Raw genomic sequence first — 42,305 nt, forward strand, 5'->3', positions numbered from 1 at the left:
GGGGAGACGCTGTTGTTTGGGGAGAACTTCATAAAACTGATTTTGATATTAGTTTTTACTGGGACTAAAAACACACTTTTTGTCCTATAACCCTAAAATCATCCTTCTCTTATAATCAGAATGTGGCCATCCCTCTTTTATCGCCAGACATACGGCCAGCCCCTGCCATGAGCCAGATCTTACCACCTGGGACAGAAGACATGTCCATACCCGCCCCCTTTCCCTTACCTGCTCTTCCCGCATGGATAACCAGCCATGAGCCTATAGGTTATTCTGTCAGCATATCCTGAAAGACTCTCTTCATAGTGACTCTTTCTGACTGCTCAGACACGTTTTGGCATGGATAAAGCCAATCCTTTTCGCCTGTAACGGCAATTATGCGGTTTCTTTTCCCTACTCCCCTCAGAAAATTTCAGATAAAAAAATGCCCCGTTATGCCTGAACATTTATCAGACATAACGAGGCATTCTCTGCCTTACGGCATTTTAGTCATCCAGAATATTATTTCTGTATTCTCTGTAAGCAACTTCCAATGCTTCAATCTTTCTTGTCATTTCCAGCTGGAGCGCAGAAGCTGTGTCATAATCTCTGGCTTCCAGTGCATCCTTCAGTCGGGTGCAGATGGACTTCTTGCCTTCCTTGTCCTTACCCAGTTCGATACGGACAGCCTTGATAGCTTTCCAACGCTTCTTGTCCAGATCGTCATCATCTTCAAGATGCTTGAAGAGGCGGAGTTTTGCCTCTACTGCCGGAATGATGCGGTCTTCCAGTTCATTGGACCAGCGATAAAGGATAGAAGCTACGAAGGAGTCAACGATATCCGCAGTCAGGGTATCCCCTGCAGTCAGCACCTTAACCTTATCCGGGTTAGCACGCATAATCTTGACGTTTTCCCAGACAGTTGCCGGCGGTTTACCGAATTCAGCATCACGTTCTTCATCTGTGAAGTCTTCGAATACATTTTCTTCACAACGATAAGCTCTGCCTTCTTCCAGGTAATCTGCTTTATCTTCCGGCTTCTTGGAGAGTTCAGCCAGAAGTTCAGCCGGGGTCTTACCGGAGGTTACCGCATAACGGATTCCGTCCAGTGCGGTGAGATACAGGCAGGAAGCTGCCAGATAGGTGTTGGTGAACGGATTGGGCGCTCTGAGTTCAAAGCGAGTAGCCTTCGGATTATCAATATCGCGAATCAGACCAATCAGGATGGTTCTGTTTCTGGATGGAACATCCGGAGTGTGACCCAGAGAGGTTACGATACATACGGGAGCTTCAAAGCCTGGCTTCAGACGGTTAAATGCATCCGTGGTAGAGGAAACAAATGGGTTGGTTGCTTCATAATTCTTCAGAATCCCCATAATAAACCCATAACCGATGGTGGACAGGAAATCCGCCTTCATATCTTCCGGTGCCAACAGATTGATTGTCTTGCCGTTCTTAAGACGGGCTACTATACCTACATGGGTATGTTCACCACTCCCCGCAACGCCGATAATCGGCTTAGCGCGGAAGGAAACATCAAGACCATTCTTACGGAAAATTTCGCGAACCACAATGCGGGCTTCCAGTTCATTGTCACCAGCCTGCAGCGGGTTATCACTGAATCTCCAGTCAAGTTCCAGCTGTTCTGCTACGTCTACAATATGTCCATTGTCATCTACATGCGGCTTAATTCCGCCAACTTCCTTATGCCCCATTTCAACGAGCATTCCACGTTTTTCGAGAGCATCTACGGTCTGTTCCATGGCTGTACGAACATTACCGCGCATTCTCTGCCAATACTGTTCCTGTAACTTCTGAGAAATGGAAAGATTCGGAACAGAATGTTTTTCACTTGGTGTCTTTACCCAGAATTCCAGTTCAGTACCGGTGGTAAATATAATATCCTGGATTTCATGGAATGGTACATTTTCCATTCCCTTTACCGGATGGGTGGTGAGCAGCTTCTTAAGTTCAGCCGCTACATAGTCACATGATTTTTTAAGAATAGCTCTGGAATCCACGAATCTGTCATTGTGAAGAAGGAATGCAGGAATACGGAGAGTACCAGTCGGAAGTCCTGTTTCTTCATCCAGGTTTTCATAATTATAATCAATGTACCAGTTTACGCTGCTGTCAGTTACCATATCCACTCTGGCATCATTGAGTGTGGCAATGTTCATAAGCACTACCGAGGAGCCATCGGTCTGTACGGCTCTGCCAGCAAAGAAATCATCATAGTTTTCCTTGAAAATACGAATCGGGATCTTTTCATCTGTATCATTGCCGGCCAGATCGATACCTACAACAGATACAAATTTAATTTCAGGATGCTGTGCAAGGAGGGATAAGACCCCCTCTTTTCCATACTGCCCAGCAGGAATGTAATAGAGTAACTCGTCAGCCATGATATCCTCCTAAGTGATTGGAATCTAGTTCCAGATAAATAAAAATGACTCATCCACTAATGTGAATGAGTCATCTTTGACAGAATTATTAACTTATGGACTAAGTATACGTTATCCGTATTTACTTGTCAAGCTTAATTACAGACTATTTAGCAAGTAATTCACGTACAATGGTACTGATTACCTTACCATCCGCCTTGCCCTTAAGCTTTGCCATACAGGATTTCATAGCGAAACCCATGTTACGCTGTTCTTCCGGTATAGCATTCAAAGTTTCCTGCACAACCTTCCTGATCTCTTCTTCAGAGAGTTCAGCCGGGAGGTATTTCTGTAATACAGCGATTTCAGCATTGGTCTGATTAATCAGATCATCTCTGCCTGAATCAGCAAGTTCAGCGAGAGTTTCCTTACGCTGCTTTACTTCTTTGCGCAGAACGGTAATGACCTGGTCATCATTGAAATTCTGATGACCATTATCAATCTCAGCCTGTCTGATATGTGCCCGCGCCATGCGGATTACATTCAGAGCCAGTTTGCCTTCTGCCTTAGCTTTCATGGCCGATTTCATATCCGCCATAAGCTGTTCCTTAATTGACAATCTAATCACCCGATTACTGATTACTTGAACTTACGTTTTCTTGCTGCTTCAGACTTCAACTTACGTCTTACGCTTGGCTTTTCGTAATGTTCACGCTTTCTTACTTCAGAAAGAACCCCGGCCTTTTGGCAGGAACGTTTAAATCTGCGAAGAGCGCTTTCCAAAGATTCGCCCTTTCTGACCTTAATTTCAGACATGTTATCCCTCCCTCCCAATAAGACGATGGGGTGCTAATGCACACTATCTGATTATAATTTATTGTTCCCTACGTGTCAATTGATGAATTGAAAATCCATCAAAGTTTTTTATAGGCTGCGGAAGATAAAACATGAACTGCCTGTATTTTCCGCTTATTTATCTTCCGGGAATGGCGGCCAGCCCATAGCTTTTCCGCCTATGATATGCGCATGGAAATGGAATACGGTCTGTCCTGCTTCCGCCCCGGTATTGATTACCAGACGGAATCCATTATCTCCCAGTCCTTCCTGTTCAGCAATCTTCTTTACTACCAGGAAAAAGTCGGAAAAATTCTTATTGGTTTCATCGGTAAGTGCAAGAATGTTCTTTACATGCTGGCGCGGAATGAGCAGCACATGAACAGGTGCTGACGGGTTAATATCCCTGAACGCAAACCAGTGGTCATCTTCATAAACCTTTGTACTTGGAATTTCTCCTGCTGCAATCTTGCAGAATAAACAATCTTCCATATTGATTCCTCCCTTGCGCAATTATATACTGACGGCATTCCATACGTTTTCAGAAATCTGCAGATGCCGTATGCTGAAACATGCTTATGATGTTCCTGTTGTTAATTATAACACATTTGCGTTCGCATTTATCTTATTCTATGTTTCCCCCGTTAATTTGTTTTTTATCTTTTAAAGGTCAAATTTGATAAAAATAGTTGAGAAATGAATAAAATCGGACTATAATTATCATAAATTTAAATTTCATTTTCCTCATGCATTGACAACTTTCATATGGAGAATAAGAGATATGTTAATCACCAGAGAAACGGATTATGCAATACGTTTAATTCGCGCGCTTTTTGAAGCAAAATCCAATCGCCTGACCATCAAGGAAATCTGCGACAGTCAGTGTATTCCTCAGAATTTCGTATATAAGATTGCCAAAAAGCTGTCCCGCAAAGATATAATTGCTATCAAACGCGGAGTAAGCGGTGGATGCGTGCTTATCAAGGACCCCCATGATTTTTCACTTTATGATGTAATGGCGGCCATTGATGCGGTACGTCCGGTTTCCGCATGTACGGTTCCCGGCTTTTCCTGCCCTTACAGAGAAAAGAACTGCAACTTCTGCAATGTGCATAATCATCTGGAAGTCATGGAATCCCATCTGCAGGATACACTAAGCAATTTTTCCATATACGATTTGCTGGTCACACCGGCAAAACAATAGCCTGCTGATAATCTGCTATCCATGTAGTTATTCCGCCAACCTGAAAACCAACCTGAAAAGGACTGTGAAAAAATGATCGTTCTCATTTTTTCACAGTCCTTTTTTACTGATTCATATAACGATACCCATTCCGCCTACTTATCTGCCAATCTTTTCAACCGTTCTCCGGCAATAGCAAAAGCAGACAGAGTTTTGGCATCGTGAATATGCCCTTCTCTGATGTCCTCGAACACTTTTTTCAGAGGTATGGCTACCACATTAAGGAATTCACCTTCATCCAGATGCTGATGGGTATGCACCAGATTCTCCGCCAGATACAGGTGAATCAGCTCATTGCAGAATCCAGGTGTAGTATATACATCTCCTAAATGTATCAGCTCACCGGTATACCCAGTTTCTTCTTCCAGTTCCCGACGGGCGCAGGTCAGCCCATCTTCCCCCGGGTCCACCTTGCCTGCCGGAATTTCAAGAAGCACCTTATCCACAGGATACCGATACTGCTCTACAAACAGGACATTTCCATCCTTATCGATTGGAATGATGGCGCTGGCCTCCTGATGGAGTACCACTTCCCGATGTACCCGCCTGCCGGCCAGGTCCGCTTCATCTGTATACACCTTTATCAGATGTCCCTCAAAGACAGTTTTTCTGCTGATACGCTTTTCCTTCACTATACTCATATTACGACCCTGTACTTCCGATTCCACCTTCCCGTTTGCCGGAAGCGTTATCATCGTCAGCTTTCAGGTAAGCGGTAAAAATCCCTTGAGCAATGCGATCCCCTTTATTTACATGGAATACTTTATCCGTCATATTCAGCAGGGCTACCATAATATGGCCTTCATTATCCGGATTATTGTAATAATCCGCGTCAATGATTCCGGTACTGTTCGCCAGCATAATACCATGTTTGATTCCCATACTGGAACGAATATGGATGCTGAGATACTCTCCTGCCCCCATATATGCTTTTACTCCAGTAGGAATTACCGTCACTTTACCTGGCAGCAGATCCACATCGGCAGCACTTTCTATATCATACCCTGCGCTTTTTTCTGTTTTTCTTACCGGCAGATGGATATCCTGTCCGGCAAAGGCCGATACAACTTCAAATCCTCTTGTCATCTTTTATTATTCTCCATGAGCAATGCTTTTCTGGACAGATTGATACGGCCCTTGTCATCGATTTCAATGACCTTGACCATAATCTCATCCCCTTCATGCACTACATCTTCCGGTTTTTCCACTCTGTGCATTGCCAGCTGAGAAACATGAACCAGACCTTCCTTACCCGGAAGGATTTCCACAAAGGCGCCAAACTTCATCAGCCGGGTTACTTTGCCGAGATAGGTTTCTCCTACCTTCACTTCATGAGTCAGGCTTTCCACAATCTTTCTGGCCTGCTGCGCAGCCGATTCATCTTCCGACGCAATATATACGCGTCCATCTTCTTCAATGTCCATCTTGACACCGGTTTCCGCAATAATCTTATTGATGGTCTTACCGCCGGTACCGATGACATCACGAATCTTGTCTACCGGTATGGTCATGGTAATAATCTTCGGAGCATACTTGGACAGATGGTCTGCCGGCTTATCAATGCATGCCGCCATCTTGCCGAGGATGAACAGACGGCCCTTTCTGGCCTGCTGAAGCGCGGACAGGAGAATATCACGGGAAAGTCCGTGAATCTTGATATCCATCTGAATGGCGGTAACGCCTTTTGCTGTGCCCGCTACCTTGAAATCCATATCGCCAAGGGCGTCTTCCATGCCCTGGATATCGGTCAGAATAGTAAAATGTTCTCCTTCCTTAACCAGACCCATAGCAATACCGGCTACCGGAGCCTTAATCGGAACACCTGCGTTCATGAGGGACAGTGTGCTTCCGCATACGGACGCCTGGGAAGAAGAGCCATTGGATTCAAGAATTTCAGAAACCACACGGATGGCATAAGGGAATTCTTCTACCGATGGGATTACCGGAACCAGGGCTCTTTCTGCCAGAGCGCCATGACCGATTTCACGGCGTCCAGGACCACGGGACCCCTTGGTTTCCCCTACACTGTATGACGGGAAATTATACTGATGGATATATCTCTTTTCTTTTATGGTTGTCAGATCATCGATAATCTGTGTTTCAGACATCGGTGCCAGAGTTGTAATGGTCAGCGCCTGTGTCTGTCCACGGGTGAACAGGGCTGAACCATGAACCCTTGGAAGAAGTCCTACTTCGCAGGTAATTGGACGGATTTCATCCAATGCACGTCCATCCGGACGAATCTTATCTACGGAAATCATATGTCTGACAATGGACTTTGTCAGATGATCAAGGCATGCGTCCACATCGGCTGCATTGTCCGGATAAATTTCCTTAAAGTGTTCTTCCGCTTCCTTCCGGACTTCTGCCATATGTGCTTCACGTGTCAGCTTATCTGGATTAAAAATAGCATCCTTAAGCGGACCGGCAGCGTAATCATGAATCGCCTGTTCGATATCTGCCGGAATTTCCGGGAATACCAGTTCCATCTTTGGTTTTCCTGCTTCCGCAACAATCTGCTTCTGGAAGGCAACCAGTTTCTTAATGGCCTCATGGCCAAACATAATGGCATCAAGGACCTGTTCTTCCGGAACTTCTTTTGCGCCGCCTTCCACCATGAGGATTGCCGTTTCAGAACCGGCAACCGTTATGTTCATGGAAGAAGCCGCCAGCTGTTCCTGTGTTGGGTTGATGACATACTGGCCATCTACACAGCCTACACGGACGCCGGCAATTGGTCCATCCCATGGAATATTGGAAATAGCCAGAGAAGCGGATGCCCCCAGCATTCCGCACAATTCAGGCGCATTATCCTGTTCAACAGACAGTACAGTAGCTACTACATGAACGTCATGTCTGCATCTCTTATCAAACAACGGACGAATAGGACGGTCAATGAGGCGTGCATTTAAAATGGCAGAGTTTCCCGGACGACCTTCTCTTCTGAGGAATCCTCCCGGCATCTTCCCCACCGCATACATTTTTTCTTCATAATCCACTGTAAGGGGGAAGAAGTCGGTTCCTTCTCTGGCTTCCTTGCTGATTGTAGAAGTGACCAGTACCACTGTATCCCCGTATCTGACCAGAACTGCTCCGCTTGCCTGTTTTGCCATTTTGCCGGTTTCAATTACCAGTTTACGGCCGGCCAGCTCCATTTCAAATGTTTTGAACATTCCATGTTCCTCCTATATACCACTTTTATCATATTGTTTCATTATACCACGAGTATATGGATAAAATACACTTTACAGATCCCTGCCATGTCCTGGGGATAAAACAGATCCAGGTGACTTTATCTGCCTCTGCGCGGCCCTTTGCCCATAAAACAAAATACGCATAAAAAAGAAGGCTGTCCGGCATTTCAACCGGTTCAACCTCCTTTATATGATTATTCCTTCATCAGCTCATGGGCTCTGCTGACGCCCTGGCGAATCTTCTCACAACTCTGATTAAACTGTTCTCTTTCTTCTTCTGTGAGGTCATATTCCAGTACTTTCTCAATGCCGTTCTGACCTACTACCGCAGGAACACCTGCACATATTCCTGTATGTCCATATTCCCCGTGAAGCGGTGCGCTGAGCATAAAGATTTTCTTATCATCAGCAAATACGGCCCGGGCAATGGATGCGGCTACTGCGCCGATACCAAATTCTGTACAGCCTTTTCCCTTATAGATTCTTCTGGCTGTATCCAGAATATGCTTTCTGGCCTGTTCCCGGTCTATATGGATACCAAATTCTCTGGCAGCCTTTTCAAAAGGCTGTCCCATAAAATCGATATGTGACCAGGGAATCATCTGGCTGTCGCCATGTTCCCCCATGACAAGTCCGTCGAAGGAGTTATGATCCAGTCCGGTAAGCTGGGAAAGATAATCGGTCAATCGGGCAGAATCCAGGCTGGTTCCTGTACCAAACACATGTCCTTCCGGCAGAATGCCTGATTCCGATATAACCTGAGTAATTACATCACAGGGATTGGCCACATTGATAAACACCCCGGAGAAACCGCTGGCCTGGACCTTTTCCATACAGGAGATAATCAGTCGGGCTGTAAAAATCAGTTCATTATCCCGGTTTTCTGCGCTCATGCTCGTCTTTCCTGCGGTATTGATGATTATTCCACAATCCCCCAGTTCCGGATATCCTGCACTTTCATAATGCACTTTCCCCGGCATGAATTTCACTGCATCATTCAGGTCCTGAACCTGGCTGGCCGCAGCGATTTCATTAATATCGCATATTTTGACAATATCCGCAGCATCCAGCATTCCGGCTGCATACGCAATGTGTGATCCAACATGTCCTGCCCCAATAATTCCCAAAATTCTTTTATGCATAGCTGCCTCCTGTTGTTTTACCTGTGCTAAAGCACAACCTCACCTGAAAAAACATGCACATAAACAGATCGCCTGAGATATTATATTAGCAAAAAAAGAGATGGGAATAAAATCCTCATCTCTTTTTTATAATTACTTAATGCGCAGACCAAGCTTTTCGCCGAGAGCTCTGTAACGGTTAATATCCTTCTTCTGCAGGTATGCGAGAAGGTTTCTACGACGGCCAACCATCTTGAGCAGGCCACGACGGGAATGATGATCCTTCTTGTGGGACTTCAGATGTTCGGTCAGAAGAGCAATTCTCTTGGAAAGCATAGCAATCTGTACTTCCGGAGAGCCTGTGTCACCTGGATGTACTGCATAAGCGGTCATGATTTCTTTTTTCTGTTCAGCTGTTAACATAATCTTTTCCTCCTGAAATATAAATAGCCATATCTGGGTCAACGTTGGAGATTCGTTTAACTCAGGTACAGTTCAACCTTTTAGATTATACATGCCGCCTCTGTTTTTTTCAAGTGTTCCCGGAAAATTCTGTCGTTTTACTGATATTCTGTAAAACCCGTCATTCCTCAGACAGCAGCGGCATCGGCTCCGCCTGTGATTATTTCCCGCCAAGCATCATGCGGTCGCTCACATCATCAGTTACTTCTTCAAATTTTCTGAGAAGCATATCTATTGTCAGCTCTTTTTTCTGTTCCGCATTATAATCTGCAATGATTTTCCCATCATTCATCATAATCAGACGGTTTCCCAGTCGAAGGGCGTCTCTCATATTATGAGTAATCATAAGGGTCGTCAGCTTCTGTTCCGTAACAATCTGATTGACCAGATTAAGTACGGTCTCCGCTGTTTTCGGATCCAGCGCAGCCGTAGGTTCATCCAGCAGAAGAACTTCCGGGCGGCGCATGGTGGCCATAAGCAGCGTTACCGCCTGGCGCTGTCCGCCGGAAAACAGACCGATTCTCGCCGTCATCCGGTTTTCCAGTCCAAGTCCCAGTCGGGCTACCAGGTTCTGATAATACTGTTCTCTGCTCGGTGTAAATGCCCAGCGGAGTCTGTGGCAAAGTCCGCGCCGGTCAGCCAGCATCAGATTTTCCTGAAGCTGCATCCCTGCTGCTGTCCCCTTCATCGGATCCTGGAAAACGCGGCCGATATATTTAGCCCGTTTGTATTCAGGCATTCTGGTAACATCCTTGCCATCAATTTCAATCAGTCCCTCATCCGGGATAAGTGCGCCTGCAATCAGGTTAAGCAGTGTACTCTTTCCTGCGCCATTACTTCCGATAACCGTGCAGAAATCCCCATCATTCATTGTCAGTGAAATTCCCCGAATCGCTTTCTTTTCATTCACTGTGCCCTTAAAGAAGGTCTTTTTAACATCTGTTACTTTCAGCATAACCTCAACCTTCCTTTCCCGCAGCGATATGCGTCTTAATCAGCGGCATAGACAGTGCCAATACTACCACAACGGCAGTAAAGAGCTTTAAGTCATTCGGTTCCATGCCCATGTAAAGAACCACAGCAATGATAACCCGGTAAATCACAGAACCAACCATAACCGCAATAAGGGATGTCTTAAAGGAGGTCGCATTCAGCACCACTTCACCGATAATGATAGACGCAAGGCCGATAACCAGCGTACCAATCCCCATGCCTACATCTGCGAATCCGTTATTCTGTGCCACTACAGCGCCACAGGCACTAATAAGACCGTTGCTGAGCAGCAGTCCCAGAATAGTCATGGTGTCTGTATTTACCCCCTGCGCTCTCATCATATGCACATTAAATCCGGTAGCGCGGATGCACATGCCTAGTTCTGTGCCGAAAAACCAGTATACCCACAGCACCAGTACAAGAATCAATCCACCAGATACTACCAGAGCCGCAACGGAACTTCCACAGTCCAGAAACCGGGAAGCCAGTCGGAAAATCGTATCTGTGCGGAGCAGGGATACATTCGCCTTACCCATAATATGCAGATTGATGGAATACAGTGCAATCATAGTCAGAATTCCTGCCAGGATTGCGGGAATCTTAAGCTTTGTATACAGAATACCTGTAACCGCACCTGCCACCATGCCACCGATAACTGCTGCCACAATGGCCAGCCACGGAGACACTCCGGCCACCACCATGGTAGCCGCTATAGCTCCCCCGAGAGGGAAGCTCCCTTCACATGTCATATCCGGAACATCCAGAATTCGAAAGGAAAGAAATACCCCCAGGGACAGGATAGCCCACATAAGCCCCTGTGCCCCTGTAGAAATCGCCAGATCCATTTATATACCCCCAGAATGAAAAAGGGTCTGAATCGCCCTTTTCCCTGTAAAAAAAGGAACTTCCGTATAACGTCCGGAAGTTCCTGATACCCTCAGTATAACCAGCCGCGCAGTCTGTTTTTCATTTGCACAGGACCAGCGGCTATACTCAGATTAACTTAGCTCTGTCAAGAACGGACTGCGGAACTTTGATTCCCAGCTTATCCATTTCGGCCTTGTTAATATACAGATGTGTGACAGGTGCACCCTCTACAGGAAGATCCTTGACTTCCTTCTTCCCTTCCAGAATGTCCGCTGCCATCTCGCCAGCCCTATGCCCAATATCATAGAAGCTGATAGATTCCGAAGCGAAAGCTCCATTCTTTACATGCCCCACTTCTGCGCCATATACAGGAATATGGCCTCTGTCAGCCACAGACATCAGAGTCGGTATGGAAGATGCCACTACATTGTCTGTTGGAACGTAAATCGCATCCACCTTGCCAAGGAAGCCTTCAGCTACCTGCTGAATATCATTTACATTGTTGACAGTGAGTTCCTTAACCTGGATTCCCATTGACTTACATGCCTTCTTCAGATCGGCAACCTGAACCACGGAATTAGCTTCGCTGGAGTTATACAGAACCCCAAGAGTCTTAATATCCGGCTGGATTTCCTTAATCAATGCCAGCTGTTTATCCAATGGCGCTCTGTCTGATGTACCGGTTACATTGCTATCCGGATGAGCTTCATCATTCATAAGCTTAGCTGAGGTATAGCTGGTAATCGCTGTCCCTACAATCGGAATGGTATCCGTCGCATTGGCCATAGCCTGCGCTGCCGGCGTAGAGATTGCGCAAATCAGATCTACATTGCCGGAAACAAAGCGAGACGCAATCGAATTGAGATTTGACTGATCCCCCTGCGCGTTCTGCTGATCAATTTCTACCTTATCGCCCAGACCACGTTCATTCAGTGCGGCTACAAATCCCTTGTTGGCTTCATCAAGGGCCGGATGCTGTACAATCTGTACAATTCCTACTTTTTTCTTTCCCTGTGCTGAATCGGTACCACAGCCTGAAATGAAGCCTGCCATCATGGTTCCCACAACGGCCGCTGCCAGTACCTTTTTCCACTTATTTCCTACCATTCTACTTTTCCTCCCATAATTACAATTATTCTCCGCTTCACGGCTCAGGCCGGCCCCTTCACTTGCACCTGATTAGCAGAGACTCTTATGTATTGCGAGTATTATAGCACAGAAGTGCCATAAAAAGAAGAGACATCTCCTGAATGAAGGCACTAAAAAATAGATGCGATAAAATCACATCTATTTTCTATGCTTCATTATTCAGCTGTGTGAGCTGCTACAACGGACTTTCCTTTATAGAAACCGCATTCTGGGCAAACCCTATGAGGCATCTTCAGTGCGTGGCACTGTGGACATTCCACCAGTCCCGGGACTGTCAGCTTCCAGTTAGCACGTCTCTTGTCGCGACGGGACTTGGAATTTTTTCTCTTTGGACTTGGCATTTCGGCACCTCCTTACCGCTCGGATTACTCCGTTATTTTCGGTTCACGATTCTGTAACCGCTCCCCACTCATCGTTCTCACGAAGAAAATTATCAACTTCAATATTATACGAAGTGGCGCAGTTTTTGTCAATAACCTTCTGCGTTAGTCTGCAAACTCTTCGCGAACCGTACTGATCAACGCATCAAAATCATTCAGCCAGCCAAGCACCTGCTCTATCATATAGGGTATAGCCTGCCTGCCACGCGTTGTAATGGTATAGATTCTTCTGCTTCGTTTATCAGGAGAATCCCATTGGCTTTTTACAAATCCCTTATCTTCCAGCAACCGAAGAACCGGATAGAGCTCATTGGGATTCGGCTTATAAGTATTATGTGTTCTGGCAAATATATCTTTTTCCAGCCGATTTCCATAGCTGTTGGATTCCGAAAGAAGTTTCAGTACAAATGTTGCTGTAAGCAATCTTTTCCACTGACGTCGGGTAACAAGTTCATTAATGTCTTCTACCCAGGGTGCTACTTTTTCCTTCTCGTCTTTTTTGTAGTCTGCCATGATGAATCACCCTTTCTGACTTATGCCAAACTTTGAACTGAAGGCTTTGCCTGTATTATAGAGTATTTTTACAATTTCATCAATAATTTTACATGGGAATAAGGTTCTGATACCTGAATTCCTCCAGGATAAGCTATATCTTCCTTAATCACTTACTCTGACCGGTCTGATGAATGACCATCTGTTTTTCATCCTTGCGCATACGGAAGAAATTATACACGTTTTCCGCTACTTTCCGGTTCATTCCCTTTGCCTGTGTCAATTCCTCGACAGAAGCCTTTTTCATCTCATCCAGAGAACGGAATGCGTGCCACAGTGCCTTTCGTCTTGCCGGCCCTACCCCTTCAATATGGTCCAGTATGGATTCCGTATTGCGCTTGGCATGCCACTGTCTGTGATAAGTAATGACAAACCGATGCGCCTCATCCCGGATATACTGAAGAAGTTGCAATGCCGGTTCATGCCGGTCCAGAACAATGGGTTCATCGCTATCTTCCACATAGATTTCTTCCATGCGCTTGGCCAGTCCGATAACCGGTGCATCTACACCGCACCCGCGAATGACCGGAATAGCCGCATTCATCTGAGGCAAGCCGCCATCCAGAACTATCAGATCCGGTTCCGGCCAGTCTTTCTCTGTGCCATACCGCCGTTCCATAACCTCGGCCATAGACTTAAAATCATCAGGTTTCCCCTGTGTGGTGCGAAGTTTAAATTTCCTGTATTCCTTCTTCGCCGGACGCCCCTGTTCAAATACCACCATGGACCCCGTGGTTTCCGCCCCCTGATTATGCGAAATATCGAAGCATTCCATCCGTTCCGGAAGCCGGGGCAAATGAAGGAGTACCTTCAGCTTTTTCAATGCTCCCGCCTCCCGGGCATCCTGATATGCCCACTGCAGCTTTTTATCCTTCAAATATTTAGCTGCATTTTCCATAGCCATATCTTTCAGCCCGCGCTTAAATCCTCTCTCCGGAACGACAACTTCTACATGACTGCCTCTCCTGTCAGAAAGCCATTCTTCCAGAAGCTTCTGCTCCTCTGGAAGCACAGGAACCAGTACACATTTCGGTATAATGGCCGCATTGGCTCCATAAAAATCCTTTATAAATGCCGCAATGATTTCCTCATCTGTTTCTTCCTGGCTTTCGGGAATATTGAAATTTTCCTTGCCAATCATTTTTCCATATCGTACATAAAAAATCTCAATGGCCGAATGCCCGCCATCCCGCGCCAGGCCAATTACATCAAAATCTCCGTCCTTAGCTACGATATTCTGCCTTTGCTGCACACTCATAATGGCCCGGATCTGATCTCTGAACAGGGCGGCCTTCTCATACTCCATCCGTTCAGAAGCTCTGCGCATATCCTGCTCCAGCGTACGGACGAGTTCCGTGTTCTTTCCTTCAAAAATATCACATATGGCCTTTACATATTCCATATATTTCTCATGACTGATTTTCCCGCAGCAGGGACCGGTACAAAGCCCCAGGTAATATTGAAGACAGGGTCTGTCCACGCGCATGCTCCGGCATGTCCTTATCGGAAACCGCCTTTCAATAAGGCGCAGAGCCCTCCGCAGACCGCCTACATCGGTAAACGGACCATAATACCGGGAAAATCCATCGCGCTTCAGGTTTCTTGTCACAAAGATGCGGGGCCATTCTTCACCGGTAATTTTCACATACGGATACGTCTTATCATCCCGCAGGGAAATGTTGTATTTCGGATGCAGTTCCTTTATCAGGTTGCATTCCAGAATCAGCGCCTCCATCTCCGTATTGGTCATGGTAATATCCAGATCGTCCGCGTGCCTTATCATGGCAGCCACTTTGGGTGACCGGTTCTTATCTTCCCGTACATAGGAGCGTACACGATTTTTTAAATTGACCGCCTTGCCAACATAGATAACCCTGCCATTCTTATCTTTCCACCGGTATACACCGGGAGTCGTAGGCAGTGATTCTACTTTGGCGCGGATTTTGTCATTGACATCAATCATTCTTCTCCCTTTCCATAAATTTCTTCGTTCTGTCCATAACTATCCGGAGATACTGTCCAGTATAGGATTTTTTCTCACGGCATATGTCTTCCGGAGTGCCGACCGCGACAATCTCGCCGCCCCAGTCGCCCCCTTCCGGACCCAGATCAATGATGTAGTCTGCTACTTTGATCACATCCAGGTTATGTTCAATAACCACTACCGTGTTACCGGCATCGACCAGCTTCTGAAGCACCAGCAGCAGTTTACGTATATCCTCTGAATGAAGGCCTGTTGTCGGTTCATCCAGGATATACAGGGTATCCCCGGTATTTCTCCTCATCAGTTCTGTTGCCAGCTTTACACGCTGCGCCTCCCCGCCTGACATGGTAGTCGCCGGTTGTCCCAGATGGATGTATCCCAGCCCCACTTCCTGCATTGTTTCCAGTTTCCGCAGGATTTTAGGATGGTTTTCAAAGAAAGGAATCGCTTCATCCACTGTCATATTCAGTACATCATAAATATTCTTTCCTTTATAATGGACTTCCAGTGTTTCCCGGTTATACCGCGCGCCATGACATACTTCGCAGGGCACATAGACATCGGAAAGAAACTGCATTTCAATCTTTATGATGCCATCCCCATGACAGGCTTCACATCGTCCACCTTTTACATTGAAGCTGAACCGCCCCGGCTTATAGCCTCTCATCTTGGCCTCCGAGGTCTGGCTGAACAGTTCACGTATATCGCTGAAAACTCCTACATAGGTGGCCGGATTGGATCTTGGCGTACGTCCAATGGGCTGCTGATCAATATTAATTATTTTATCAATATATTCCGCTCCGCGTATTTCCCGGCATTTCCCGGCTCCAAAAGGCGTCTTATTCAGCTTATTGGACAGGCCTTTGAAAAGAATATCATTTACCAGCGTACTCTTGCCTGAACCAGATTCACCGGTAACCACAGTAAATGCCCCCAGAGGAATGGATACATCAATATTTTTAAGGTTATGTTCCTGAGCTCCGAGGACCTGCAGGAAAAGGCCATTACCCTTTCTGCGATGTTCTGGAAGCGGTATATACTTCTTCCCTGATAGATACAGACCGGTAATGGAAGCCGGATTGGCCTCAATTTCCTGCGGTGTTCCTTCCGCCATTACCCGGCCGCCGTTGTCGCCGGCTCCTGGGCCAATATCCACAACCCAGTCAGCGGCCCGGATGGTATCTTCATCGTGTTCCACCACAATGACCGTATTTCCCAGATTGCGCATCCCCTTCAATGTGGCAATCAGCCGGTCATTATCCCGCTGATGAAGCCCGATGGATGGTTCATCCAGTATGTACAGTACCCCTACCAGCCCTGAGCCAATCTGCGTAGCCAGACGTATTCTCTGCGCTTCGCCGCCGGAAAGCGTTGCCGCACTTCTTGCCAGGGTAAGATAATCCAGCCCTACATTGACCATGAAGGTGAGCCGATTTCTGATTTCCTTCAGAATCTGAGCGGCAATAATCTTTTCTTTTTCTGTCATTTCGACATGACGGAAAAAGTCCAGAAGCGCGCTGACTGACATGGCTGAAATTTCTGCAATGTTCTTATTTCCTATTTTGAATGCCAGGATTTCAGGCTTCAGCCTGGCCCCGTGGCAGACCGGGCATGGACGTTCCACCAGATATTCCGCCAGATCTTCTTTCATCTTATCTGTAAACGCTTCTTCATATCGCCTTTTTACCATGGGTATGATGCCTTCAAACATACGGGTATACTGCTTTACTTCGCCGCGCATATTCTCGTATTCAAAATCCAGCGGATCTCCGCCCCCATACATAAAGACGTCTTTGGCTTCTGGGGAAAAATCATTAAAACAGCTATCCATGGTCAGGTCGTAATGTTTAAGCAGTGCCCCCAGCTGACGCATGAGCCAGCTATCCGGATTTACCGGAAATGGCCGTATGGCCCCCTGGCGGAAGGATATGTCCTTATCTGGCATCACCCGATCAAAATCCACTTCAAGGGATGACCCCAGGCCTGTGCAGGCAGGACATGCCCCCAGAGGATTGTTGAATGAGAATATTCTTGGCTCCGGTTTGGGCAGGGAAATCCCACATTCCGGACAGGCGAAATGAACGCTGAACATATGATCCTCTCCGCCGATTTCATTGACAATCACCATACCATTGCCAAGCTGCAGTGCTGTTTCCACCGAATCGGTAAGCCTCTTGGTGATTCCTTCCTTTATGATGATACGGTCAACCACTACTTCAATCGTATGTTTTTTTGTTTTTTCCAGAATAATATCATCAGCCAGAATCCGGATGGCTCCATCCACACGTACACGAACATATCCTTCCCGGCGAAGCTGTTCAAGCAGCTTCTTGTGCGTCCCTTTTTTGCCAAATGCCACCGGCCCCAGAATCATAATCTTCGTGCGCGGTTCCATGTCCTCTACTGCATCCACAATCTGATCCACGGTCTGTCTCTTTATAGGCTTTCCACACCGGGGACAGAACGCACGGCTCGCATGGGCAAACAGCATACGAAGATAATCATGGATTTCCGTCACCGTGCCTACTGTGGATCTTGGATTATGGCTTGTCGATTTCTGATCGATGGATATGGCCGGAGACAGCCCTTCAATTTTATCTACATCAGGCTTATTCATCTGACCGAGAAACTGCCGGGCATAGGCAGAGAGTGACTCTACGTATTTACGCTGTCCTTCTGCATAAATGGTGTCAAAGGCCAGGGACGATTTTCCCGATCCCGACAATCCACTGAATACAATCAGCTTATTTCTCGGGAGTGTCAGGCTGATATTCTGCAGATTATTCTGTCTTGCCCCCTGAATAACGATTCCTTTTTCCATAAGACCTCCATGGGAATATAAAAGGGGATACAAAACCCTATATGGTTTTCCCCCTTTAATATCATTTGGTTATACTCTTTTCTTAAACTGGCGGTTTATTCGTTTTCTCCCGCTCTTCATAGTCTTCATTGCCGCATCTGACCGAGAACCGAACCGTTCATTCCACTGCTGCCTGAGCTGTGCCAGCCTGTCTCTCCACATAGCTGCTTCTTCAAACTCCAGAGCTTTGGCTGCACGTTTCATATCCCGCTCTGTTTCGGTAATCTGCTGATACAGTTCATCATCAGAAATTTCCTGTTTCTTTCCGCCTCTGTAATCGGCCGGCTTTTCATCCACCTTAGTCAGATCAATCAGATCTTTGACCCGTTTCTGCACCGTCCGGGGAATTATATGATGTTCCTCATTATACTTTTGCTGAATCGAGCGGCGGCGGTTGGTTTCCTCTATGGCGTACCGCATCGATTTGGTTATTCTGTCAGCATACATGATGACATGTCCGTGCGCATTTCTGGCTGCACGGCCAATTACCTGAATCATAGATGTTTCAGAACGCAGGAAGCCTTCCTTATCCGCATCCAGAATGGCGACCAGTGAAACTTCCGGCATATCCAGCCCTTCGCGAAGAAGGTTTATACCAACCAGCACGTCAAAAACCCCGGCGCGCAGGTCCCGTATGATTTCAGCACGCTCAATGGTTGCTACGTCGGAATGGAGATATCTGACCTTGACTCCCATTTCCGTCAGGTAATCGGTCAGGTCCTCTGCCATTTTCTTAGTCAGTGTAGTAACCAGCACCCTTTCATTGAGCTTTTCCCGTTTATGAATTTCTCCCAGAAGATCATCAATCTGCCCCTCAATTGGACGCACTTCAATATCCGGATCCAGAAGTCCAGTCGGGCGAATAATCTGTTCCGCCGTATTGGTCGACACTCCCAGTTCATACGGTCCCGGCGTTGCCGATACGTAAATTACCTGGTTGATTCTTTCCGTAAACTCATCAAATGTCAGCGGACGATTATCCAACGCACTGGGCAGACGGAACCCATAATCCACCAATGTGGTCTTTCGTGAACGGTCACCATTATACATAGCCCGAAGCTGTGGCACCGTAACGTGGGATTCATCAATCATAAGCAAATAGTCGTCAGGGAAATAATCCAGGAGAGTATAAGGAGGATCTCCGGGCTTGCGATTCGACATATGTCGTGAATAATTTTCAATGCCTGAACAATATCCCACTTCCTGCATCATTTCCAGATCATATTCTGTACGCTGTTTGAGGCGCTGTGCTTCCAGCAGCTTATCCTGTGCCTTCAACACCTTCAGACGTTCATCCAGTTCCTTTTCAATACTGGTAATCGCCCTTTTCAGTTTGGGTCCTGTAGTTACGTAGTGCGAAGCCGGGAAAATGGCGATATGGTTTCGTTCTGCCACCGTTTCTCCGGTAAGCACATCAAATTCAGTCAGCCGGTCAATCTCATCACCAAACATTTCAATGCGCACCGCCGTATTATTTGAAGCGGCAGGGAATACATCAATCGTATCCCCGTGCACACGAAACGTATCCCGTGTGAAGTTTATATCATTTCTCAGATACTGCATCTCCACAAGCCGGCTTAACAAATTCTCCTGCGTAATTTCTTCCCCCGGCCGCAGGGACAGTCCCATGGTGCTGTAATCTTCCGGATCCCCTAACCCGTAAATACAGGACACCGAAGCAACAATGATTACATCCCGCCGTTCAAACAACGCCATTGTGGCCGAGTGACGCAGTCGGTCGATTTCTTCATTTCTTGAAGAATCCTTTTCAATATATGTATCAGTAGTCGGTATATAGGATTCCGGCTGATAATAATCATAATAGCTGACAAAATAATACACCGCATTGTCAGGGAAAAAATCCTTAATCTCACTGGCTGTCTGTGCCGCCAGCGTCTTATTCGGTGAAATAATAAGGGTAGGCCTCTGTACCTGCTGAATAATATTGGCCATGGTAAATGTCTTACCTGTACCCGTAGCCCCTACAAGGACCTGTGCCCAGTGTCCGTCATTGAGCCCATCGACCAGCGTGTGAATAGCTTTAGGCTGGTCCCCCATAGGTTTAAAAGGAGCCTTCAGCGTGAAAGGAATGGCCGGTTCCTGGTAATTACGTTTAATGCGGGATTTGTTCATAAGTGTACCTCGTTTTCTTTTCTCATTATATCATCAGAGGCAACCATATGTTCAGGGGCAGCCAGGGCCTGTCCGGCCGGCATTTTGCCTTCTCCTGAATCAGTTTTCTCTTTCCATGTGTAAAGATTAAAAAAGTGCTGTGAACTGTCACAACACTTTTAATTACCTGTTTATCGAAGCAGTCTGGAAACCACATAAACCAGAGCCGCGACGGCCAGTATTGCCCCAAATCCGACAAAGGCAAACCAGACCGCGACTGCCAGCAGCATAAGGAAGCCAATGAAGGCCGCCCCATACAGGATCTTCTTCCACAGCGGCAGACTGTGTATATGAATTACATGGATTCCTGCCTGTTTTGCAGCATCATCCCAGTCCATCTGTTCCCGGCTGCGCTCTTCCTGTCCGTTTTCGTTCAGCGTAAGGCCCTGAAAATCATGGACATCGGTTTCACTCATCACCTGAGGCTCTTCATGAACCTGTGTATTCTTATCTTCTGTCATCCGTTTATCCTCATATTTTGACCAGCTGCAGTTTCAGAACCCGGCAATTACAACACATCCTGCACATATTTTCCTGCAACGCTGTCATTCAACTTATGATTTAATATTATCATAGTTTGACATATTTTATCCAGAATCCATCTCATCCCATTTTCTCTTCTGCCTGCACGAAGGCAGCAAAAAGACTGATGCCTTCATAAGCATCAGTCTTTTCTGTTCATGATTTAACTGTTGATTCAGCCCGGATTACAGAGCCTGCAGTTTCTTAATCAGAATACCACTGACCATGCGCGGATTAGCCTTACCATGAGATTTCTTCATGATCTGTCCAATCATTGCGCCCATAGCCTTCTTATTGCCGGACTTGAAGTCAGCCACAGCCTTTGGATTTTCAGCAATCGCTTCATCCACCATGGCTTCCAGTGCACCGGTATCGCTAATCTGAACCAGTCCCTGTTCCTTAACAATAGTCTCAGCGCTCTTGCCGGTTTCCCACATTTCAGGGAAAATCTTCTTGGCAATCTTGCCGGAAATAGTCCCCTTGGTGATAAGCTTCAGCAGTTCAGCCATAGCTTCCGGAGTCACCTTGGAATCTTTGATTTCCAGACCGTTTTCGGACAGCTTGCCTGCCAGTTCACCCATCAGCCAGTTGCACGCTTCCTTGGCATCAGCCCCTGCTTTGACCATAGCTTCAAAGAAATCCGCTCTGTCCTTATCGCTGGTCACATACGCAGCATCATAAGCGGACAGGCCATAGGATTCCATATACCGTGCCTTACGGGCATCCGGAAGTTCCGGCAGTGTCTTTCTGATGTTTTCAATATATTCATCAGATACGGTGAACGGGACAAGGTCCGGTTCCGGGAAGTAACGATAATCGTTGGCTTCTTCCTTGGAACGCATGCTCTTGGTTACCCCTTCATTTTCATCCCAGGTTCTGGTTTCCTGCTTGATGGTACCGCCTGCTTCAAGAATTTCTGCCTGACGCAGTGCTTCATATTCAATAGCCCGTTCAACCCCTTTAAAGGAGTTGATATTCTTAATTTCTGTCTTGGTGCCCAGTTCCTTCTGTCCTACCGGACGTACAGATACATTGGCATCGCAGCGCAGAGAACCTTCTTCCATACGGCAGTCTGAAATGCCGCAGTACTGAAGAATGGCACGCATCTTTTCCATATAGGCAACCGCCTGTTTAGCTGATCTCATATCCGGTTCGGATACGATTTCCAACAGTGGTGTGCCTGTACGGTTGTAATCTACCAGGGAATAATCCGCTGTGGTGATGGAAGAGCCATGATGAACCAGCTTGCCGGCATCTTCTTCCATATGCGCACGGGTAATGCGGATACGGCTTACTTCCCCATCCACTTCCACGTCGAGATAGCCATGTTCACAGATTGGCAGGTCAAACTGGGAAGTCTGGAAATTCTTCGGAAGGTCCGGATAGTAATAATTCTTTCTGTCAAATTTGCTGAAGCGGGAGATTTCGCAGTTCAATGCCAGTCCGGCACGCACAGCAAATTCAAGTACTTTCTTATTCAGCACCGGCAATACGCCTGGAAGTCCCAGACATACCGGGCAGACATTGGTATTCGGGTCTGCACCAAAAGAGGTTTTGCAGTTACAGAAAATCTTTGTGGCCGTATGAAGCTCTGTATGCACTTCAAGCCCAATTACTGCTTCGTATTTCATGCTTACATTTCTCCTTTCGGTGCGGTCTTTGTGAATTCAGGATGATTCTGTTCAAATGTGTACGCTGCACGTAAAATCTTCTTTTCTCCCAGTGCCGGTCCGATAATCTGCATGCCCAGCGGCAGTCCATTGTGGAATCCTGCCGGGATGCTGATAGACGGTAAACCAGCCAGGTTGACCGGGACGGTACAGATATCTTCCATATACAGAGACAGCGGATCAGAGAATGCGCCAAACTTAAATGCTGTGCCGGATGCAGACGGTGCAATCAGTACATCACACTGTTCATAGGCCCGGTCAAAGTCTTCCTTAAGCAGGCGGCGAACCTTGAGCGCCTTCTTATAATAGGCATCATAATATCCTGCGGAAAGTACATAGTTCCCCAGCATGATACGGCGTTTAACTTCCTTGCCGAAGCCCTGTGTTCTGGTATTGATGTACATATCCACAATGTTATCTCCCGGAGCACGGAATCCATAGCTTACGCCATCATAACGTGCCAGGTTGGAGCTGGCTTCTGCCGGTGCAATAATGTAATAAACCGATACACCGCTCTTAATATGCGGAATAGAAACCGGAACAATTTCAGCTCCTGCTTCCTTAAAGAAAGCAATGGCCTTTTCAATAGCTTCTCTGGTTTCCGGTTTAATGCCCTTTCCGAAGAATTCTTCCGGAACGCCGATCTTCATGCCCTTGACATCATTGACCAGAGCTTCGGTATAGTCTGCCTTTTCCATAGGGATAGAGGTAGAATCCCGTTCATCATGCCCTGCAATCGCGTTGAGAACGATAGCCGCATCAGTTACATCTCTGGTAATCGGTCCAATCTGGTCCAGAGAGGAAGAAAAGGCAATAAGGCCATAACGGGAAACCAGGCCATAGGTTGGCTTCAGGCCTACCAGGCCGCAGAAAGAAGCCGGCTGACGGATAGATCCGCCGGTATCAGAGCCCAGTGCCCAGACCGCTTCCCCTGCTGCTACAGCCGCTGCGCTGCCGCCAGAAGAACCGCCAGGTACATATTCCGTGTTCCACGGATTCATGGATGGCCCAAAATAAGAGTTCTCGGTAGAGCTGCCCATGGCGAATTCATCCATATTGGTCTTACCTACCGACACATAATCATTGGCTTCCAGTCGTTCAATAACCCCTGCATCATAAGGAGATGTCCAGTTTTCCAGCATACGGGAAGCCGCTGTACATTTCTGTCCTCTGATGACAATGTTATCCTTGATTGCTCCGGGAATACCGGCCAGTGCAGCAATTTTTTCACCTGCTGCAATTTTAGCATCCACTGCCGCTGCCTGCTTCAGTGCTTCTTCATCATTGACAGAAAGGAAAGCATGAATATCGCCCTCCACCTGCTGACGATGTGCAATGAACTGTCTGGTTAATTCCACAGAAGAAATTTCCTTCTGTATCAGCTTTTCATGAAGTTCATGAATTGTATAACCCACTTGTCTGCCTCCTATATGATTCTAGGTACTTTGAAATAACCGTCTTCTTTTTCCGGCGCATTCATCAAAGCCTGTTCGTTAGTAAAAGATGTATGCGGCTTATCTTCACGCATAACATTAAACTGTTCTACCGCATGAGCCATTGGTGCTACATTTTCCGTGTCATACTGGTTCAATTCTTCCATATAGGTCAGAATTCCACTCATAGAGTCTTCCAGTTCCTCGATTTCCTTATCAGTAAAGGATAAACGGGAAAGAAGAGCTACCTTTTTTACTTCTTCAGCTGTAATTTTCAAAGTTTCCACTTCCTTCTTTAAGACATTTGCTTCTATATTTTACCAGATTTCAAGTCAACTTGAACAGATAGCCTGCTAAATAAATGACAATCCGGACCAACCTCATTCATAATTAGCGAATTGCAATAAATAACGCAACACTTTTCACAAATTAGAAATTTCCTGTGTAAACATCTCTGATGCAGACCTGAATCCAAGACATTTTCGTGGTCTTTCATTAATCAATGACACGCTTCTATCCAGCTCTTCCTGATTGATGGCAGAGAATAATGTACCCTTAGGATAAAATTCTCTGAGCAGACCATTGGAATTTTCATTGGCTCCGCGTTGCCGTGAGGAATATGCCTCTGCAAAATAGAAGGGAATGCCCATGGCCTCTATCTCCCGGAAACAGGCAAATTCCTTCCCTCTGTCTGATGTCATGCTTCGGAAACAGTTCTTTCCATATCGCTTTATCAGCTGTTTAACCGCATATAGCATAGATTTAGCAGAACAATCCGGAATACAAATCGTCACATAGAAACGCGTTTTGCGTTCCAGGAAGGTGGCTTCACAGGCCTTATCTTTTCCACGAGGAGATACTACGGTATCAATCTCCCAATGCCCAAAAGTCTTTCGTGTCTCTACTTCGGGCGGTCTGTCAGAGATGGGAGTTCCAATCAAGAACTTTCCTCTGATTTCCATGGTCCTGAAAGGTTTTCCTTTACGACGAAAAACCTTTTCATCAACGAAGAACCTTTTCATCGACGGAAAGTTGTTTATTATGAATCCAGTTATAGATGGTTTTAGCTAGAGAAGCAGTAAAGATGGTGCATCTCCCCTTGGTAGAGCGGCATAAGGAGGCATGGGCTTCTGCACGTTCAGCGAAATACTGCCCCGGTGAACGCTTGAACTCACGAGAAATGGTGGAAGGATGTACCTTCATAAGGGACGCAATTTTACGAACAGAATGACCTTCAAGCACCTATGCTTCTATCTGATAACGTTCTTTTATGGTAAGATGGGAATAACTCATATTGGTAGTCCTTTCTATAATGTATTTGTCGTTATTCACATTTTACAGGAAACTACCAATATGAGTTTTTTACTGTTGCATTATATTTTACAATCTACGTTATGGTAAAATGAATGTATATTAAATTTAAGTTATAAATTTATGTTAACACAGAGTACCCAGAAAAACGGTATCTGCTGTCCGTTCAAAATCTTAGCTTACTCCCCGGAGAGGTGTCCAATTATGCACATTGACAATGACCCACTGAAAGAAGAGGCTGATCTTTTATCCTATACACGTCGCATATATCATGATTTCTACGTCCAAAACGATATCGCCCTGCTTCTTGCATCGTTAGCCCCTGATGTTTCCTGGTGTGGCAGCGGATCACAGATGATGAGATCCGGACGGGACGAGGTCATGCGATTCTTTGTCTCCACAAAAGATGAAATGATTCCTTTCACTATTCATAACGAAACCACGGCTGTGCATCGTTTAAGTGCCGACTTCATAAACATCACCATTGCCAATGATGTACAGACACTGCCATCCACTCCACTGCTTCTGAAAGAACATCTCAAGTGTGACATCCTATATAGGAAAAATCCGGATTGTGCCAATGGCATCTGTTGGGAAATTGTCCATATCAATAATTCCGTTTCATATGACAAACTTAATCCCGATGAAACCTATCCCATCGCCGAAGGCACCCGGGCCTATCAACAACTGACAGAAACGCCGGTCTTACCGGAGAATAAGATTTCCTTCTTCCGCATGATAGGCAGAAAACTCATGCCCAGTCTTTCAACAGAAGAACAGCATTGTCTCAGTATCCTCTCCATCTTTGACAACTTCTCTATTGAAGATGCTACAACAGTCTGCGGCAATACCAATATCTATGCCCTGCTGAACAAACTCCTGGCTCAGGGATTTGTTCTTCACCAGACAAAGACCACCGGTACCTATGCATTGTATCCTCTGATAAGAGAATTCCTGCAGCAGAAATTCTCTCTGCTTCCGAAAGAGGAACAGAACCAGCATTTAACCTGCGCAGCACAACATTTTCTTTCTCAGCAGCAATATACCAAAGCCATGTCTTATGCAAACCGTGCAAAGAATTATTCTCTTTGCCTTCGCATATTCATCAGGGGCGCAGACACCATACTGCTTTCCAATCCCAAAACATACCCTATGGATTTACTGGATCATGTTCCTTCTTCTGTGCTGAAAAAACATATGTATCCGGTACTTTACATACTGCTGGACATGTATTTTACAAATGCCAGAAATCTGTATCAGAAAAATTATGACAGGGTTAATTCATTATTGACCGGAGAGGACAAACACATATTCTTCGAGCTGTTAAAAGCCTATATTTCTCTCAACAATCTCCCCTCGATGATCAATCATATGCAAAATGCCTGCACCATTTTACAGCACACCCATTTCCGACAAAAACTCTATGCGCCTCCTCTCGGTTTTTTATGCCCTTCTTTTGCACTAATTTACCATTCGGTGCCCGGAAAATTCAGTGAAGAAATAAATCAGCTTGCCACATTGCATCAACTGTCGGCTACTATAAATCATAAACAGAATCAGGAAGAATGGGCATTATATTTTAAGGCAGAGTACAGTTATCATACCGGAAACTGGAAAAAGTCCGCAGAAATTCTGGCTCATCTCTCAACACTGCCGGCTTTTGCCCTTGAACTGACCTTAAGAGCACGTATCCTCTATATTCAGGGATTTATGGCTTATTTCCAGAATGATTCGAGCTCTCTTTCCGATATCTATGAAAAATTACAGTCTTTGTTGCCCCGAGCCACCAGTTATGAGTCCATGCTTATTCATCTTTGCAGCCTCCGACTACGGTCCGCCATACCGTGTATAGCTGAAAAAAATATTTCGCCAGACTCTGAACCTGAATCTCCTCTCCGCCACTCTCCCGGGCTTACCTATCAGGAACTTATCGAAACCTGTACATTGATAAAACCGGGAAACGGTATCCCTCTCCTTTATGCCGCGCTCAGAAATGAACGCTTTTCCAGAGAACGCCATTCAGTGTTAGGTGAAATTTACAGTTATTTATATCAGGCCATTGCTTATGATATGCTGAATCAGCCGGACGACTTTCGCCAAAGTCTCACTAAAGCGCTTACTCTGGCGGCTCCGGATCATATTATTTCGCCTTTTCTTCCATTTACTTCCCATTTACCAGTCACCTGGAGTCAAATACGTGGAAGCGATTCCATGAACCATCTGATTCAGGACATAGCTTTATTTGTCCAGGAAAGACCGTATCATCTGGAAGTAAAATCTATGCAATTTCCTCTGCTACAGGAAACACTGACTGGTAAGGAACTTCGTATTATCCATCTGGCCGTATCCGGAAAAACTAACCGGGAAATTGCCGAGGAACTGCATCTCGCAGAAATTACAATAAAAAAGGCTCTTTCCCGTATATATAAAAAGCTGGGAATTAAAAACAGAACGCAGCTGGCCACCCTTATAAACCAACATTTCCTTAATCCGTGAAAGATCATGCCTCTGCACTTTCCCGTCAAAATCAAAAAAGGATTCAGAAATACCATAAATTATTTCTGAATCCTTTTTTCTTTGTCCCCCTTTTAAGTACCCTGCTTGTTGCAGTCTGGTGGTCATTACCATCTTCGCTTCCAATAAACAGCTGTCAGTCCCTGCTCACATTTCCACCAATATATAAGGGTCAATGCACAGAATTTTTACCTATGCATTGACCCTTTCCTCAAATCATCATCTCCCGTAACTAACATCCGGCCTGGAGGGACGAAAACTGATGATTAATGAGGTTATGCCTTGTTGCTGGCTGTCATGGCCTGGAGCTCCGGACGGAATTCATCAATTAGTTCTTTTTCCGCCTTAACGCCCTTTGAAAGTGCTTTGTAGATAATTTCCGCCATTTCATAGCGGGTCATCTGACGCTCCCCATGGTATTTGCCATCTTCATAACCTTCTATGATGCCGTTCCCAGCCAACCGGGAAACTGCTTCATATGCCCAGTGGTTAGCTGGTACATCAGGGAATTCCTTGGACATATTAGGATTCAGCACGGAAAGCAATGCGTCCATGCGTGCTTCGAGCTCCTTAACTTCCTGACGAAGGATTTCATTCTCCTTGATCGCATTCTCAGTTGCTGCACGTGCCGACTTATTGCCACCGCGGCCCACTCTTACAGAAATTCCGCCGCCCACCATGTTTTCACCGGTACCGAACGAGGTAGATACTCCAAGCATTACGTCTTCATTCGGACGATAGTACATGCCTATAGCTGCTGCCGTTTCATCCCTGTAATTGCCTACGGCTGCCGCCACATTCAACTTAGAATCCTTATCGAATTCCAGTGGATTAAGGTTAGCCAGTGCCGCTGCATTAGCCCCCACCTTATCCAGGCGGCTGTCCAGTTTGGACACTCTCTGATTAGTATTGTAGAGCTGAGAACCGTTTACCGCGTCCATGCTGGTCGGTGACAGTTCGCCTGGAGCTACATTGGTTATCTTCTTGTTATTTGCGTTGATTCCTTCCGCGCTGATATATGTTTCATTGCCAACCTTGAAAGAAGCGGCTGTCACATCACCAGTGACGGATGCATTACCAGCCACGTTCAGATTCTTAGCAATATCCACATCATCGTGGAAAGTTGCTTTTCCTGCTTCCACATTTCCTGTAGTGCTGATGGTTCCACTTCCTGCATTCAGATTTCCTCCACTCAGAGTAAGGTCATGTCCTGTCATAGAACCGGTAACACTGAGACTTCCCCCGGTAATGCTTCCATCTGCATTTAATGCAGCCGCTGCATCGGTACTGTTACTGCCGCCTGCATATACCCCACTGACGTCCATCTTGGTTCCTGTACCAACAGACAGTCCGGTAGTATCTATGGTTACCGCATTGGTCTCACCTTTATTGATAATCAGAGTATCTGCCGGATTAACTGAGGTGGTTACGTTACCATCCGCATCAACAGAAGAAGTGATTTTCTGCAACGTATTATTTTCATCTACCGCCAGACCATGGTTGATTGCTCCAGACAGTGCATCTACATTGGCCTGATCATGATCAGCCTGTGCCTGCAATGCGGTCTTGGTTGCGTAGGTAGTCTCCGCATCTGCCGTTTTCAGATACGTAGTGGAAATATCATTACCATCCTTATCGCTCACAGCCTTTTCTGCTTCTGTTGCATTGGCTACATTATTTACCACGACAGTTGTAGAACTGCCATCCCCTTTAGTAACAGTGAGTGTAGCCCCGGCCCCTGAAACATCGGTTACCACATCGGATAGCTCACCAGAAAGTACGGTGGCTGTTCCACTTGCCGGTGTGCTGACCTCCGTCGTACTGAGAGCGGCAAAACTCATTCCCGCCCCAGACAATAACGCCCCAGCCGTCATAGCGGCAATAACCAAGCCCCGCGTGGCTTTCCCTGCACTTTTTGTATGTGCTCTGGCAAATTCTGATGTAACCACATAACAATTCTTTGCCTGATTGTAAATAACTCTGTAAATCCTGTTCATATGTATACCCTCCTTTTGAACACCATCTTTTGTGACAGCTTCAGGCCAGATGAACTGCCGGTCTGTCAACTCCCAAATATTAAAGGCCCTTTCCGGAATCTTCCGGAAAGGGCTCTGCAATACACCGGGGTAAACTATCACCTTACTCTTCCCCTGCGATGCAGCCTTATCTTGGCCGGATGATTCTCTGCATCAGGAATATGCTGGCTGCTTACGCCATCTCATCCCCTGAAAGTCTATCAAACCTTTTACTGTGAATAGTATAAAAAACCGGGGTTATTTCAAAAAGTATACTCAAGTATATTCTTACTTTTTACTTGTACATCAATTGCACGACATTGGCACACCACAAATAATCTGAAATTCCGCTAATGGTTGACACTTGCTGCATTTTATCTCGATTGTAAACTTTATTTCGTTCTTCAAAAAAACATTATTAGATAAAAATTCATCCGGCGTTATATTATAAAATTAAGTTATACTTTCGTATATAAGTGTATATTTATTCCTCGCATTCCCATTTTATGACAATAAAAAAGCAGAAAATACAGTTTTGTATTTTCTGCTTTTTGTATAAACACTAATATTCAGAGAGATATTATTCTGTCTTTTCAAGACCAGCCCGTTTCAGGAATTCCTGCTCATTAATAACCGGAATATTTTTGGCCCTGGCCTTTTCCAGTTTGCTGCCTGCATCAGTTCCTGCTACCACCAGAGTCGTCTTGTTCGTCACAGAACTTTGCACGTCTCCACCAAGACTGCGGATACGTTCACCTGCCTCTCTACGACCAATAGATGCCAGTTTACCAGTGAGAACTACCATTTCTCCGGAAAAGGCTCCACCAATCTGCTCTTCACGGACTTCTTCTGTTAAAACCCCCACTGCCTGCAACCGGTGAATCAATTCTATATTTTTCTCTTTTCTAAAATAGGCATATAAACTGTCCGCAATAACATTCCCGATGCCTTCCGTCCCTTTCAGCGACTCTACATCTGCATTCATAACAGCCTCTATGGTATGATACCGCTCCGCAATAAGCTCTGCGCCCTTGGCTCCCAGATATCGGATTCCCAGACCAAAAAGAAGTTTGGCCAGGCCCTTATTTTTGCTGGCCGCTATGGAGGCTACCAAATTATTTGCACTCTTTTCTCCCATCCGTTCTATCTGCTCGATATCCTCCGCCTTCAGGCTGTAGAAATCGGCTGGATCCTTTACCAGATTGTATGCCAGAAGACTATCTACTACGGACGGTCCCATACCATCAATAGCCATCGCATCCCGGGATGCAAAATGAATGAGCTTTTCCCGTACGATACCTCCACATTCCGGATTGGTACAGCGATAAGCCGCTTCTCCTTCCACACGTTCCACCAAAGAGCCGCATACCGGACAATGAGAAGGCATTTCAAAAACCACTTCACTGCCAGTTCTCTTATCCTTTTCCACCACGGCTACTTCCGGAATGATTTCACCGGCTTTATAAATACGCACCCAATCCCCGACACGGATATCCTTTTCACGTATAAAGTCCATATTATGCAGAGTAGCTCGTTTAACCGTAGTCCCTGCCAGATGAACCGGTGTAAGATCAGCAGACGGTGTAAGAACCCCCGTACGTCCCATAGTAACAATAATACGCTCCACCTGTGTTTCCGCTTCTTCCGGTGGATATTTGTATGCAGTAGCCCATTTAGGATCTTTTACCGTGGCCCCAAGCTCTTCCTGCTGGGCAAAATCATTGACCTTTATCACCATGCCATCCGTATCATATGCCAGTTCTCTGCGCTTATCCTGCCATTCGGCCACCCCCTTTATTACACCTTCGATAGAATCCCATTTGCGATAATTGGGATTTACCCGGAAATGAAAAGCTGCCAGCTGCTTCAGCAGTTGCTCCTGGGAATGGATTTCCAGCCCTTCCACGCTTCCCAGTGCATAAGCAAAGAAATCCAGCTTTCTTGCCGCAGTGACATGCGGGTCCAGCTGACGCAGTGATCCGGCTGCGGCGTTTCTGCAGTTCGCAAACGGCATTAATCCTGCCTCATCTCTGGCTTCATTCAACTGAATAAAACTCTTCCGCGGCATGTATACTTCTCCGCGTACTTCCATATATGGCGGAGCATTCTCTATAAAAAGAGGGATGGAATTTATCGTTCTTACGTTGGAAGTTACATCTTCTCCCACACGGCCATCCCCTCTGGTCAGTCCCTGAACCAGTCGCCCCTGTTCATACACCAGATTCATAGACAATCCATCAATCTTAAGTTCTGTAATATATTCCACCGAATCTGTTCCCAGACCTTCTTTAACCCGGCGGTCAAAATCCCGGAGTTCGTCTGCACTGAATGCGTTCGTCAGAGAAAGCATTGGCTTTTTAAACCGTACTTTTCTGAAATCATCCGACGCCTTTCCCCCAACACGCTGTGTCGGTGAATCCGGCGTGACTGACTCCGGATATTTTGCTTCCAGCTCCACCAGACGTCGATACATATGATCATACTCATAATCTGTAATCTGCGGTGCATCTTTCACATAATATAAATAACTATGATAGCGCAATTCTTTGCGCAGTTGTTCTATTTCTTTTGCTGTTTTTTCAGGTATCATAATCCTTCTCCTTTATAAAGAGCATACGGCTATATTTTACCACGTACCCCAGCGCAGATACATTACCATGAAAAAAGCTATGAAAAGATATCTTTTCCCATCTCTTTTCATAGCTTTACAATTTTTGTCAGATGATTAAGTCATTCCCCTTTTCAATCTTCCTTTTCCAGAGGAGCGAAAGCTGCCATAACCTGGCGAACCTGCTGACCTGGGAACTGCAGTTTTAAAATCATGCTCTTTCCTGTCCCTGATACAGACAGTACTTTGCCTTTCCCCCACAGCTTATGAATAACCTTATCCCCGGCTTTCCAGTCGTATCGTGCTCCCTGGCTGCGATTTTTAGGAATTCCGGAATATGCGGCTGTCGAGACGGCACGCTCACTGGCATATGTATCATATCGGCGCATAACCTGAGTCTTGCGCCGCTGGCTTTCTTCTACTTCAATCTGCTGCACCAGATCCGACGGTATTTCCTTCAGGAACCGGCTTGGTGTATAAGGTTTAAGCTTACCATACATAGTCCTCATCCGGGTATTGGTAAGATAAAGTTTCTGCCTTGCACGGGTAATCCCTACATAACAGAGGCGCCGTTCCTCTTCCATCGCCGTATCATTCATAAGAGACCGGACGCCCGGGAAAATGCCTTCATCCATACCGGCAATGTATACAACAGGGAACTCCAGTCCCTTGGCGCTGTGCAATGTCATAAGGGTGACCTTATCATCTTCTCCATCATAGTTGTCCACATCATTAACCAGGGCCACCTGTTCAAGAAATGCGGTAAGATCCCCATCTGGATTATTTCTCATAAAATCTCTGGCTACAGACAACAGTTCGCCCAGATTTTCTTCCCTGCTTTCTGACTGCGGATCATCACTCTTCTGCAGATTTCTAAGATATCCAGTATCATCCAGCACTTTCTGTATCAGCTGGAATACATCCCCCTCCGACACCGCATTGAGTAGTCCGAAAATCAGGGCGCTGAATTTCTGCAGTTTCTGTCTGGCTGAAGAGGTCACATTGGTATCATCCGCTGCCATAACCGCCTCAAAAAGGGAAATGCCATGTTCACTGGCATATTCTGACAGTTTTTCCACCGTAGTTGCACCAATCCCACGTTTTGGCGTATTGATGATGCGACGGAGACTGATATCATCCCTCATATTTCCCAGCACCTTCAAATATGCCATGATATCCTTAATTTCTGCACGGTCATAGAATCTTACTCCGCCAACCATAGTATAGGCAATCCCTCGCCTGACGAGCGCTTCTTCCAGAATACGGGACTGTGCATTCATTCGATACAGAATAGCCATATTCCCATAGGGAACCCGATTCTGTTCATGATTCTTTTTCATGCTGGAAACAATATAGTTAGCTTCCTCATGCTCATCTACCGCTTCAAAATGCTGGATAAGCGCGCCTTTTTCATTTTGTGTCCACAACCGCTTGGATGGTCTGTCCAGATTATTCTTAATGACTTCATTAGCTGCCTGAAGAATAACTTTAGTCGACCGGTAATTTTGTTCCAGCTTAATTATCTTCGCATCCGGGTAATCCTTCTGGAAATCGAGAATATTCCTGAGATCCGCACCTCGCCAGGAATAAATACTCTGGTCCGCATCCCCAACAGCGCAGATATTCTGGCGGTTTCCTGCTATATATCTGGCCATCAGATACTGCGCATGGTTAGTATCCTGATATTCATCAATCAGAATATAGTGAAAACGGTTCTGCCACTTTTCACGGATTTCCTTTTTCTTGAGCAGTTCTGTCGTTACCAGAAGCAGGTCATCAAAATCAAGCGCATTGTTGCGTTTCATAGCTGCATCATACCGGTCATAAATATCGGCTATACGTTGAGCAAAAAAGTTATCTCCCACCGCTTTCCGGTAAGCTGCCGGGCCAAGCAGACGGTTCTTAGCACTGGAAATATGCCCGGCCACGGCATTTGGCTGGAACTGTTTATCGTCCAGATTCATCTCCTTCAGTATATTTTTTATAAGCTGTTTGGTATCATCTGAATCATAAATTGTAAACTGAGACGTATACGGTGGATAATTCTGTATTTCCCTCCGGAGGAATCTGGCGCCAAAAGAGTGGAATGTATACATCCAGATATATTCCGCCTCACTCCCAACCAGGTTGTGTACACGTTCCCGCATTTCCTGAGCCGCCTTATTTGTAAAGGTGATTGCCAGAATTTTATGCGGATCAATCCCCTTTTCCAGCATATATGCAATACGACAGGTCAATGCCTTGGTCTTACCGGAACCTGCCCCGGCCATAATCAGCAGCGGGCCATCAATCTGCTGTACAGCAGCACGCTGTTCTTTGTTCAGGCTATCTAAAAACTCAGCCATGTATTATTTCCTCCTCCACATGGGATTCCAATTCCTTCACAATAAATCCAATAGAATCTATATGTAAAAAACATAATAAAACCCGTACATTCTTATGGTATGTACGGGCCTTATATCTATACAGTTATCCCTGACAGAAATTATTCAGCATATGCCTTGATAAGCTGTGGGGATACCTGCTTCTTACGGGACATAACCTTTGGCAGATATACGCAGTTATCTTCAGCATTCTTATTAAATGCCTTTTCTGCAACATCCTTTGCACCATCAGTGAACCAGAGATAAGTATCTTCGGTAAGAATATTGGTCACCATGAGATAGGAAGCAACATAGTTATGCGCTGCACGGTTCTTTTCCAGTGCTGCCATAATATCAGCCTTCTTCGCATTGATTGGTTCTACATCCATTACAGAGATCTGTCCAACAGTGAATACCTTACCTGCTGATTCAAATTCCTTGGTATCATTTCCAGCAAGCTTTTCAGCCGGATAGTCAGAAATATCAGCACCAGCCTTAAGCATTTCCATGCCGTATTCTTCGTAATTAACTCCAGCCAGTTCAGCCAGTTCCTTAACTGCTTCGCGATCCTTATCCGTGGTAGTCGGGGAACGGAACAAAACGGTATCAGAAATAATAGCAGAAAGCATCATGCCAGCCATAGCTCTGGACGGCTTCACGTTGTTCAGTTTATAGAGATTATAGATGATGGTATTCACACAGCCTACCGGGCAGAACAGAATGAAAATCGGGCTTGCTGTTTCAAAATCACCAATTCTATGATGATCTACCAGTTCAATAACTTCAGCATCCTTAATGCCATCCACACACTGCTTGGATTCGTTGTGGTCAACCAGAATAACCTGCTGACCAGCTTCTACATGGTCAATAAATTCCGGTGCTTCCACGCCAAAATAATCCAGAGCAAATTTGGATTCTTTGTTTAATTCGCCTGCGCGATAAGCAGCTGCATCCATTCCCAGTTCACGCTTGAGATTAGAATAGCTGATAGCTGCTGCAATAGAATCCGTATCCGGAGACTTATGTCCAATAACGATAACTTTGCTCATTTGTATTCTCCTTTTTACACAATCGATGAATCTTTAAGTATTATACCATAAACCAGAAAAAAAACAGTTTAAACTTTCAACTTTTTCTATTTTTCCTGATATCAGTACTCAAACTCCAATAAAAAAGAATTGTGGCAATACCTGTTGTATTATCCACAATCCTTTCTTATGCTGATTATCTCTTCAGAATCTTTTTACGTAATCCGGAGAAGTTTATTCGTTCCAATACGATGAACAGCATCGGAATAATGAATATCTGGAAAATGGTTGCTGAGGTTACACCAAAGACAACCGCAATCCCCATTTCTGAACGGGATACGGAACCTGCTCCTGTAGACAATGCCAGAGGAATGTTACCGAGAATAAACGCAAGAGACGTCATCAGAATAGGACGCAGACGAATTTCTGCTGCTTCTATAGCTGACTGTACGACATCCATGCCATTATCCACTCGAACCTTCGCATATTCGACAATCAGAATCGCATTCTTAGCCGCCAACCCGATAATAGTCAGCAGACCAATCTGGAAATAGATATCGTTATATACATTGAAGGCAAAGGCTGCCACAACGGCTCCGAAGAACCCGGTCGGCAGACCAAACAGAATGGAAAACGGAATCTTCCAGCTTTCATACAGTGCTGCAAGAGACAGGAATACGAACAGAATGCCCAGAGACAGAGCATAAACTGTCTTGTTACCTGCTTCAAGTTCCTGTTCGGAAGTATCCGCAAATGCGTAGCTGTATCCGCTTGGCAATACCTGATCCGCCACTTCCTGTAATGCGGTAAGTGCCTGCCCGGAAGAATATCCAGCTGCGTTGTTACCGCCAATCTTAACAGCCGGGAAATTGTTGAATCGGGTAATAACTGCCGCTGTACTGGTCTGTGTTGGAGTAATAAAGTTTCCAATCGGAACCATGTTGCCGGATGCATCACGAACGGTCACATATTTGTTATCCGCCAGATTCATACGGAATGGTGTATCCCCTTCTACAACGACCTTATAGTTACGACCAAACAGAGTGAAATCATTAACGGTATTTCCGCCATAGAAAGTAGCCAATGTGCTGAAAATATCACCGATGTTTACACCATTTCGTTCTGCCTTCAGACGATCCACATCATAATGATATGCCGGAGTATCCATACGGAAGGTGGTATATGCACCATTAATTTCAGGTCTCTGGTTAGCTGCAGCCAAGAACTGATTGGTTACGTCATTCAGTTCTTCCATGGAACCGCCGCTCTTATCCAGAATATACAGAGTGAATCCGGAAGAAGTTCCCAAACCTGGAATAGGCGGTGGATTCATAGCAATAATATTTGCGCCCGGGTTCATAGCCCCAAAGGCAAAGGCCTTACCTACCATAGCATCCACGGATGTATCTGGAGTCTTACGTTCATCCCATGGCTTTAACTTAACAAAGGATGTCGCTGCATTCGACTTCTGTCCGCCTGACAGAATATCAAATCCGGTAATCCCCATTTCTTCCTGTACACCAGGCTGTTTGGCAATAAAGCGGAGGAATTTTTCAACTTCCTGATTGGTTCTAACATTAACAGAACCTTCCGGAAGTGTGAAAGAGGCAAAGAAATAGCCATTATCTTCGGATGGAAGGAATGCGGTTGGCAGCTTAACAAACAGAACACCGGAAATCACAGTGAGCGCCACCAGTACTCCCATAGGAACCACCAGCCGCTTAGCCAGCCTGCGCAGGAAATTCCCGTATATCTTTACCATTCGGTCGAACCCATCATTGAACTTGTCCCAGAATTTCTGCAAACGACCTCGTTCAATAACTTTGGATTCTTCCTTAAGGATAGACGCACAAAGAGTTGGAGTGAGGGACAATGCAACAAATGCAGAAAGAATAACGGAAATGGCAATAGTTAAAGCGAACTGTTTATACAGAATCCCCATGATACCGCCGAGGAATGATACCGGCACAAATACCGCAGCGAGTACGCAGGCAACACCGATTACAGGGCTCTGTACCTTCTGCATTGCGATATAGGTAGCTTCTTTGGGCGACTTATTGTTATATCGCATTTCGTATTCTACCGCTTCGATAACTACGATAGCATCATCGACTACCAGACCAATGGCCAGTACCATAGCAAACAGGGTCAGTGTATTAATAGTAAAACCAAGTACTTCAAAGGATGCAATGGTTCCCAGCAGGGATACCGGAACGGCAATCATTGGAATCAGTGTGGATCTCCAATTCTGTAGGAAGATATAAACAATAATCGCAACCAGAACCAGCGCTTCAAAGAAGGTATGCATTACTTCATTAATGGAAGCATTGATGAAGTCTGTATTATCCATGTTGATTGCATAGGTCATATCTTCTGGGAAAGACTTGGCATCCTGAGCAAGTTTTTCCTTAATCTGTGTCAGCGTCTGCACCGCATTAGCATCACTAGTAAGAGAAATGCCAAGTGCAGAGGAAGCATGATTACCGCTTCGCGCAATAAAGTCATAAGAACGCTGATCCAGCACAATACGGGATACATCTTTCAGCTTCAGCAGAGAGCCATCTGCATTAGTCCGAAGTACGATTTCACCAAACTGTTCCGGGGTCTTCAGACGACCTTCTGCATTAACAATATACTGCAATGCAGTCCCCTGAGCGACCGGCGCAGTACCAATGATACCACCGGCAATCTGCTGATTCTGTGTGGCAATAGCATTTACAATTTCCGAAGTAGTAATGTTATTCTTTGTCATCTTCATAGGATCGAGCCACACGCGCATTGCGTAGTCAGAACCCCATTCGGTAATATTACCAACCCCTGGAATCGTCTTCAGTTCATCCAGATAGTTAATACTGAAATAATTCTTCAGGAACGCTGCATCATACGTGTTATTTGGAGACTGAAGAGAAATAACCAGTGCCATATCCCCGGAAGACTTCTGAGTAGTTACCCCCAGTGTTTTTACTGAATCAGGAAGACCTGCGGTAGCCTGGCTTACTGCATTCTGTACTCGAACCGTAGCCATATCGTCATCTACGCCGCTCTTGAACTGCACATTCAGTGAATAAGAACCATTGGAGTTACTGGTAGAGGACATGTTATCAAAGCCTTCTACAGAAACTACCTGCTTTTCGATAACTTCAGCAACCGTATCGTTTACAACCTGGGAATCTGCACCATAATATGTAGCATGTACAGAAACCTGTGGTGGAGTGATATGTGGATATCGGTCTACTGGTAATGTGAACATGCAGAGCACCCCGGCAATAGAAATGACAATAGCCATAACAATTGCAAATATAGGACGCTCAATAAAGAATTTTGACATGAGACCTCCTTACTTACCGGTGCCGCCTGCCGGCTGTGCGGTCATAGCTTCCTTAGCCTGCTTTTCGAGGGTAGCCTTTGTAACTTCAACTGCCTGAACCGCCTGACCACTCACAACCTTGGCCTGGCCAGCCACAATGACTTCATCTCCTGGATTCAGGCCGGAAGAAATGATGGAATACAGGCCATATGTACCAATTACATTCACAGGCTTCTGTACTACCTTCCCGCCAACCACAACATCAACCATGTTCTTGTCAAGCAACGGAATAATTGCCTGCGTTGGAACCAGCAGACTGTTAGCCGCCACCTGAGAATCAGAAACAACCGTAGTAAACATACCCGGCATCAGCAGGTTTCCTGGATTCGGGAATGCTGCCTTGAAAGAAATCTGTCCCCCGTTCATGCTTGGGTTGATCTGTACAATCTTTCCTGTATATCCATATTCGGAACCATCAGAAAGCTGAAGCTTCAGAGAATCCCCTAAAGCACTGGTTCCGCCATGTTCACGCACGAGGTTAAGATATTCCGCTTCAGACATATCAAACTGAACGTAGAGCGGATCAGAAGAAGAAATGGTCACCAGTGGTGTGGTTCCTGCTGTAGCATAGGTTCCCACATTGACATCATCCATAGAGAGCGTCCCTGTGAATGGTGCCGTCACAATCGTATCATTCAGATTATCCCTTGCAATCTGAACCTGCGCCTGAGCCGCATTAACTGCAGACTTATATTCAGAAACGGCGGCCTTCTGTGTGTCATATACCTGACGGGAAATAGCCCCTCCGGCAATCAGCTTTTCATAACGTGCCAGATCAGTCTGGGCATTCTGATACGTTGCTGCTGCTCTGGCTGCATCTGCCTGTGCAGAAGCCAGATTAGAGCGATAAGTTCTTGTATCCAGACGATATAATGGTTGTCCGGCCGTTACCCGTTCACCACCACTTACATATTTCTCTGTAACTGTACCGGAAACCTTAGCCTTTACAGGAACTTCCTGCAAAGCCTCCACAGTGCCTGTGTACTGACGCTGAATCGGCGTATCGGATGTAAACACCTTAAACGTGTCCACCTTGGCATTTGGCATTGCCTGCTGCTGGTCAGAACCACAGCCGGAAAGCAGTCCAGCTGTCAATACTGCCGCTGCCGCAGTCGCTGCGAGCCATTTTCTATAATTCATTATTTACCCCCTGAAACAAAAAGTCTGCTTTTGTAAAACTATATTATCCTAATATTAACAAAACAGGGATAATGTTTCAATAGCTAGCTATCTATTATATCCCTGTTATGATTTCATCATAAGGCATCCACTGGCACCTTGACTACCGCCTTTTTTAGCTGTACAGGCCCTTCGGGACCGGAGCAAAGCGGTCGGTGTAAATCCTCAGGAAAACAGATAACGAAGCTCCCCGGTGTGAGATGCACTCTGGTTTCCCCGTTTCTTCCTTTAAAAAAGTACAAGTCCCTGTCAGGATGAGATTCTATGTTTTTCTCAACATAGCATACCGGCTGGATTCCCATGTATTCTTCCCCCTGCACAAGAAAGGCAATATCGATAAACTGTTTGTGCCCTTCCAGTTTTCGCTGTTCTTCCGGTTCCGTAACCGGAGATTCCAGAGAAAGGCGGAACCCGTTCACTTCATAAATTCCGTCAGCCTTTTCTGCCAGATTCATCTGTACCATCTGACCAAGGCACTGATAGATGGTATCCGGAAGCTGATTTGCATATTTTTCAAGATTTGCTGCTTCTCCACTGATCATTTCCATACTCCTTTTTTACATTGTCTTCTTATGTTACCACAAAGCAAATATCCTTTGTAATACATGACCTTTCGATTATCTGCGCCTTTTCCACGCCCACAGAAGCCCATATACTACCGCCACCCCGATTATCAGTCCCAGCAGCCTTGCTCCATTGGTTTCATAGTAAACTATATCATGGCCAACGAAGACCTCGATGAATACAGAGGGAAACTTACCAATCAGGCTCCCTTCCAGATGATGGAGGAAGCTGATATCAGACACTGCACACACCGCTGTCACGAGCCCATTAGGAAGATAAGGTATCATACGGCTCAGTGCCACAATCTTCCAGTTGTCGTACGTACCCATCTTCCTTATCAGGCGGTTTTTCTCCATCAGATGCCTTGCCAGGTCTCGAAACATAAGACGCATCAGAAGAAAGGAAATTACTACTCCGATAACTTCGGAAAGCCAGGAAAGGATAAATCCCCAGAATAGTCCAAAGACGAGGGCATTGGCTGTAGATATAAAAATAGAAGGCAATACCCCGGAAACATTTACCAGCACATCCAGCAGAATGCTCACTAATACCGCATATGGCCCAAAGCTTCTGAGATAGGAAATAGTCCCATTCAGATCCCCATTGACTGACAGATAATACATGGTCCGGTAAAAGCCAGGATTAATCACATATATTAAGGCGAACAGGAAAAAAATAACAGCAAGAATGATGAGCTTTATCTTTGCATCACTCTGCTGCTTTACATGTTGTTTATTCATATTCCTCCCAGGCCGGTTTTCCGGCAGAAGACTTACATTGCCTGCTTGTAGCTTCATCATAAGCAAGCCCGGAGAGTACGTCAATAGCCTTATCCCACTCTTTATTTAAAATTTAATAAGGCCTTTCTGATATTCCTCTAATGAATCCGCCTTATCCCGGACAACAGGTTATTATTTCCCCTGAATTCGCTGCTTCCCGGCAGATATAGAAAAAAGACATCAGTCCCGATCTGAACTGACGTCTTTTCTCTGATATAAACGAAGATGCCTTCATCTCCGGCGTTTATAAATGGAGCGCCTAGAGGGATTCGAACCCTCGCACTCGGTTCCGGAGACCGATGCTCTATCCCCTGAGCTATAGGCGCCTGACGAAAGAATTATAACACATACTGACGTAATGCTCAAATACTATACCCATTTTACCAGTATGTTAAAATATATATCATTAGAGGAGGTGCATCCCATGGAAAACGAAGAAGAACTTTCCGCTGAAGAATTACAGGAGCTCATGTCCTGCTATAAAAAGGAACTGGCGCATATTTACCGTACCGCTTCCGCTAAAAGGGCCGCTGCTATGAAAAGAGATACATTCCATCGAAACACCCTGCTCAGGCAATGTGATGAGGAAATGAGAAGTGACATTGATTCTCTGAAAAAGAAGTTTGGTATTCACTATTAATATCATCCAGAGGTTGACATAACTTTTACCATAGTATATATTAGTTATGTCAGCTTATGGATCATTAGCTCAGCTGGTTAGAGCACCTGACTCTTAATCAGGGTGTCTGAGGTTCGAATCCTTGATGATCCACCAAAT

34 protein-coding genes and 2 tRNA genes are annotated in these 42,305 nt (G+C 45.7%); 4 read left to right on the top strand and 32 right to left on the bottom strand.

The genetic code is table 11. From position 1 onward, the window contains the following. Positions 1–485 precede the first annotated feature (485 nt). From BLQ79_RS05495 to BLQ79_RS05510, 4 genes are all read right to left on the bottom strand, one after another. Positions 486–2,384, bottom strand: coding sequence for a type I glutamate--ammonia ligase (locus BLQ79_RS05495; RefSeq protein WP_091364626.1), 1,899 nt, complete (start codon positions 2,382–2,384; stop codon positions 486–488). Positions 2,385–2,529: 145 nt separating this feature from the next. Then, a complete protein-coding gene (locus BLQ79_RS05500; RefSeq protein ID WP_091364627.1) occupies positions 2,530–2,982 on the bottom strand; it encodes a GatB/YqeY domain-containing protein in 453 nt (150 codons plus the stop codon). Positions 2,983–3,002: 20 nt separating this feature from the next. Next, on the bottom strand, positions 3,003–3,179 hold the full coding sequence (gene rpsU, locus BLQ79_RS05505; protein WP_091364629.1) for a 30S ribosomal protein S21: 177 nt from the start codon (positions 3,177–3,179) through the stop codon (positions 3,003–3,005). A 153-nt stretch (positions 3,180–3,332) separates the two neighbouring features. Next, complete coding sequence (locus tag BLQ79_RS05510) at positions 3,333–3,689, bottom strand: histidine triad nucleotide-binding protein (RefSeq protein ID WP_091364631.1); 357 nt, start codon at positions 3,687–3,689, stop codon at positions 3,333–3,335. A 289-nt stretch (positions 3,690–3,978) separates the two neighbouring features. Between BLQ79_RS05510 and BLQ79_RS05515 the strand changes: the two genes are divergently transcribed. Then, positions 3,979–4,401, top strand: a complete 423-nt coding sequence (locus BLQ79_RS05515) for an RrF2 family transcriptional regulator (RefSeq protein ID WP_091364633.1) — start codon at positions 3,979–3,981, stop codon at positions 4,399–4,401. Positions 4,402–4,535: 134 nt separating this feature from the next. Here BLQ79_RS05515 and BLQ79_RS05520 read toward each other — a convergent pair whose 3' ends face one another. The 19 genes from BLQ79_RS05520 to BLQ79_RS08375 all read right to left on the bottom strand — a co-directional run bounded on the left by BLQ79_RS05520 (position 4,536) and on the right by BLQ79_RS08375 (position 25,041). Next, positions 4,536–5,081: an NUDIX hydrolase gene (locus BLQ79_RS05520; RefSeq protein ID WP_091364635.1), complete on the bottom strand. Its 546-nt coding sequence runs from the start codon at positions 5,079–5,081 to the stop codon at positions 4,536–4,538. 1 nt (position 5,082) lies between these two features. Further along, positions 5,083–5,526 carry a dUTP diphosphatase gene (dut, locus tag BLQ79_RS05525; RefSeq protein ID WP_091364637.1) on the bottom strand — a complete coding sequence of 148 codons (444 nt, stop codon included), beginning with the start codon at positions 5,524–5,526 and terminating at the stop codon, positions 5,083–5,085. Further along, entirely contained in the window at positions 5,523–7,613 is a 2,091-nt protein-coding gene (locus BLQ79_RS05530; RefSeq protein WP_091364639.1) for a polyribonucleotide nucleotidyltransferase, read from the bottom strand. The genes dut and BLQ79_RS05530 overlap by 4 nt, the downstream gene beginning before the upstream one ends. A gap of 215 nt (positions 7,614–7,828) precedes the next feature. Beyond that, positions 7,829–8,776 (bottom strand): lactate/malate family dehydrogenase, encoded by a 948-nt coding sequence (locus tag BLQ79_RS05535; RefSeq protein ID WP_091364640.1) that lies wholly within the window; start codon positions 8,774–8,776, stop codon positions 7,829–7,831. A 132-nt stretch (positions 8,777–8,908) separates the two neighbouring features. Continuing rightward, positions 8,909–9,178: a 30S ribosomal protein S15 gene (gene rpsO / locus BLQ79_RS05540; RefSeq protein ID WP_091364643.1), complete on the bottom strand. Its 270-nt coding sequence runs from the start codon at positions 9,176–9,178 to the stop codon at positions 8,909–8,911. A 199-nt stretch (positions 9,179–9,377) separates the two neighbouring features. Continuing rightward, the gene (locus tag BLQ79_RS05545; RefSeq protein WP_091364645.1) at positions 9,378–10,172 is read right to left on the bottom strand and encodes an ABC transporter ATP-binding protein; all 795 of its coding nucleotides are present in this window, start codon (positions 10,170–10,172) and stop codon (positions 9,378–9,380) included. Positions 10,173–10,176: 4 nt separating this feature from the next. After that, positions 10,177–11,055, bottom strand: a complete 879-nt coding sequence (locus BLQ79_RS05550) for an ABC transporter permease (RefSeq protein ID WP_091364647.1) — start codon at positions 11,053–11,055, stop codon at positions 10,177–10,179. Positions 11,056–11,203: 148 nt separating this feature from the next. Beyond that, on the bottom strand, positions 11,204–12,184 hold the full coding sequence (locus BLQ79_RS05555) for an ABC transporter substrate-binding protein (RefSeq protein ID WP_091364648.1): 981 nt from the start codon (positions 12,182–12,184) through the stop codon (positions 11,204–11,206). Between the two features lie 197 nt (positions 12,185–12,381). Beyond that, the gene (gene rpmF / locus BLQ79_RS05560; protein WP_091364650.1) at positions 12,382–12,567 is read right to left on the bottom strand and encodes a 50S ribosomal protein L32; all 186 of its coding nucleotides are present in this window, start codon (positions 12,565–12,567) and stop codon (positions 12,382–12,384) included. A 144-nt stretch (positions 12,568–12,711) separates the two neighbouring features. Next, entirely contained in the window at positions 12,712–13,119 is a 408-nt protein-coding gene (locus BLQ79_RS05565; RefSeq protein WP_091364653.1) for a PadR family transcriptional regulator, read from the bottom strand. 148 nt (positions 13,120–13,267) lie between these two features. Continuing rightward, positions 13,268–15,121 (bottom strand): excinuclease ABC subunit UvrC, encoded by a 1,854-nt coding sequence (gene uvrC, locus BLQ79_RS05570; protein ID WP_091364655.1) that lies wholly within the window; start codon positions 15,119–15,121, stop codon positions 13,268–13,270. Further along, positions 15,114–17,963: an excinuclease ABC subunit UvrA gene (gene uvrA / locus BLQ79_RS05575; protein WP_091364657.1), complete on the bottom strand. Its 2,850-nt coding sequence runs from the start codon at positions 17,961–17,963 to the stop codon at positions 15,114–15,116. The genes uvrC and uvrA overlap by 8 nt, the downstream gene beginning before the upstream one ends. Positions 17,964–18,032: 69 nt before the next feature. Then, the gene (gene uvrB, locus BLQ79_RS05580) at positions 18,033–20,135 is read right to left on the bottom strand and encodes an excinuclease ABC subunit UvrB (protein ID WP_091364660.1); all 2,103 of its coding nucleotides are present in this window, start codon (positions 20,133–20,135) and stop codon (positions 18,033–18,035) included. Positions 20,136–20,305: 170 nt separating this feature from the next. After that, positions 20,306–20,635, bottom strand: coding sequence for a hypothetical protein (locus BLQ79_RS05585; protein ID WP_091364663.1), 330 nt, complete (start codon positions 20,633–20,635; stop codon positions 20,306–20,308). Between the two features lie 246 nt (positions 20,636–20,881). Then, positions 20,882–22,327 (bottom strand): Asp-tRNA(Asn)/Glu-tRNA(Gln) amidotransferase subunit GatB, encoded by a 1,446-nt coding sequence (gene gatB / locus BLQ79_RS05590; RefSeq protein ID WP_091364664.1) that lies wholly within the window; start codon positions 22,325–22,327, stop codon positions 20,882–20,884. 2 nt (positions 22,328–22,329) lie between these two features. Beyond that, on the bottom strand, positions 22,330–23,781 hold the full coding sequence (gatA, locus tag BLQ79_RS05595; RefSeq protein WP_091364667.1) for an Asp-tRNA(Asn)/Glu-tRNA(Gln) amidotransferase subunit GatA: 1,452 nt from the start codon (positions 23,779–23,781) through the stop codon (positions 22,330–22,332). 11 nt (positions 23,782–23,792) lie between these two features. After that, positions 23,793–24,077 carry an Asp-tRNA(Asn)/Glu-tRNA(Gln) amidotransferase subunit GatC gene (gene gatC, locus BLQ79_RS05600; RefSeq protein WP_091364669.1) on the bottom strand — a complete coding sequence of 95 codons (285 nt, stop codon included), beginning with the start codon at positions 24,075–24,077 and terminating at the stop codon, positions 23,793–23,795. Between the two features lie 144 nt (positions 24,078–24,221). After that, positions 24,222–24,761, bottom strand: a complete 540-nt coding sequence (locus BLQ79_RS08370; RefSeq protein ID WP_234944938.1) for an IS30 family transposase — start codon at positions 24,759–24,761, stop codon at positions 24,222–24,224. 40 nt (positions 24,762–24,801) lie between these two features. Further along, positions 24,802–25,041 (bottom strand): helix-turn-helix domain-containing protein, encoded by a 240-nt coding sequence (locus BLQ79_RS08375; protein WP_234944939.1) that lies wholly within the window; start codon positions 25,039–25,041, stop codon positions 24,802–24,804. 273 nt (positions 25,042–25,314) lie between these two features. On the opposite strand from BLQ79_RS08375, the gene BLQ79_RS05610 reads away from it, so the two are divergent. Further along, positions 25,315–27,606, top strand: a complete 2,292-nt coding sequence (locus tag BLQ79_RS05610) for a LuxR C-terminal-related transcriptional regulator (protein ID WP_159427856.1) — start codon at positions 25,315–25,317, stop codon at positions 27,604–27,606. A 293-nt stretch (positions 27,607–27,899) separates the two neighbouring features. Here BLQ79_RS05610 and BLQ79_RS05615 read toward each other — a convergent pair whose 3' ends face one another. The 9 genes from BLQ79_RS05615 to BLQ79_RS05655 form a co-directional block, all read right to left on the bottom strand. Beyond that, positions 27,900–29,621: an ESPR-type extended signal peptide-containing protein gene (locus BLQ79_RS05615; RefSeq protein WP_091364674.1), complete on the bottom strand. Its 1,722-nt coding sequence runs from the start codon at positions 29,619–29,621 to the stop codon at positions 27,900–27,902. 598 nt (positions 29,622–30,219) lie between these two features. Further along, positions 30,220–32,229: an NAD-dependent DNA ligase LigA gene (ligA, locus tag BLQ79_RS05620; protein ID WP_091364675.1), complete on the bottom strand. Its 2,010-nt coding sequence runs from the start codon at positions 32,227–32,229 to the stop codon at positions 30,220–30,222. A gap of 152 nt (positions 32,230–32,381) precedes the next feature. Further along, on the bottom strand, positions 32,382–34,592 hold the full coding sequence (gene pcrA, locus BLQ79_RS05625; protein WP_091364677.1) for a DNA helicase PcrA: 2,211 nt from the start codon (positions 34,590–34,592) through the stop codon (positions 32,382–32,384). A 140-nt stretch (positions 34,593–34,732) separates the two neighbouring features. Beyond that, positions 34,733–35,659 carry a manganese-dependent inorganic pyrophosphatase gene (locus BLQ79_RS05630; RefSeq protein ID WP_091364679.1) on the bottom strand — a complete coding sequence of 309 codons (927 nt, stop codon included), beginning with the start codon at positions 35,657–35,659 and terminating at the stop codon, positions 34,733–34,735. 175 nt (positions 35,660–35,834) lie between these two features. Then, positions 35,835–38,966 (bottom strand): efflux RND transporter permease subunit, encoded by a 3,132-nt coding sequence (locus BLQ79_RS05635; protein ID WP_091364680.1) that lies wholly within the window; start codon positions 38,964–38,966, stop codon positions 35,835–35,837. A 9-nt stretch (positions 38,967–38,975) separates the two neighbouring features. Continuing rightward, positions 38,976–40,145: an efflux RND transporter periplasmic adaptor subunit gene (locus tag BLQ79_RS05640; protein ID WP_091364683.1), complete on the bottom strand. Its 1,170-nt coding sequence runs from the start codon at positions 40,143–40,145 to the stop codon at positions 38,976–38,978. Between the two features lie 116 nt (positions 40,146–40,261). Further along, a complete protein-coding gene (locus BLQ79_RS05645) occupies positions 40,262–40,726 on the bottom strand; it encodes a YhcH/YjgK/YiaL family protein (RefSeq protein ID WP_159427857.1) in 465 nt (154 codons plus the stop codon). A 75-nt stretch (positions 40,727–40,801) separates the two neighbouring features. Next, positions 40,802–41,488 carry a TVP38/TMEM64 family protein gene (locus BLQ79_RS05650; protein ID WP_159427858.1) on the bottom strand — a complete coding sequence of 229 codons (687 nt, stop codon included), beginning with the start codon at positions 41,486–41,488 and terminating at the stop codon, positions 40,802–40,804. Between the two features lie 290 nt (positions 41,489–41,778). Continuing rightward, positions 41,779–41,853 (bottom strand) — tRNA-Arg (locus tag BLQ79_RS05655). A 98-nt stretch (positions 41,854–41,951) separates the two neighbouring features. Between BLQ79_RS05655 and BLQ79_RS05660 the strand changes: the two genes are divergently transcribed. Further along, on the top strand, positions 41,952–42,167 hold the full coding sequence (locus tag BLQ79_RS05660) for a hypothetical protein (protein ID WP_091364687.1): 216 nt from the start codon (positions 41,952–41,954) through the stop codon (positions 42,165–42,167). 58 nt (positions 42,168–42,225) lie between these two features. After that, positions 42,226–42,302: transfer RNA gene (locus BLQ79_RS05665), tRNA-Lys, on the top strand. Positions 42,303–42,305: the final 3 nt, after the last annotated feature.

It is taken from the genome of Dialister histaminiformans (genome assembly GCF_900103425.1).
GTDB lineage: Bacteria > Bacillota > Negativicutes > Veillonellales > Dialisteraceae > Allisonella > Allisonella histaminiformans.

What these genes read in the sequence shown, in the direction of transcription:
- BLQ79_RS05495 (WP_091364626.1), bottom strand. Translation starts at nt 2,384, where the DNA reads ATGGCTGACGAGTTACTCTATTACATTCCTGCTGGGCAGTATGGAAAA.
- rpsU (WP_091364629.1), bottom strand. Translation starts at nt 3,179, where the DNA reads ATGTCTGAAATTAAGGTCAGAAAGGGCGAATCTTTGGAAAGCGCTCTT.
- BLQ79_RS05510 (WP_091364631.1), bottom strand. Translation starts at nt 3,689, where the DNA reads ATGGAAGATTGTTTATTCTGCAAGATTGCAGCAGGAGAAATTCCAAGT.
- BLQ79_RS05515 (WP_091364633.1), top strand. Translation starts at nt 3,979, where the DNA reads ATGTTAATCACCAGAGAAACGGATTATGCAATACGTTTAATTCGCGCG.
- BLQ79_RS05520 (WP_091364635.1), bottom strand. Translation starts at nt 5,081, where the DNA reads ATGAGTATAGTGAAGGAAAAGCGTATCAGCAGAAAAACTGTCTTTGAG.
- dut (WP_091364637.1), bottom strand. Translation starts at nt 5,526, where the DNA reads ATGACAAGAGGATTTGAAGTTGTATCGGCCTTTGCCGGACAGGATATC.
- BLQ79_RS05530 (WP_091364639.1), bottom strand. Translation starts at nt 7,613, where the DNA reads ATGTTCAAAACATTTGAAATGGAGCTGGCCGGCCGTAAACTGGTAATT.
- BLQ79_RS05535 (WP_091364640.1), bottom strand. Translation starts at nt 8,776, where the DNA reads ATGCATAAAAGAATTTTGGGAATTATTGGGGCAGGACATGTTGGATCA.
- rpsO (WP_091364643.1), bottom strand. Translation starts at nt 9,178, where the DNA reads ATGTTAACAGCTGAACAGAAAAAAGAAATCATGACCGCTTATGCAGTA.
- BLQ79_RS05545 (WP_091364645.1), bottom strand. Translation starts at nt 10,172, where the DNA reads ATGCTGAAAGTAACAGATGTTAAAAAGACCTTCTTTAAGGGCACAGTG.
- BLQ79_RS05550 (WP_091364647.1), bottom strand. Translation starts at nt 11,055, where the DNA reads ATGGATCTGGCGATTTCTACAGGGGCACAGGGGCTTATGTGGGCTATC.
- BLQ79_RS05555 (WP_091364648.1), bottom strand. Translation starts at nt 12,184, where the DNA reads ATGGTAGGAAATAAGTGGAAAAAGGTACTGGCAGCGGCCGTTGTGGGA.
- rpmF (WP_091364650.1), bottom strand. Translation starts at nt 12,567, where the DNA reads ATGCCAAGTCCAAAGAGAAAAAATTCCAAGTCCCGTCGCGACAAGAGA.
- BLQ79_RS05565 (WP_091364653.1), bottom strand. Translation starts at nt 13,119, where the DNA reads ATGGCAGACTACAAAAAAGACGAGAAGGAAAAAGTAGCACCCTGGGTA.
- uvrC (WP_091364655.1), bottom strand. Translation starts at nt 15,121, where the DNA reads ATGATTGATGTCAATGACAAAATCCGCGCCAAAGTAGAATCACTGCCT.
- uvrA (WP_091364657.1), bottom strand. Translation starts at nt 17,963, where the DNA reads ATGGAAAAAGGAATCGTTATTCAGGGGGCAAGACAGAATAATCTGCAG.
- uvrB (WP_091364660.1), bottom strand. Translation starts at nt 20,135, where the DNA reads ATGAACAAATCCCGCATTAAACGTAATTACCAGGAACCGGCCATTCCT.
- BLQ79_RS05585 (WP_091364663.1), bottom strand. Translation starts at nt 20,635, where the DNA reads ATGACAGAAGATAAGAATACACAGGTTCATGAAGAGCCTCAGGTGATG.
- gatB (WP_091364664.1), bottom strand. Translation starts at nt 22,327, where the DNA reads ATGAAATACGAAGCAGTAATTGGGCTTGAAGTGCATACAGAGCTTCAT.
- BLQ79_RS08370 (WP_234944938.1), bottom strand. Translation starts at nt 24,761, where the DNA reads ATGGAAATCAGAGGAAAGTTCTTGATTGGAACTCCCATCTCTGACAGA.
- BLQ79_RS05610 (WP_159427856.1), top strand. Translation starts at nt 25,315, where the DNA reads ATGCACATTGACAATGACCCACTGAAAGAAGAGGCTGATCTTTTATCC.
- BLQ79_RS05615 (WP_091364674.1), bottom strand. Translation starts at nt 29,621, where the DNA reads ATGAACAGGATTTACAGAGTTATTTACAATCAGGCAAAGAATTGTTAT.
- ligA (WP_091364675.1), bottom strand. Translation starts at nt 32,229, where the DNA reads ATGATACCTGAAAAAACAGCAAAAGAAATAGAACAACTGCGCAAAGAA.
- pcrA (WP_091364677.1), bottom strand. Translation starts at nt 34,592, where the DNA reads ATGGCTGAGTTTTTAGATAGCCTGAACAAAGAACAGCGTGCTGCTGTA.
- BLQ79_RS05630 (WP_091364679.1), bottom strand. Translation starts at nt 35,659, where the DNA reads ATGAGCAAAGTTATCGTTATTGGACATAAGTCTCCGGATACGGATTCT.
- BLQ79_RS05635 (WP_091364680.1), bottom strand. Translation starts at nt 38,966, where the DNA reads ATGTCAAAATTCTTTATTGAGCGTCCTATATTTGCAATTGTTATGGCT.
- BLQ79_RS05640 (WP_091364683.1), bottom strand. Translation starts at nt 40,145, where the DNA reads ATGAATTATAGAAAATGGCTCGCAGCGACTGCGGCAGCGGCAGTATTG.
- BLQ79_RS05645 (WP_159427857.1), bottom strand. Translation starts at nt 40,726, where the DNA reads ATGATCAGTGGAGAAGCAGCAAATCTTGAAAAATATGCAAATCAGCTT.
- BLQ79_RS05650 (WP_159427858.1), bottom strand. Translation starts at nt 41,488, where the DNA reads ATGAATAAACAACATGTAAAGCAGCAGAGTGATGCAAAGATAAAGCTC.
- BLQ79_RS05660 (WP_091364687.1), top strand. Translation starts at nt 41,952, where the DNA reads ATGGAAAACGAAGAAGAACTTTCCGCTGAAGAATTACAGGAGCTCATG.